The sequence below is a fragment of the Nonomuraea sp. B19D2 genome (genome assembly GCF_040137845.1).
Lineage (GTDB): Bacteria > Actinomycetota > Actinomycetes > Streptosporangiales > Streptosporangiaceae > Nonomuraea.
The window spans coordinates 276,868-332,851 of sequence record NZ_JBEFAK010000001.1; the positions used below are offsets into that span (position 1 = coordinate 276,868).

Annotated in this window: 53 protein-coding genes (2 of these 53 running past the window's edge); 27 read left to right on the plus strand and 26 right to left on the minus strand. The window is 70.0% G+C overall.

All coding sequences use genetic code 11. The features are described 5' to 3' along the window. Window positions 1-1,270, minus strand: partial view of an apolipoprotein A1/A4/E domain-containing protein gene (locus tag ABN273_RS01500; RefSeq protein WP_349446750.1) — the 5' portion only. It extends 620 nt beyond the left edge of the window; 1,270 of the gene's 1,890 nt are visible here — the first part of the coding sequence; its start codon is at window positions 1,268-1,270; the stop codon falls past the left edge of the window. Window positions 1,271-1,457: 187 nt separating this feature from the next. Continuing rightward, window positions 1,458-2,633: a class I SAM-dependent methyltransferase gene (locus tag ABN273_RS01505; protein WP_349446751.1), complete on the minus strand. Its 1,176-nt coding sequence runs from the start codon at window positions 2,631-2,633 to the stop codon at window positions 1,458-1,460. 249 nt (window positions 2,634-2,882) lie between these two features. Here ABN273_RS01505 and groES point away from each other — a divergent pair, with 249 nt between their 5' ends. Together groES and groL are read left to right on the plus strand one after the other, a co-directional pair. Further along, window positions 2,883-3,194 (plus strand): co-chaperone GroES, encoded by a 312-nt coding sequence (groES, locus tag ABN273_RS01510; RefSeq protein WP_113700125.1) that lies wholly within the window; start codon window positions 2,883-2,885, stop codon window positions 3,192-3,194. A gap of 72 nt (window positions 3,195-3,266) precedes the next feature. Then, window positions 3,267-4,886, plus strand: a complete 1,620-nt coding sequence (gene groL / locus ABN273_RS01515; protein WP_349446752.1) for a chaperonin GroEL — start codon at window positions 3,267-3,269, stop codon at window positions 4,884-4,886. A 61-nt stretch (window positions 4,887-4,947) separates the two neighbouring features. On the opposite strand, the gene ABN273_RS59350 is transcribed toward groL, so the two are convergent. Beyond that, window positions 4,948-6,141 (minus strand): nucleotidyl transferase AbiEii/AbiGii toxin family protein, encoded by a 1,194-nt coding sequence (locus ABN273_RS59350; RefSeq protein ID WP_502910900.1) that lies wholly within the window; start codon window positions 6,139-6,141, stop codon window positions 4,948-4,950. Between the two features lie 137 nt (window positions 6,142-6,278). On the opposite strand from ABN273_RS59350, the gene ABN273_RS01525 reads away from it, so the two are divergent. Further along, on the plus strand, window positions 6,279-6,914 hold the full coding sequence (locus tag ABN273_RS01525) for a sigma-70 family RNA polymerase sigma factor (protein WP_091102327.1): 636 nt from the start codon (window positions 6,279-6,281) through the stop codon (window positions 6,912-6,914). Window positions 6,915-7,026: 112 nt separating this feature from the next. On the opposite strand, the gene ABN273_RS01530 is transcribed toward ABN273_RS01525, so the two are convergent. Then, window positions 7,027-7,404, minus strand: a complete 378-nt coding sequence (locus ABN273_RS01530; protein WP_090930411.1) for a DUF5319 domain-containing protein — start codon at window positions 7,402-7,404, stop codon at window positions 7,027-7,029. Between the two features lie 39 nt (window positions 7,405-7,443). Further along, window positions 7,444-8,436: a helix-turn-helix transcriptional regulator gene (locus ABN273_RS01535; RefSeq protein ID WP_349446754.1), complete on the minus strand. Its 993-nt coding sequence runs from the start codon at window positions 8,434-8,436 to the stop codon at window positions 7,444-7,446. 513 nt (window positions 8,437-8,949) lie between these two features. On the opposite strand from ABN273_RS01535, the gene guaB reads away from it, so the two are divergent. The 5 genes from guaB (at window position 8,950) to ABN273_RS01560 (ending at window position 13,774) form a co-directional block, all read left to right on the plus strand. After that, the gene (gene guaB, locus ABN273_RS01540) at window positions 8,950-10,431 is read left to right on the plus strand and encodes an IMP dehydrogenase (protein WP_349446755.1); all 1,482 of its coding nucleotides are present in this window, start codon (window positions 8,950-8,952) and stop codon (window positions 10,429-10,431) included. 4 nt (window positions 10,432-10,435) lie between these two features. Continuing rightward, on the plus strand, window positions 10,436-11,557 hold the full coding sequence (locus tag ABN273_RS01545; protein WP_349446756.1) for a GuaB3 family IMP dehydrogenase-related protein: 1,122 nt from the start codon (window positions 10,436-10,438) through the stop codon (window positions 11,555-11,557). 236 nt (window positions 11,558-11,793) lie between these two features. Continuing rightward, window positions 11,794-12,474, plus strand: coding sequence for an SDR family oxidoreductase (locus ABN273_RS01550; protein WP_349446757.1), 681 nt, complete (start codon window positions 11,794-11,796; stop codon window positions 12,472-12,474). A 92-nt stretch (window positions 12,475-12,566) separates the two neighbouring features. Further along, a complete protein-coding gene (locus ABN273_RS01555) occupies window positions 12,567-13,343 on the plus strand; it encodes a phosphotransferase family protein (protein ID WP_349446758.1) in 777 nt (258 codons plus the stop codon). After that, a complete protein-coding gene (locus tag ABN273_RS01560; protein ID WP_349446759.1) occupies window positions 13,340-13,774 on the plus strand; it encodes a GNAT family N-acetyltransferase in 435 nt (144 codons plus the stop codon). Before ABN273_RS01555 ends, ABN273_RS01560 begins: the two co-directional genes overlap by 4 nt. Here the strand turns inward: ABN273_RS01560 and ABN273_RS01565 are convergent. Genes ABN273_RS01565 through ABN273_RS01580 form a run of 4 tightly spaced genes read right to left on the minus strand, consistent with a single transcriptional unit; the run spans window position 13,764 to window position 17,509 of the window. After that, window positions 13,764-14,588: a class II fructose-bisphosphate aldolase gene (locus ABN273_RS01565; protein WP_349446760.1), complete on the minus strand. Its 825-nt coding sequence runs from the start codon at window positions 14,586-14,588 to the stop codon at window positions 13,764-13,766. The genes ABN273_RS01560 and ABN273_RS01565 overlap by 11 nt on opposite strands. 10 nt (window positions 14,589-14,598) lie before the next feature. Continuing rightward, window positions 14,599-15,507, minus strand: coding sequence for a 1-phosphofructokinase family hexose kinase (locus ABN273_RS01570; RefSeq protein ID WP_349446761.1), 909 nt, complete (start codon window positions 15,505-15,507; stop codon window positions 14,599-14,601). Further along, a complete protein-coding gene (gene nagA, locus ABN273_RS01575; RefSeq protein ID WP_349446762.1) occupies window positions 15,504-16,640 on the minus strand; it encodes an N-acetylglucosamine-6-phosphate deacetylase in 1,137 nt (378 codons plus the stop codon). The genes ABN273_RS01570 and nagA overlap by 4 nt, the downstream gene beginning before the upstream one ends. After that, the gene (locus ABN273_RS01580) at window positions 16,637-17,509 is read right to left on the minus strand and encodes an SIS domain-containing protein (RefSeq protein WP_349446763.1); all 873 of its coding nucleotides are present in this window, start codon (window positions 17,507-17,509) and stop codon (window positions 16,637-16,639) included. Before ABN273_RS01580 ends, nagA begins: the two co-directional genes overlap by 4 nt. A gap of 129 nt (window positions 17,510-17,638) precedes the next feature. Between ABN273_RS01580 and ABN273_RS01585 the strand changes: the two genes are divergently transcribed. The 3 genes from ABN273_RS01585 to ABN273_RS01595 all read left to right on the plus strand — a co-directional run bounded on the left by ABN273_RS01585 (window position 17,639) and on the right by ABN273_RS01595 (window position 20,819). Beyond that, complete coding sequence (locus ABN273_RS01585) at window positions 17,639-18,409, plus strand: DeoR/GlpR family DNA-binding transcription regulator (RefSeq protein WP_349446764.1); 771 nt, start codon at window positions 17,639-17,641, stop codon at window positions 18,407-18,409. A gap of 197 nt (window positions 18,410-18,606) precedes the next feature. Continuing rightward, window positions 18,607-20,343: a glycerol-3-phosphate dehydrogenase/oxidase gene (locus ABN273_RS01590; protein WP_502910902.1), complete on the plus strand. Its 1,737-nt coding sequence runs from the start codon at window positions 18,607-18,609 to the stop codon at window positions 20,341-20,343. Continuing rightward, window positions 20,340-20,819, plus strand: a complete 480-nt coding sequence (locus ABN273_RS01595; protein ID WP_349446765.1) for a DinB family protein — start codon at window positions 20,340-20,342, stop codon at window positions 20,817-20,819. The genes ABN273_RS01590 and ABN273_RS01595 overlap by 4 nt, the downstream gene beginning before the upstream one ends. A 61-nt stretch (window positions 20,820-20,880) precedes the next feature. Here the strand turns inward: ABN273_RS01595 and ABN273_RS01600 are convergent, their stop codons facing one another. From ABN273_RS01600 to ABN273_RS01610, 3 genes are all read right to left on the minus strand, one after another. Continuing rightward, window positions 20,881-22,134 carry a S8 family serine peptidase gene (locus tag ABN273_RS01600; RefSeq protein WP_349446766.1) on the minus strand — a complete coding sequence of 418 codons (1,254 nt, stop codon included), beginning with the start codon at window positions 22,132-22,134 and terminating at the stop codon, window positions 20,881-20,883. Between the two features lie 159 nt (window positions 22,135-22,293). Next, the gene (locus ABN273_RS01605) at window positions 22,294-24,252 is read right to left on the minus strand and encodes a beta-propeller domain-containing protein (protein ID WP_349446767.1); all 1,959 of its coding nucleotides are present in this window, start codon (window positions 24,250-24,252) and stop codon (window positions 22,294-22,296) included. 32 nt (window positions 24,253-24,284) lie between these two features. Then, on the minus strand, window positions 24,285-26,546 hold the full coding sequence (locus ABN273_RS01610) for a protein kinase domain-containing protein (RefSeq protein ID WP_349446768.1): 2,262 nt from the start codon (window positions 26,544-26,546) through the stop codon (window positions 24,285-24,287). 74 nt (window positions 26,547-26,620) lie between these two features. On the opposite strand from ABN273_RS01610, the gene ABN273_RS01615 reads away from it, so the two are divergent. The 4 genes from ABN273_RS01615 (at window position 26,621) to ABN273_RS01630 (ending at window position 30,546) form a co-directional block, all read left to right on the plus strand. Continuing rightward, entirely contained in the window at window positions 26,621-28,126 is a 1,506-nt protein-coding gene (locus tag ABN273_RS01615) for a succinic semialdehyde dehydrogenase (RefSeq protein ID WP_349446769.1), read from the plus strand. 16 nt (window positions 28,127-28,142) lie between these two features. Beyond that, window positions 28,143-28,727 carry a TetR/AcrR family transcriptional regulator gene (locus ABN273_RS01620; protein WP_349446770.1) on the plus strand — a complete coding sequence of 195 codons (585 nt, stop codon included), beginning with the start codon at window positions 28,143-28,145 and terminating at the stop codon, window positions 28,725-28,727. A 29-nt stretch (window positions 28,728-28,756) separates the two neighbouring features. Further along, a complete protein-coding gene (locus ABN273_RS01625; protein WP_349446771.1) occupies window positions 28,757-29,500 on the plus strand; it encodes an MBL fold metallo-hydrolase in 744 nt (247 codons plus the stop codon). Window positions 29,501-29,568: 68 nt separating this feature from the next. Continuing rightward, entirely contained in the window at window positions 29,569-30,546 is a 978-nt protein-coding gene (locus ABN273_RS01630; protein WP_349446772.1) for a PLP-dependent cysteine synthase family protein, read from the plus strand. A 5-nt stretch (window positions 30,547-30,551) separates the two neighbouring features. On the opposite strand, the gene ABN273_RS01635 is transcribed toward ABN273_RS01630, so the two are convergent. Next, a complete protein-coding gene (locus ABN273_RS01635; RefSeq protein WP_349446773.1) occupies window positions 30,552-31,295 on the minus strand; it encodes a GNAT family N-acetyltransferase in 744 nt (247 codons plus the stop codon). Window positions 31,296-31,374: 79 nt separating this feature from the next. On the opposite strand from ABN273_RS01635, the gene ABN273_RS01640 reads away from it, so the two are divergent. After that, window positions 31,375-32,868, plus strand: a complete 1,494-nt coding sequence (locus ABN273_RS01640) for a DUF885 family protein (protein WP_349446774.1) — start codon at window positions 31,375-31,377, stop codon at window positions 32,866-32,868. Window positions 32,869-32,978: 110 nt separating this feature from the next. Beyond that, window positions 32,979-33,800 carry an SDR family NAD(P)-dependent oxidoreductase gene (locus ABN273_RS01645; protein WP_349446775.1) on the plus strand — a complete coding sequence of 274 codons (822 nt, stop codon included), beginning with the start codon at window positions 32,979-32,981 and terminating at the stop codon, window positions 33,798-33,800. Here the strand turns inward: ABN273_RS01645 and ABN273_RS01650 are convergent. Further along, a complete protein-coding gene (locus tag ABN273_RS01650; protein ID WP_349446776.1) occupies window positions 33,791-34,741 on the minus strand; it encodes a DUF2207 domain-containing protein in 951 nt (316 codons plus the stop codon). The two genes, ABN273_RS01645 and ABN273_RS01650, sit on opposite strands and share 10 nt — an antisense overlap. A gap of 96 nt (window positions 34,742-34,837) precedes the next feature. Here ABN273_RS01650 and guaA point away from each other — a divergent pair, with 96 nt between their 5' ends. After that, window positions 34,838-36,385: a glutamine-hydrolyzing GMP synthase gene (guaA, locus tag ABN273_RS01655; protein ID WP_349446777.1), complete on the plus strand. Its 1,548-nt coding sequence runs from the start codon at window positions 34,838-34,840 to the stop codon at window positions 36,383-36,385. Between the two features lie 146 nt (window positions 36,386-36,531). On the opposite strand, the gene ABN273_RS01660 is transcribed toward guaA, so the two are convergent. After that, window positions 36,532-37,089 (minus strand): dihydrofolate reductase family protein, encoded by a 558-nt coding sequence (locus tag ABN273_RS01660; protein WP_349446778.1) that lies wholly within the window; start codon window positions 37,087-37,089, stop codon window positions 36,532-36,534. Window positions 37,090-37,143: 54 nt separating this feature from the next. Beyond that, window positions 37,144-38,115, minus strand: a complete 972-nt coding sequence (locus ABN273_RS01665; RefSeq protein ID WP_349446779.1) for a sigma-70 family RNA polymerase sigma factor — start codon at window positions 38,113-38,115, stop codon at window positions 37,144-37,146. 142 nt (window positions 38,116-38,257) lie between these two features. Between ABN273_RS01665 and ABN273_RS01670 the strand changes: the two genes are divergently transcribed. Then, complete coding sequence (locus tag ABN273_RS01670; RefSeq protein ID WP_349447171.1) at window positions 38,258-38,587, plus strand: STAS domain-containing protein; 330 nt, start codon at window positions 38,258-38,260, stop codon at window positions 38,585-38,587. 71 nt (window positions 38,588-38,658) lie between these two features. Then, entirely contained in the window at window positions 38,659-38,964 is a 306-nt protein-coding gene (locus tag ABN273_RS01675) for a hypothetical protein (RefSeq protein ID WP_349446780.1), read from the plus strand. A 150-nt stretch (window positions 38,965-39,114) separates the two neighbouring features. Here the strand turns inward: ABN273_RS01675 and ABN273_RS01680 are convergent, their stop codons facing one another. The 3 genes from ABN273_RS01680 to ABN273_RS59355 form a co-directional block, all read right to left on the minus strand. Then, window positions 39,115-39,291 (minus strand): hypothetical protein, encoded by a 177-nt coding sequence (locus tag ABN273_RS01680; protein WP_349446781.1) that lies wholly within the window; start codon window positions 39,289-39,291, stop codon window positions 39,115-39,117. A 220-nt stretch (window positions 39,292-39,511) separates the two neighbouring features. Then, a complete protein-coding gene (locus ABN273_RS01685) occupies window positions 39,512-39,991 on the minus strand; it encodes an ATP-binding protein (RefSeq protein ID WP_349446782.1) in 480 nt (159 codons plus the stop codon). Between the two features lie 213 nt (window positions 39,992-40,204). Continuing rightward, on the minus strand, window positions 40,205-40,483 hold the full coding sequence (locus tag ABN273_RS59355; RefSeq protein WP_502910924.1) for a CHRD domain-containing protein: 279 nt from the start codon (window positions 40,481-40,483) through the stop codon (window positions 40,205-40,207). Between ABN273_RS59355 and ABN273_RS01690 the strand changes: the two genes are divergently transcribed. From ABN273_RS01690 to ABN273_RS01705, 4 genes are all read left to right on the plus strand, one after another. Next, a complete protein-coding gene (locus ABN273_RS01690) occupies window positions 40,379-41,713 on the plus strand; it encodes a DUF1996 domain-containing protein (RefSeq protein WP_349446783.1) in 1,335 nt (444 codons plus the stop codon). The two genes, ABN273_RS59355 and ABN273_RS01690, sit on opposite strands and share 105 nt — an antisense overlap. A gap of 137 nt (window positions 41,714-41,850) precedes the next feature. Next, window positions 41,851-42,501: a protein-L-isoaspartate(D-aspartate) O-methyltransferase gene (locus ABN273_RS01695; RefSeq protein ID WP_349446784.1), complete on the plus strand. Its 651-nt coding sequence runs from the start codon at window positions 41,851-41,853 to the stop codon at window positions 42,499-42,501. A gap of 296 nt (window positions 42,502-42,797) precedes the next feature. Then, window positions 42,798-44,672 (plus strand): hypothetical protein, encoded by a 1,875-nt coding sequence (locus ABN273_RS01700; RefSeq protein ID WP_349446785.1) that lies wholly within the window; start codon window positions 42,798-42,800, stop codon window positions 44,670-44,672. Between the two features lie 125 nt (window positions 44,673-44,797). Next, complete coding sequence (locus ABN273_RS01705) at window positions 44,798-46,306, plus strand: ABC transporter substrate-binding protein (RefSeq protein WP_349446786.1); 1,509 nt, start codon at window positions 44,798-44,800, stop codon at window positions 46,304-46,306. Between the two features lie 26 nt (window positions 46,307-46,332). Here ABN273_RS01705 and ABN273_RS01710 read toward each other — a convergent pair whose 3' ends face one another. From ABN273_RS01710 to ABN273_RS01740, 7 genes are all read right to left on the minus strand, one after another. Then, on the minus strand, window positions 46,333-47,814 hold the full coding sequence (locus ABN273_RS01710) for a hypothetical protein (RefSeq protein ID WP_349446787.1): 1,482 nt from the start codon (window positions 47,812-47,814) through the stop codon (window positions 46,333-46,335). Window positions 47,815-47,822: 8 nt separating this feature from the next. Then, the gene (locus ABN273_RS01715) at window positions 47,823-48,494 is read right to left on the minus strand and encodes a polysaccharide deacetylase family protein (protein ID WP_349446788.1); all 672 of its coding nucleotides are present in this window, start codon (window positions 48,492-48,494) and stop codon (window positions 47,823-47,825) included. A gap of 103 nt (window positions 48,495-48,597) precedes the next feature. Next, complete coding sequence (locus ABN273_RS01720) at window positions 48,598-49,818, minus strand: acyl-CoA reductase (protein ID WP_349446789.1); 1,221 nt, start codon at window positions 49,816-49,818, stop codon at window positions 48,598-48,600. Further along, a complete protein-coding gene (locus tag ABN273_RS01725) occupies window positions 49,818-50,843 on the minus strand; it encodes a LuxE/PaaK family acyltransferase (protein ID WP_349446790.1) in 1,026 nt (341 codons plus the stop codon). The genes ABN273_RS01720 and ABN273_RS01725 overlap by 1 nt, the downstream gene beginning before the upstream one ends. A 40-nt stretch (window positions 50,844-50,883) precedes the next feature. After that, window positions 50,884-52,191 (minus strand): AMP-binding protein, encoded by a 1,308-nt coding sequence (locus ABN273_RS01730; RefSeq protein WP_349446791.1) that lies wholly within the window; start codon window positions 52,189-52,191, stop codon window positions 50,884-50,886. After that, window positions 52,191-52,949, minus strand: a complete 759-nt coding sequence (locus ABN273_RS01735) for an SDR family NAD(P)-dependent oxidoreductase (protein ID WP_349446792.1) — start codon at window positions 52,947-52,949, stop codon at window positions 52,191-52,193. Before ABN273_RS01735 ends, ABN273_RS01730 begins: the two co-directional genes overlap by 1 nt. Then, a complete protein-coding gene (locus ABN273_RS01740) occupies window positions 52,924-53,172 on the minus strand; it encodes an acyl carrier protein (protein WP_349446793.1) in 249 nt (82 codons plus the stop codon). Before ABN273_RS01740 ends, ABN273_RS01735 begins: the two co-directional genes overlap by 26 nt. Before the next feature lie 345 nt (window positions 53,173-53,517). Between ABN273_RS01740 and ABN273_RS01745 the strand changes: the two genes are divergently transcribed. The 3 genes in view from ABN273_RS01745 to ABN273_RS01755 are tightly spaced (at most 40 nt apart) and all read left to right on the plus strand, a layout consistent with a single transcriptional unit that may run on beyond the window. Next, entirely contained in the window at window positions 53,518-54,171 is a 654-nt protein-coding gene (locus ABN273_RS01745; RefSeq protein WP_349446794.1) for a hypothetical protein, read from the plus strand. Further along, window positions 54,168-55,838: a hypothetical protein gene (locus ABN273_RS01750; protein ID WP_349446795.1), complete on the plus strand. Its 1,671-nt coding sequence runs from the start codon at window positions 54,168-54,170 to the stop codon at window positions 55,836-55,838. The genes ABN273_RS01745 and ABN273_RS01750 overlap by 4 nt, the downstream gene beginning before the upstream one ends. A 40-nt stretch (window positions 55,839-55,878) precedes the next feature. Further along, window positions 55,879-55,984: the start of a glycosyltransferase family 2 protein gene (locus ABN273_RS01755; RefSeq protein ID WP_349446796.1), read on the plus strand. It continues 1,781 nt past the right edge of the window; only the first 106 of its 1,887 coding nucleotides appear in the window; the start codon lies at window positions 55,879-55,881; its stop codon lies beyond the right edge, outside the window.

Consider the following 55,984-nt stretch of genomic DNA (forward strand, 5'->3'; position numbering starts at 1 on the left):
TGTCGACCCCGCTGAGCTGGCTGTCCACGGACGTGAGCCGCTTGTCGACGCCGCCCATCATGCCGTCGATCCCGTCGAGCCTGGTGTCGATGTCGGCCAGGCACTCGTCGGCGGACTCCAGCCGGCTGTCGAACCCGGTGAGCCTGGAGTCGAGGCCCATGAGCTTGCCCTCCACCCGGTCGAGCCGGGAGTCCACGCCGCTGAGCCTGGCGCTCAGGCGCTGCTCGCTCTCGCCGAGCTGCACGGCAAGGTGCTGGTCGGCCTCGTCGAGCCTGGTGGTGAGCCGCAGCTCGACGTCGGACAGGAGGTGGGAGAGCTGGTCGTCGGACTCCTTGAGGCGGCTGGCGAGCCGCTCGTCCGCCTCGACGAGGCTGGTGGCCAGGCGCTGGTCGGTCTCGTCCATCCGGGTGGTGAGGCGCTGGTCGGTCTGGTCGAGCCGCGCGGTCAGCCGCTGGTCCGTTTCGCCGAGTCTCTTGCTCAGGCGCTGGTCCGTTTCGTCGAGCCGCGTGCTGAGGCGCTGGTCGGTCTCGTCGAGCCGCATGTTGAGGCGCTGGTCTGTCTCGTCGAGCCGCGTGCTGAGGCGCTGGTCGCTCTCGTCCAGGCGGGTGGCGAGATGCTGGTCCTGCTCGTCCAGCCGGGCCGTCAGCTGCTCCGACAGGTCGCCGACCACGACCTCGACCCGGTCCGTACGGGTGGTCAGCTCGGCCATCGACTTGTCGAGCCGGGTGAAGCGGCTGGCGGCGGCCTCCATGCTGGAGTTGAGAGTGGCCAGCTTGGCGGCGAAGTCGGACATTCCCTTCGTGATGCCATCGGTGGTGTCGAGCACCGATTGCAGGCGGTTGAGGGCTTCCTCCACGCTGTCGCCCACCGTGCCCAGGTCGGCCCACAGGCTCGGCAGCTCGCTCACCGGGGCGACGCGGGCGTCCACGTGGCCCACCCTCTCCCCGACGGCGTCCACGTGGTCGCGCACCGCCTCCACGTGCTGGGCCAGCCCTTCGGCCCACATCGGCGGCTTGGAGGTGATGTCGTCGAGCCGCCCGCTGACCGCATGCAGCGTGCCGCTGAGGCCGCCGAGCTCGCGCTCGCGCACCTCACGCAGGAGCCACTCCATGCCTTCGAGTCGCTGGCGGATCTCGTCCAGCACTGCCCCCTGAGTGCGCTGCTCGTACACATGATCCTGCGCGGCACGCGCGAGCAGATCCCGCATCCTCTCGGAGATGCCGGATTGGCCTCCTGCCTGGAGAAGGGTGGTGTGGTTGGAATGGTCCACCGAAAGCTCCTTTGGCTCGCCGACGGTCTGCCGCGCAGCGGTGGGGATAGGTCCGATTTGCAGATGAAAGAGCGAGAACGCGGTTAGCCGCATCAGGGGGAGAACTCCCGCCCGCCCACCTTAGTCCTTCGATCAACGTCCGGAAGCCGCGAATTCAAAGATCGTTATTAACGAACGAATGCCCGGTTTATGCAGGTAGGCCGGTGTTGCAGATGATGACCGATGGCTTATCAAGGATCCTGGTAAGGATGATTACCGCGGATTCTTCGCCATTCAGCCGTAGGTCGGACCTGAGGCGCTCGATGTCGACGGCGGAGCCGCGCTTCTTGATGGTGACATTGCCGATTTTCCGCTCACGGAGCAACGCGCGAAGCTTTTTCAGCGAGAACGGGAGGGCGTCGGATATTTCGTATCTCCTCGCCCAGGGGGTGTCGATCGCATCGTCACCGGTGATGTAGGCGATCAACGGGTCGAGCAGGCGTCCGCCCACGATTTCGCACACCTCGCCCACGAGGTGCGCCCGGATGGCCGCGCCGTCCGGCTCGTAGACGTACCTGCCGATCGGGCCGACCGGGGCCTCGGCTCCCGTGGCGGTCAACGTGTGCCCGCCGGGCAGCAGGGTGGCGCGCCGCGTCGCCCCCTGGAGGCCGGTCCAGAGCGCGGCCTCCTTGACCTCGCCCTTGTACGAGACCCACTCGGCCTCGGCGCCGCCAGGGATGAACTCGTACGGGATGCCGGGGGCGACCTTGACGCACGCGCGGGCGGCCCTCGAGACCAGGTCGAGCACCACCGGCCAGGGCGGGGAGTAGGCCATGGGGTCGAACGTCCTGCCCCTGCTCGTCCGCCTGGCCGGGTCGGCGAACAGCACGTCGTAGTCCTCCGGCCTGACCTCGGCCGCGTCCGCCACGGACACCGTCACCCTGTCGCCCAGCCCGAGCGCCTCGGCGTTGGCCCTGGCCACGGCGGCGGTCAGCGGGTCGGTGTCCACGGCGGTCACGGTGCAGCCGGCGCGGGCCAGCGCGAGGAAGTCACCGCCGATGCCGCAGCAGGCGTCCACCACGCGGGGCGGACTCGGCTGTGATCCGGTCAGCCGGCGGGCGCGGTGCTCGGCGACCTCCACCCGGGTGGACTGCTCCAGCCCGTGCGGTGTGAAGTACATCCGCTCCGCGTCCGCGCCGAACTTGGCCCTGGCGCGCTCCCTCAGCCCGGCCTGGGTCAGCGCGGCGGAGGTGAGTGCGGCGTCGTACGTCCTGCGAAGCTTTGTGGCGGCCGCGACCGGATCGGCGCCCGCCAGCGCCCCGGCCTCCGACAGGGCTCGCTGGCCGCGCGGGGTCAGCAGCTCGTTGAAGGCGTCGAGGTCCACATCACCCGACGTTAGCGCCACGCCCGAGTAGGTCGGGCCGAGGACGTACTGTGGAGTGGGCAGCCGGGGGTCTGATCGCTCTCAGCAGACGCGTTCGTGTTGACTGTCAAGCCCCTCTTGCATATGTTTCCTGTTGGCACTCTCCCCTTGAGAGTGCCAACGTGCGACGAGGCAGGTCTGACACCCGCGACGGCAGGCCCAGCTGGTCGCCTCTTCTAGATCATTCAAATCTGAAGGGGAGGTCCGATCGTGACGACCGCCACTAAGGTTCCCGTTAAGCCGCTCGGCGACCGCATCGTGGTCCAGCCGCTTGAGGCTGAGCAGACGACCGCTTCCGGCCTGGTCATCCCAGACACCGCCAAGGAGAAGCCGCAGGAGGGCAGGGTCCTCGCGGTGGGCCCGGGCAACTGGGACGAGGACGGCGACAAGCGGATTCCGCTCGACGTCTCTGAGGGCGACATCGTCCTCTACAGCAAGTACGGCGGCACCGAGGTCAAGTACGGCGGCGAGGAGTACCTCGTGCTCTCCGCCCGCGACGTTCTCGCGATCATCGAGAAGTAAGCCGGATGTGTCGGGCCCCGGGCGCTCTTGAGGGCGGCCGGGGCTTTCGACGCTAGGAGAGGACTTTCAGCAATGGCGAAGATCCTGGAGTTCGACGAGGACGCCCGCCGCGCGCTCGAGCGCGGTGTGAACGCCCTCGCGGACGCCGTGAAGGTAACCCTCGGCCCGCGTGGCCGCAACGTCGTCATCGACAAGAAGTTCGGTGCGCCGACGATCACGAACGACGGTGTGACCATCGCTCGTGAGATCGAGCTGGAGGAGCGCTACGAAAACCTCGGCGCCCAGCTCGCCAAGGAAGTTGCCACCAAGACCAACGACATCGCGGGTGACGGCACCACCACCGCGACCGTCCTGGCCCAGGCCATGGTCCGCGAGGGCCTGCGCAACGTGGCCGCCGGCGCCTCGCCGCTGTCGCTCAAGCGCGGCATCGACAAGGCCGCCAGGGAGATCAGCGACAAGCTGCTCGCCAGCGCCCGCCCGGTCGAGGACAAGAAGGAGATCGCAAACGTCGCCACGATCTCCGCTCAGGACGCGCAGATCGGCGACCTGATCGCCGAGGCGTTCGACAAGGTGGGCAAGGACGGTGTGCTCACCGTCGAAGAGTCCAACGCCATGGGCATGGAGCTCGAGTTCACCGAGGGCATGCAGTTCGACAAGGGCTACGTCTCTCAGTACATGGTGACCGACCCCGAGCGGATGGAGTCCGTCCTCGAGGACGCCTACATCCTGCTCACCCAGGGCAAGATCTCCTCCATCGCGGACTTCCTGCCGCTGCTGGAGAAGATCGCCCAGACGAAGAAGCCGCTCCTCGTGGTCGCCGAGGACGTCGAGGGCGAGGCCCTGGCCGTCCTGGTCACCAACAAGATCCGCGGCACCTTCACCTCCGTGGCCGTCAAGGCCCCGGGCTTCGGCGACCGCCGCAAGGCGATGCTGCAGGACATGGCCATCCTCACCGGCGGCCAGGTCGTCAGCGAGGAGGTCGGCCTCAAGCTGGAGCACGTCGGTCTCGAGGTGCTCGGCCAGGCCCGCCGCGTCGTCGTCACGAAGGACAACACGACCATCGTCGACGGCGCCGGTGACCAGGCGGCCATCGAGGACCGCGTCAAGGAGATCAGGCTCGCCATCGAGCAGTCCGACTCCGACTGGGACCGCGAGAAGCTGCAGGAGCGCCTCGCCAAGCTCGCCGGCGGTGTGTGCGTGCTGCGCGTCGGCGCCGCCACCGAGGTGGAGCTGAAGGAGAAGAAGCACCGCCTCGAGGACGCGATCTCCGCGACGCGCGCCGCGATCGAGGAGGGCATCGTCTCCGGCGGTGGCTCCGCGCTGATCCACGTCTCCAAGGGTCTCGACGACCTCGGCCTGTCGGGCGACGAGGCCACCGGTGTCGGCGTCGTCCGCCGCGCCCTGGTGGAGCCGGCCCGCTGGATCGCCGAGAACGCCGGTCTCGAGGGCTACGTGGTCACCCACAAGGTCGCCGAGCTGGAGGCCGGTCACGGCCTCAACGCCGCGACCGGCGAGTACGGCGACCTGATCGCGCAGGGTGTCATCGACCCGGTGAAGGTCACGCGCTCGGCCGTGCAGAACGCGGCGTCGATCGCGGGCATGCTGCTCACGACCGAGGCGCTCGTGGTCGACAAGCCCGAGGAGGAGGCCCCGGCCGCCGGCCAGGGTCACGGTCACGGCCACGGCCACTGACCCGTCCCCCCTTTTCGCTCGTCACGGTCCGCACCCGTCAGGGGTGCGGGCCGTGCGGCTTTTATAAGTCTTGCGCTCGCCCCTTTGGCGAGGGCCGTGCGGCTTGCGTGCCTTGATCCGCGACACCGACCCGGACACCGTGACCGTGACCGCGATCCGCAGCGCCGTTCCCGTCCCGGCATGGGGACCCACCACGGTCGCTGTGCTCGGGGGTGCCATCCACAGCATGACCCCGGCCCGCGGCATCGACGCCGACACCGCCCTGCGCGACGCCGCCCTCCTCACCCGCCACCTCGCCGCCGCCGACCGCCCGCTGCTGGAGGCGATCGGCGCATACGAATCCGAGATGATCTCGTACGGCTTCGCCGCCGTCCGCGCTGGCTCGTACGGTGAAGACATGGGTCACTACCTCGATCAGTCCATGATCGGGTGGGAGACCGTCCTCGATCAACAAGACCAGGTCGACGAGATCCTTCATCCGGGTATTCGGCCGGGAGTCGTAGTCCCGGGTGAGGGCGTGCAGCTTCTCGGCGAAGTGCTGACGACGGTCGACTGAATCGATCGTGCGTGGCGGGATATCGGCGAAGGAGAGCACACCCGGCAACATGATCCGCTCGGTCGCCGCCAACTCCTCGCCACGCAGCACGACGTCCAGCCGGATCTGGGCAAACGTCTTGCCGCCCAGCGCGCAGTCCACGGAGAAACGCCAACCAGGACGACCAGCTGAATCTGCGTCCAAAGTGACGGGCTTCCCAACGGAGAACACGAACCCGATCTGTGTAGTTGAGGCGTCTCCGTGTTGCCCAGGGGAGCCTTGCGGCTCAGGGCTCGCCTGGCTGTAAAGCCAAGCGGGTGCACTCGCGGCGGTGGCTGCTGGCTGCCGAAATGAACGCCGCCCAGTAGGAGACCGTCCCGGCCAAATGCGGTATCGGGGTTGCGTCCGAGGGGTGCGGGGACCGGCAGGTCCCCGCCTGGGGGTGTGGGGGCTTGCTCCCCACAGGGCGCTGCCCGGAGCCCCGTCCGCGCGAAGCGCGTCCCCTGTGGAGGACCATGCGTTTCCTCTGGGGCCACTTGGGCCTCTGGGGCCGCCTTGGGCCTCTGGGGCCGCCTTGGGCCGCCTTGATGGCTCATGGGATCCCCCTTGGAGTCTCGGGCTTCGTCTTGGTGGCCTGGGGAGAATTGGGGGAAAAGGTGGATTATTGGAGTAAACCGGAAGTAGGGGATAAGCGTCTGGGGTCTGACAATTGACGTGCATTCCGGGTTATGTGGTGAAACATTATGTCTGTTGATAAGGCTTAGTGTGGTCAATTGATTACTGCTGGTTATCGTCGCTTCAATGTGACCAATCCGTAGCCGTTCCCCATGACGACAGGCCGGATCAGTGCGGGCATCATGCCTATCGTGAGCGAGGGAAGCGTCGCCGACGCCAAAATTGGGGTAAGGCTCGCGTCGAGACTTCCGGCACGGACGGATGACTCCGACCTTAGGGAACTGACGAGCCTCGCCGTGCAGGGGGATCGCACTGCGATCGAATCCCTGCTCGGTGAGTTGCGTCCGATGGTGGTGCGGTATTGCCGCGCCCGGTTGGGCAGGGTTTCTGGGCAATATCACATTGCCGATGACGTAGCCCAGGAGGTGTGCATCGCGGTCCTGTCCGCGCTGCCGCGATACCGGGACATGGGGCGGCCGTTCGCCTCCTTCGTGTTCGGGATCGCCTCGCACAAAGTGGCCGACGCGCTGCGGAGCTCGGTGCGCTCGGCCGTACCGACGCAGGATCTGCCTGACGGCCCGGACGACGGGCCGGGGCCCGAGGAGACGGTGGTCCGCTACATCGAGGTGGAGCACGCGCGCAGGCTGCTGGCCAGGCTGCCCGACAATCAGCGCGAGTTGCTGCTGTTGCGAGTGGTGTCTGGGTTGTCTGCGGAGGAGACCGGTAATGTACTCGGTATGTCACCGGGTGCGGTCCGCGTCGCCCAGCATCGGGCGCTGGCCAGGTTGCGGCAGATGGCTGAGCTGGAGTCGGCTTGACGCCAGCAGAGGAGGAGACCGACGCGCTGCTCGATGCGCTCGGTCGTGGGGAGATGCCTGACTCAGGCGATCCAGCCGCGCGGTTGCTGGCCGCGCTGCTCGATGATGTCGGTCAGCGGCGCTCCTCCGTGTCGATGACGCCGTCGACATAGCCTCTGGCGTACTCCCAGCTGACGTAGTCCGCCGGGTCGGGGTGAAAGGCCGGCTCGTGGACCTGCGGCTGGCCTTTCTCGATCATTTGTCGTAGGTTGCCGCGCAGCAGCTCCCAATCGAAGAAGTGCTGCTCGCCGCATTCGGGGCAGTCGAGTACGAGACCCAGCACTCCCTGTGGTTCGAGCAGGGAGCGAAAGACCTCGACGTCGGCGAGGTCCGTGATGGCCTCGTCACGCTCGGCCGCGGTGAGCGGCTCGGCGTCGTCGAGCGCGCCCATCGCCGAGGAAGGGTCATTCGGGTCGTCCGCGAACGGGTCGCGGGGGACGTCTTCCAGCACCTTCCCACCATATGACCGAAGCGGCCCGAGCGGTGGACATTACCTCAGCCATCCGCGCCTGGCGGCCTCCACGCCGGCGTGGAAGCGCGATTGAGCACCCAACTCGGTCATGGCGTCCGCGAACCTCGCCCTGACCGTTCGGACCGAAACCCCTAGCTGGCGGGCTATGGAGTCGTCGCACATCCCCTGAGCCGCCAGGCGGAGGACCTGGACCATCCCCTCGCTCCTGCGGCCGCCCCACGGCAGCGGCACGGCCCTGGCCCACAGCTCCTTGAACAGCGCCCGGAGCAGGCCCACGACGACGGGCGTGCGTACGAGATAGAAGTTGTACGCGTGATCGGGCAGGTTGCCGCCCCAGAACGGGGGCAGGCCCGCCACCTCCGACCCCGCGGTCATGAACCAGCTCGGCACCCGGTCCAGCGTGCGTACCTTGCCGCCGGCCTCGAGCAGGCGGGTGAGCTGGTCGCGTACGCCCGGCAGAACCAGGGTCGCCACCGGGACGATCGCATGAACCGCGAGAAGTTTTCGTTTCTGCGCGTCAATCCATGGATCCGCAAATTTCCGGGCAAAGTCTGTCATGGTGCGTTCGTCGGGAAGCGCGGTCATTAATGCCATTGGCGGGGACTGTACGGCTATGCCGACCACGCTCTCGTACAGCACGTCCGCCCCGTTCACCAACTCCACGGTGAAGGTGCCGCTCTGGTAGTCGCGCCCGGCGTCGTAGTCGCGGATCAGCGACCGGATCGAGCCGAGCGCGGTGTCGATGCTGCGGCTCTCCTCCGCCAGCCGGTCGAGCCGCTCGGCGATCACCCGGCCCAGGGCCGCTGCGGGGTGTCTGGCCAGGTATTCGCCGGACTGCTCGTCGACCACGCCCAGCTTGACGAGGTCGTCGAGCTGGCGGCCGACCTTGTCGATGGGACCGTCCATGGCCTGGGCGAGATCGGTGAGTGTCGCTCGATGCAGGCGCAGCACCGCGGAGTACAGAGCGGTCTGCGCCGGGTCGAGGCCCAGAGTCTCAAAGGGATCAGACACTGTACGGGACTGATTGCGCATTACGGGCGGCTCCGTCGGGGGGACACGGGCGTGCCGTGAGAATAACCCCGCAATACGCTCGTGTCCGCCCATTGCCGGGACTGGAGGGAAGCAGTGTGCAACTTCGTGCACTTGCACGTTTTCACATTGCGTTGTTCCGTTGAGTAACGCAGGCTTTACCTAGCGTCGGCATCCTGCAAGGGCTGCGGTGGCACCGGCCATCAGGACGCGGAGGGGGGTTCGGTGGCGCGGGGCGCTGCCTCACCCGGATGCCGGTGGCCGGGGGATGGGACGGATCACCGACCGGCCCATCCCCCGGCACTTTTCATGCCGGGGGTACGACGGGCCGTGGGGGTCATCGTGCTCCCGGCATCCCTTTCGCACTACGGCCCGGCCCGCCACCGCGAGGCACGGCCGGCGCGCGGCGTGTCCAGGGCATGGGCGCTGGGGCGCGGTTTGGAGGCAGGGCCTAGACTTGGCTCAATCAGAGCAACGGCAGGAGGGGGCCGCAGCATGTCCAAGTTCACCGATACGGGTTTGACCTTCGATGACGTGCTGCTTGTGCCCGCGTATTCAGATCTGCAGCCGGGCGAGGCCGACACTAGTTCGCGCCTGTCCCGCAACATCACGCTGTCCATCCCGCTGGTCTCCGCGGCCATGGACACCGTCACCGAGGCCCGCATGGCGGTCGCCATGGCCCGCCAGGGCGGCATCGGCATCCTGCACCGCAACCTGTCGGTAGAGGAGCAGGCCCAGCAGGTCGACCTGGTCAAGCGGTCCGAGGCCGGCATGGTGACCAACCCCGTGACCTGCAGCCCCGACGACACGCTGGCCGACGTCGAGCGGCTCTGCGGCACGTACCGGATCTCGGGTGTGCCCGTGACGGACGTGGACGGCACGCTGCTGGGGATCGTGACAAATCGCGACATGCGCTTCGAGACGGACCACTCTCGCCTCGTCCGCGAGGTCATGACCAAGATGCCGCTCGTCACTGCCCCGGTGGGCGTGTCGCGCGACGAGGCGTTCGCGCTGCTCCGGCATAACAAGATCGAGAAGCTGCCCCTGGTCGACTCCGACGGCAGGCTGCGCGGCCTGATCACGGTCAAGGACTTCACCAAGAGCGAGCAGTACCCGCTGTCCACCAAGGACGCCGACGGCCGGCTGATCGTGGGGGCGGCCGTCGGCGTCGGTGGCGACGCCGAGTTGCGGGCCAAGGCACTGATCGAGGCCGGGGTCGATGTGGTGGTCATCGACGTGGCCCACGGTCACTCCAAGGGCCTGGCCGACATGGTCGGCAAGATCAAGGCCAACAGCAAGATCGAGGTCGTCGCGGGCAACATCGCGACCAGGGCCGGGGCGCAGATGCTGGTCGACGCGGGGGCCGACGCGGTCAAGGTGGGCGTCGGGCCCGGCTCGATCTGCACCACGCGGGTGGTGGCCGGGGTCGGCGCGCCGCAGGTCACGGCCATCTATGAGGCTTCCAGGGCGTGCGGGCCCGCGGGCGTGCCGGTCATCGGCGACGGCGGCCTGCAATACTCCGGCGACATCGTCAAGGCCATCGCGGCCGGCGCGGACACGGTGATGCTGGGCTCGCTGCTCGCCGGGTGCGAGGAGTCGCCGGGTGAGCTGATCTTCATCAACGGCAAGCAGTTCAAGTCGTATCGCGGCATGGGCTCGCTCGGCGCGGTGCGCAACCGGGAGCGCGGCGGCACCTCCTTCAGCAAGGACCGCTACGCCCAGGCCGACGTCGGTGGCGACGACAAGTACATCCCCGAGGGCATCGAGGGCCAGGTGCCCTACCGCGGCCCGGTCGCGGCCGTCGCCCACCAGCTGATCGGGGGCCTGCGCCAGGGCATGTGGTACGCCGGCTGCCGCACGATCGAGCAGATGCACACGGACTGCGAGCTCATGCCGATCACGTCGGCGGGCCTCAAGGAGAGCCACCCCCACGACATCCAGATGACCGTGGAAGCTCCGAACTATCACAGAAGGTAAGTTCATGACTCAGCAGGTGGAGATCGGCCGGGGTAAGGCCGGGCGGCGGGCGTACTCGCTTGACGAGATCGGCCTGGTTCCCTCGCGGCGCACCCGGGACCCGGAGGAGGTCTCGATCGCCTGGCAGATCGACGCCTACCGGTTCGAGCTGCCGGTAGTGGTCGCCCCCATGGACAGCGTGGTGTCGCCGGCCACCGCGATCGAGATCGGCAGGCTCGGCGGTCTCGCGCCGCTCGACCTCGAAGGGCTCTGGACGCGGTACGAGGACCCGTCTTCGCTGCTGGAGGAGTGCGCCGCCCTCGACGCGGCGGCGGCCACCAAGCGGCTTCAGGAGATCTACGCCGCGCCCATCCAGGAGGAGCTGATCGGCCGGCGGATCGAGGAGGTCCGGGCCTCCGGCGTGACCACCGCTGTGCGGCTGTCCCCGCAGCGCACGGTCCAGTACCACAAGGCCGTGATCGACGCGGGCATCGACATCTTCGTCATCCGCGGCACCACCGTGTCGGCCGAGCACGTGTCGGGCCGGGCCGAGCCGCTCAACCTCAAGCAGTTCATCTACGAGCTCGACGTGCCGGTCATCGTGGGCGGCTGCGCCACCTACACCGCGGCCCTGCACCTGATGCGCACGGGCGCGGCGGGCGTGCTGGTGGGCTTCGGCGGCGGCGCCTCGCACACGACCCGCAACGTGCTGGGGGTGGCCGTGCCGATGGCCACCGCGATCTCGGACGTGGCGGCGGCGCGGCGCGACTACATGGACGAGTCGGGCGGCCGCTACGTGCACGTGATCGCCGACGGCGGCATGGGCACCTCCGGCGACATCGCCAAGGCCATCGCCTGCGGGGCCGACGCCGTGATGGTGGGCTCGCCGCTGGCCCGGGCGGCCGAGGCGCCCGGCCACGGGTTCCACTGGGGCTCGGAGGCACACCACCCGGACCTGCCCCGTGGGCGGCGGGTCGAGTTCGGCACGGTCGGCACGCTCGAGCAGATCCTGCACGGGCCGTCGAGCGTGGCGGACGGCTCGATGAACCTGATGGGCGCTCTCAAGCGGACCATGGCCTCCACCGGCTACTCGGACATCAAGGAGTTCCAGCGCGTCGAGGTCGTGGTGGCCCCGATCCAGCGCTGACGCCCATGCCCCGAGGCCGCGGCGGTCGCCGTCCGCCGCGGTGCCGCCCAGCCCGGCGGGGCGGATCAGCACGACCGCGCGTAACCGGGCCATCGACCGGTTGCGCAGGGAGTCGGCCGGGCGACCTGCTGCGGCGGCTGGGGCGCGAGCAGGAGGCCGGGGCGGCGTACGAGGCGGCGATCGCGCGGGCGGGTAGTGAGGTGGAACGGGAGTTTCTCCGCAGTCCGGGGGGAATCATGACGAGGGTCTGTGTGGTCACGGGGGCCAACCGGGGGATCGGGCTCGAAGTGGCCCGGCAGCTTGCCCTGGCCGGCGACACCGTGGTGCTGACGGCCAGGGATCCGCGCAAGGCCGAGAAGGCCGCCGCCGGGCTCAGCGGGGCGGTGGAGCCCAGGCAGCTCGACGTGTCCCAGCCCGGGTCCGTCGAGAGGTTCGCCCGCGAGCTGGCTCATGAGCGGGTGGACGTGCTGGTCAACAACGCGGCCATTCACTACGACACCTGGCAGCGGGCCTACAGTGCCGATCTGGGCGTCGTGCAGGAGGCGCTGGACACGAATCTCTTCGGGGCGTGGCGGCTGACGCAGGCGCTGCTGCCGCTGCTGCGGGTTAGCGGGCACGGCCGGGTGGTGAACGTCTCCAGCGAGGTCGGATCGCTGGCCTCCATGGGTGCGGGGACGCCGGCCTACGCGGTCTCGAAGGTCGCGCTGAACGCGCTCACCAAGATGCTCGCCGCCGAGCTGCGCGGCGAGGGGATCCTGGTCAACGCGGTCTGCCCCGGGTGGGTAGCGACCGACATGGGCGGCCCCGGCGGGCGGCCGGTCGCGGAGGGCGCGAAGAGCGTGTTGTGGGCGGCCGACCTGCCGGACGGCGGTCCGACCGGCGGGTTCTTCCGCGACGGTCGCGCGCTGCCCTGGTGATCGCTGTCACGCTGCCCGACGTGTTCGGCCAGGAAGAGATCCACAAGCTCGTGACCTGCGCTGTTGAGAGGTCGGTGCCCTAGCATGCGGGCATGGCCGACCTTCGCCACACGCACGAGCTGGCCTTCGCCGGCGACGTGGTCATCAAGCGCTATATGGACAGCAAGCCCGGCGCGGCCGAGCGCGAGTGGCGCGCGCTGAACCTGCTGGCCGAGTACGCCCCCGGCCTGGCCCCCGAGCCGATCGGCTACGAGGCGGGCGTGGTGACGATGTCCCGGATCGACGGGGTGCCGCTGCGCGGGCTGCTCGCCAAGGCCGTGCACGTCGCGGCGCTGGTCGAGGCGCTCACCGAGCTGCACACGGCGGTGCCGTCCCAGGTGCTCGAGACCGTCCCGCTGCGCCCGTGGCAGCTCGAGGCGATCGCCGAGTGGGTGCGGCGGCGCGGCGCGAGTTGGGAGTCCAGGGACCCGCTGGCGGATCGGGCGGTGAAGGAGGGCCTGCGGTGGCTGGGGAGCTGGTCACCGGGCGAGTCGGGGATCACGCCCGTGTTCGGTGCGGGTGACGGCAACCTGGCGAACTTCCTGTGGGACGGCGCACGCGTCCGCATCGTCGACTACGAGGACTCGGGGCGCAGCGACCTGGCCTTCGAGCTGGCGGAGATGGCCGAGCACGTGTCGATGTGGGTGGACGGCGAGGTGGAGATCGCCCACCGGTTCGAGCTGAGCCCGCAAGAGGAGCGGCGGCTGCGCGAGTGCCGCAAGGTGCACGCCCTGGCCTGGTTGTTCCTGCTCTCGCACGAGCACCCACGCAATCCGCCGGGCACCTTCCGGCGGCAGGTCGAACGCGTGCTGGCAACATTGGGCGCATGAGACTGGCAGGGGCCGCCGACAAGGCCGCCGTGGAACGCCTGGTGTACGACGCCTACTCGCCGTGGATCGAGGTCGTCGGCATGCGGCCGCTGCCGATGGAGGCCGACTACGCCGCGCTCATCGACGCTGGCCTGGTGCACGTCACAGACGAGCTCGACGGGCTCATCGTGCTCGTCCCCGAGGACGGCGTCCTGCTGGTGGAGAACGTCGCGGTGCGCCCAGGCCGCCAGGGCAAGGGCCTCGGCCGCGCGCTCATGGCCTACGCCGAGGAGGAGGCGCGCAGGCTGGGGCTGCCCGCGCTGCGCCTCTACACGAACGTCAAGATGGCCGCCAACATCGCCCTGTACGAGTCGCTCGGCTACATCGAGACCGGCCGCCAGGGGATCGAGGGCCGCTCCGCGGTGATGCTGCGCAAGCAGCTCAACCTGTGAGGACCCCCAGGAGGTGGCTGACCTCCCTGGCCACCGCGTCCCGCCCCGCCTTGAGGTATTTGCGGGAGTCGACCACGCGCTCGTCGTGGGCCAGGTAGTCGCGCACCGCGCCGGTGAACGCCTTGTTCAGGTGAGTCGCGATGTTGATCTTCTTCATGCCGTTCCGCACGGCCTCGCGCAGCACGTCGTCGGGCACCCCTGACGAGCCGTGCAGCACCAGCGGCACCGGCACCGCGGCCCGCAGCTCGGCGATGAGCTCCAGGTCCAGCACCGCGTCCTTGGTCGTCATGGCGTGGGAGGTGCCCACGGCCACGGCGAGCGCGTCCACGCCGGTCCTGGCCACGTAGTCGACCGCCTCGTGCGGCTTGGTACGCGCGCCGGGGGCGTGCACGCCGTCCTTGCCCCCGACCTCGCCCAGCTCGGCCTCCACCCACACGCCCCGCTCGTGGCACCAGGCGGCGACCTCGGCGGTCGTGCGTACGTTCTCCTCGTCGGGCAGCGCCGAGGCGTCGTACATGACCGAGCCCAGGCCCAGCACCACCGCCTCCTCGACGAGCGCCCGGTCGGTGGCGTGGTCGAGGTGGACCGCGACCGGCACCTCGGCGCGCCTGGCGACCGACAGGGCAGCCAGCGCGACGGGCTCCAGCGCGCCGTGGTAGCGGACGCAGTTCTCGCTGATCTGCAGGACGACCGGCAGGCCCAGGGCCTCGGCGCCGGCCACGATGGCGGTGGCGTGTTCGAGCTGGATCACGTTGAACGCGCCCACCCCTGCGGGCGATTGGCGGACGATGTCGCCGATGGCGGCGAGGGGCATGCCGGGCTCCTTACGTGATGATGATCTGGGGGTGTATGTCGGCGTACACGTCGGGGTCGAAGTCGCCTGCCACGGGCGCGGCCACGGCGGCCGCGCCCAGCGCCGCGGCCCGCCTGAGGCGCTCGGGCCACGGGGCCGACTCCACCAGGCCCAGCGCCAGCCCGGCCACGAGCGAGTCGCCCGCCCCCGTCGGGTTGCCTTGCACGGTGTACGGCATGCGTGCCGTGAACGTTCCCTCCCCGGTGACCGCCAGCAGCCCTTCGGCGCCCATGGACACCACCACGGCCTCGGCGCCCTGGCTGCGCAGCGCCTGAGCCCCCTCGGCCGGGGTGCCGCCGGGCACGGCCCTGGCCAGCTCCTCCTTGTTGGGCTTGACCACGGAGGGGCGGCCCTTGGGGGCGTGGCGCAGGGGGTCGCCGTCGGCGTCCACGATGGCGGGCACCGCCCTGTCGGCCGCGATGGCCGCCAGGGCGGCGTAGGTGTCGGCGGGGACGCCCCGGGGGAGGCTGCCCGAGATGACGACCGCGTCCGCGGTGGCGAGGAGTGATCCGTAGCGCCGCACGAAGCCCGCCAGCTCGGCGGGGGTGACCTCGGGACCGGGCTCGTTGAAGAGCGCGGTGCGCGTCCCCCGCTGCTCCGAGACGGCCAGCGTGGTGCGGGAGTCGGTGGCGATGGTGTGCAGCGCGCTGGGCAGGCCCGCCGCCCGCAGGTCGTCCTCGATCGCCTGACCGGTGGGCCCGCCCGCCAGCCCGGTGACCAGCACGTCGTGGCCGAGCGCGGCCAGCACGCGGGCCACGTTGACGCCCTTGCCGCCCGCCCGCCTGTGGACCGCGCCGACCCGGTTGACCCCGTCCCAGTCCACCTCCGGAACCTGGTAGGTCACGTCGAGCGCGGCGTTGAGCGTCACGGTGAGGATCATCGGGGCTCCGTGACCCAGACGCCGTCCTTCATCACCCCGGCCACCTCCAGCGAGTCGGACAGCACCACCAGGTCGGCCGCCTTGCCCACGGCGATCGAGCCGATCCTGTCGGCGAGCCCCAGCACCCGCGCGGGCGTGAGGGACGCCACCTGGACGGCGTCGGGCAGCGACATCCCGACCTCCTGGACGCTGCGCCGGAACGCGACGTCCATGGTCAGCGTGGACCCCGCGATCGAGCCGCCCTCGACCAGCCTGGCCACGCCGCCGTCCACCCGCACCCGCATGGAGCCGAGCAGGTAGTCGCCGTCGCCGAGCCCGGCGGCCGACATCGCGTCCGTGATCAGCGCCGTCCTGCCGGGCCCCGCCACCTCGTACGCCAGGCGCAGCATGGCCGGATGCACGTGCACGCCGTCGTTGATCAGCTCGACCGTCACCCGCTCGTCGTCGAGCAGCGCGGCCACCGGGCCTGGCGCGCGGTGCCCGAGCGGCGGCATCGCGTTGTAGAGGTGGGTGGCCACGCTCGCGCCCGCCTCGATGCCGTCGAGCGTCGTGTCGTAGTCGGCGTCGCTGTGGCCGAGCGCCGCGATCACGCCTTCGGCGCCGGCCATGCGGATCGTGTCGAGCGCGCCGGGCAGCTCGGCCGCGATGGTCACCATGCGTACGTGCCCGCGCCCCGCCTTGAGCAGCCCCGCGAACTCCCGCGGCGACGGCTCCCGCAGCAGCGTCGGGTCGTGCGCGCCGCAGCGGGCCTTGGAGATGTACGGGCCCTCGAAGTGGATGCCCGCCAGCAGCCCTTCCTCGCACAGCTCGGTCAGCGCCGAAGCGGCCCTGGTCAGACCGTCGAGCGAGTCGGTGACGAGGCTGGCCATCGTCGTGGTGGTGCCGTGGCGCCGGTGCAGCTCGACCGCCTCACGTGCCTTGTCCTGCTCGCCGGTCGGGAACGAGCCGCCCGCCCCGCCGTGATTGTGGATGTCCACGAACCCCGGTATGACGTGCCGCCCGCCCACGCTCAGACCCTGGCCTGGGGCGGATCCGCGGCCGACATGCGTGATGCGGCCGTCTTCGATGGTCAGCCACCCCTCGTGAACTCCCTCGGGAGTCACGATCCTGGCGTCGGCAAGAGTAAGGCTCATGAAGAAAGGATCACAGATCGCGTGAGGTGCATGGGCTCGTCGGGGTTCAGCCCTTGGGCGAACGCCCTGGCCACGGCCACCCGCTGCGCCCTGATCAGCTCGGCCATCGGGTCGAGCGTGGTCTCGAAGAACGTCCCGCCGGTCTCCTCGACCTGTGCGCGCAGGCCCTCGGGCGCGGCGCCGAGCATCCACGTCACGCGCCCGGGGGCGGCGATGCTGATCGGGCCGTGCCGGTATTCCATCGCCGGGTACGCCTCCGTCCACGAGCGCGACGCCTCGCGCATCTTCAGCGCGGCCTCCTGAGCCAGCCCGACCGACCAGCCGGTGCCGAGGAAGCTGAACTGCTCGGCCTTGACCAGCTCGTCCGGCAGCGGCGCGGCCAGGGCCGCCTCGGCGTCCGCGACGGCCTGCGTGAGGTCCTCGCCGAGGCTGGCGCGCAGCAGGGCGAGCTGCGTGGTCGCGAACCTGGTCTGCACGACCGACCGCTCGTCGGCGTAATCGAGCACGACGACCTCTCCGGCGGCCTCCATGATCGGCGTGTTGGGGTCGGCGGTGATGGCCGTGGTCTTCGTGGCGGTCCTGGCCAGCAGCTCCAGCACCTCGGTCGTGGTGCCGGAACGGGTCAGGGCGAGCACGCGGTCGTACGAGCGGTCGATCGGGGCCTCGGAGGCGGCGAAGGCGTCGGTCTCGCCGTGCCCGGCCCGCTCGCGCAGCGTGGCGTACGCCATCGCGATGAACCACGACGTGCCGCAGCCGACGACGGCGACCCGCTCGCCCTGGCGCGGCAGCGCGTCGGAGGGAACGCTCGCGACGGCGCGGCGCCAGCACGACGGCTGCGACGCGATCTCGGCCTCGGTGTTGGTGGTCACCACTTGCCTCCCCGCATATTGATTGTTTCTGCTGGTTTTATACCAGGAAAGTGCATTAATGAACACTGGTGGCTCTGTCCTGTGCCGTTGTGCCACGCTTGCCCTTGTCCCCATCGCCTAGGAGGCCTCGTGTCCCGCTACGACCGCTGGAACGCCATCCTTGAGCTGCTGGCCCAGGAAGGCAGGCTGTCGGTGGAGGAGGCCGCCCAGGCGCTCGACGTCTCCACCGCGACGATCAGGCGGGACTTCGATCAGCTCGCGCAGCAGCAGATGCTCATGCGCACGCGGGGCGGGGCGGTCGCGCAGAGCGTGAGCTACGACCTGCCGCTGCGGTACAAGACGGCCAGGCATGCCGACGAGAAGCACCGCATCGCCGACGCGGCGGCCGAGCTGGTGACGCCCGGGGCCGTGGTGGGGCTCAACGGCGGCACCACCACGTCGGAGCTGGCACGCACGCTCGCGACGATGTCGACGCTGGAGAGCGGGTTCACGGTCGTCACGAACGCGCTGAACATCGCGGCCGAGCTGACCGTCCGGCAGCACGTCAAGATCGTCGTGACGGGTGGGGTGGCCAGGCAGCAGTCGTACGAGCTCATCGGGCCACTGGCGACCGGGGTGCTGGAGCAGGTGACGCTGGATGTGGCGTTCCTTGGGGTGGATGCGCTGGACGTCGAGGTGGGGGCCTCGGCGCACCACGAGGGTGAGGCCAGCGTCAACCACCTGCTGATCAGCCGGGCGGCGCAGGTCGTCGTGGTGGCGGACTCCTCCAAGATCGGCAAGCGGGCCTTCTCCCGGATCTGCCCGATCGGCCAGATCGACACACTGGTCACGGACGCCCGGCTCTCGGATGCGCTGGCCGCGGAGCTCACCGACGCGGGCGTGAAGGTCATCCGCGCCTGACCCGGTGTCTGTCCCTTCCGTCCCATTGAAGGAGTGAGGGCCTTGGGGGTCCCGACGTAGCGGGAGGCGGTGGGTTGGACGCGTGCGGCGGTTCGCGCGGCGCTGGGGCGGGTCCGCACTTGGGCGGTGGCGTTACAGGGCGAGGGGCCCGAGGGTAGGTATGGAGCGCAGGCGACAAAGCCGTACCAGGGGGAAATATGACACCGGGAAGGTGCGTGGCTCGGCTCGGGCCCGCGGAGCGGACCGAGGCGCTGGAGCGCATGGCCGCGCAGGACTTCGACGTGGTCGTGGTGGGCGGCGGTGTCGTTGGGGCGGGGATCGCGCTGGACGCCGCGACCCGGGGGCTCGACGTGGCGCTGGTCGAGGCCAGGGACTTCGCCTCCGGCACGTCGTCTCGCTCGTCCAAGCTGATCCACGGCGGCCTGCGTTACCTGGAGCAGCTCAACTTCGAGCTGGTGCGCGAGGCCCTGCAGGAGCGCGCGCTGCTGCTGCAGCGGATCGCGCCGCACCTGGTCAGGCCGGTGCCGTTCCTCTTCCCGCTGACCCACTTCGTGTGGGAGCGGCCGTACGTCGGCGCGGGCGTGGCGCTCTACGACACGCTCGGCATCGCGACCGGGATCACCCGCGGCGTGCCGGGGCATCGGCACCTGTCCAGGTCGCGGGCGCTGCGGCTGGCCCCGGCGCTGAAGAAGACCGCCTTCACGGGCGCCGTGCAGTACTGGGACGCGCAGGTCGACGACGCGCGTTACGTGACGACCCTGCTGCGCACCGCCGCGACCTACGGCGCCCGCATCGCGCCGCGGGCGCAGGTGGTGGGGTTCCTGCGGGAAGGCGAGCGGGTCACCGGCGTACGCGTGCGCGACCTGGAGCTGGGCGACGAGCTGGAGGTACGCGCCCAGCAGGTGGTGAACGCCACCGGCATCTGGACCGACGACATCCAGCAGCTCGTCGGCGGCCGCGGTCAGATCCACGTACGCGCCTCCAAGGGCATCCACCTCGTGGTGCCCAGGGACCGGATCCACTCACTGACCGGGATCATCCTGCGTACGGAGAAGTCGGTGCTCTTCGTGATCCCCTGGGGCCGGCACTGGATCATCGGCACCACCGACACCGAGTGGACCCTCGACAAGGTCCACCCGGCCGCCTCCCGCCTCGACATCGACTACCTGCTCGACCACGTGAACGCCGTCCTGTCCGTCCCCCTGACCCGGGACGACGTCGAAGGCGTCTACGCGGGGCTGCGGCCGTTGTTGTCCGGCGAGTCCGACGACACGTCCAAGCTGTCCAGGGAGCACGTGGTGACGCACCCGGTGCCGGGCCTGGTGATGATCGCCGGCGGGAAGTACACGACGTACCGGGTCATGGCCAAGGACGCGGTGGACACGGTGGTGCACGGGCTCGACCAGCGGGTGCCGGGCTCGTGCACGGACCGCATCCCGCTCGCCGGCGCCGAGGGCTACCAGGCGCTGTGGAACGCCAGGCACCGCCTGGCCCAGACCTCGGGGCTGCACGTGGCCAGGATCGAGCACCTGCTGCAGCGCTATGGCTCGCTGATCGACGAGGTGCTGGAGCTGATCGAGCACGACCCGTCGCTGGGCAGGCCGCTGTCGGGGGCCGACGACTACCTGCGCGCCGAGATCGTCTACGCCGCCACCCACGAGGGGGCCAGGCACCTCAACGACGTGCTGACCCGGCGTACGCGCATCTCCATCGAGACCTTCCACCGCGGCCTGGCGGTGGCCCAGGAGGCGGCCGAGCTGCTGGCCGGGCCGCTCGACTGGGACGGCGAGCAGGTGAAGAGGGAGGTGGAATACTACGCCAAGCGGGTCGAGGCCGAGCGGCGCTCGCAGGAGCAGGACTCCGACCAGGAGGCCGACGCGATCAGGCTCGGCGCGCCGGAGATCGTCCCCGTCGTCCTTCCGGAGCATTCATGAGTGAACCGTCGAAGAAGTTGTCCGACCCCCGCCAGTTGCTGGAGGGCTATCTCGACTACTACCGCGAGGAGATTCTGCGCAAGCTGGACGGGTTCCCCGAGCCCGAGGTGAGCCGGGTGCCCACGGGGTGGACGCCTGCCGCGATGCTCAAGCACCTGGCGTACGTGGAGCGGCGCTGGTTCCAGTGGGACTTCGCGGGCGAGCAGGTGGCAGACCACATGGGAGACCGTGACGAGGAGGGCGCACTCGTCGCGACCGAGTCGCTGGAGGAGCTCAAGGACGTCTACCTGGCGGCGTGCGAGCGGTCCAGGCAGATCGTGGCGAGGGCGCAGCTGTCCGACGTGGCCTCGCAGATCGGCAGGTTCCAGCCGCCCAAGGAGCCTCCGACGCTGGGCTGGATCATGTTCCACGTCCTGGAGGAGTACATGCGGCACGCCGGGCACCTCGACATCGCCCGCGAGCTGGCCGAGAACTGAAAGGGGGGCGGGCGGCACGCGGTGCTGCGGGATCCGCGTACCGCCCTTCCGGGATGGTCCTCTAGTACTGCGTGGAGTCGTGCACGTCGAGCAGCGGCTCCTTGACGCCGTCGCCGGAGTCGTCGGTCCAGTTGGAGTTGCCGGTGGAGATCAGCTTGGTGCGTACGGCCAGCGCGCCCGCCCTGGTCGTCGGCTTGCGGGTGCCCGCCGTCAGGATGCCGGCCGCGCCCGCCACGTGGGGGCTGGCCATCGAGGTGCCGCTGATCGTGTTGTAGCCGCCGTTCATCCACGTCGAGTAGATGCAGGTGCCCGGTGCGGTGATCTCGACGGTGGCGCCGAAGTTGGAGTAGAACGCCGAGGTGTCGTCCTGGTCGGTCTCGCTGCGGCACGAGAGCGTGCTGCCGCCCGCGCCGCCGGGCAGGCCGTCGTTGTCGGTCAGCGCCGAGACGGTGACCACGTCCGGGTGGTTGGCGGGGAAGAACGCGGAGGTGTTCGCGTGGCTGTTGCCCGCGGCCACGACGACCACGATGCCGCGGTTGACGGCGTTCGTGATCGCGCTGCTGATGGCACTGCTCGAGCAGCCGTTGCAGCCCAGGCTCAGGTTGATGACCTCGATCGTGGACGAGCGCGCCACGACCCAGTCGATGCCGGCGGCGATGCCGGACAGGGTGCCGGAGCCGGCCGCGTTGAGCACCTTCACGCCGTGGATGCGGGCGCCGGGCGCGACGCCGACCGAGCCGGCGGTGTTGTCCTTGGCGCCGACGATGCCCGCGACGTGAGAGCCGTGGCCGTTGTCGTCGGTGCCGGTGTTGTTCAGGCAGATGCCGCTCACGCAGTTGGCGCGGGCGACCACGTTCAGGTCGGGGTGGGTGTAGTCCACGCCGGTGTCGACGACTGCGACGTCCACGTCGACGCGCACGTCATCGACGCCGTCGATGTCCAGGTTCGGGTTGCTGGGGGCGAAGATGCGCTTGACGCCCGTGGGCGTGGTCTGGGCGAACGTCGTCACCACGGCGTCGGGCTCGACGCTGAGCACGTTCGGGTTCTGCTTGAGCTGCTCGGCGGCGGTGGCGCTGAGGCGGGCGGTGTAGCCCTTGAACGCGTGCTCGTAGACGCCGACGAGCTCGCCGCCGTGCTGGGACACCTGGTCCTGGGCGGCGGAGCGGGGCGCCGCCCGCAGTGTCGGCTTGAGCTGGACGATGTAGGTCTCCTGCGCGGCCTGGGTCTCTTGTGCGGCGGCGGAGGCGGCCGGCGGCGTCAGGGCTAACGCCAGCGCGCTGACGAGCAATGCAAGCAGGGGGGTGCGTGATCGCATGGCAGCGTGGGCCCTTCCTGGTGATGGGACTGGCGAGGCCTGCGGGATGACAAACCCGGCCAATCCGACATTACATGGTTAGTAAAGTTTTCATCACGTGTCGAGGGCTGTCCATGGAGAAAGGTGCCAATTTCGTACGAAATCAGCACCCCTTCTTGCTTAACGCAGCGGGATCCAGGCCTGTCGCGCCAGCGTGGCGGCGTCGTTGACCTGGACGCCGTCGTACGAGAGCGTCCAGAGCGAGTCGCCGATGACGATCGCGCGCTCGATCCCCGACTGGCTCGCCGAATGCTTGATCATGCCCACCTTCGACACGGCGGAGTCGTCGATCTTCAGCACGAGCGCGCCCGACTCGGTCCGCTGGAACAGCGGGATCACCGCCAGGCCGGTCTTGGGCCAGTACAGGAACGCGTGCGGCTCCCACTCGGCCGTCGAGCCCGAGTCCTTCTGGAACAACTGCGACAGCCTGCGTGGGCTGGCCGGGTCGCTGACGTCGAACAACGAGACCTGCGTGCCCAGCGTCCTGCCCTTCTCGCTGGCCTCCTGGCCGATCCCGATCAGCCGGCCCTCGGCGCCGGGGTGCAGGTACGCGGAGTAGCCGGTGATCTTCAGTTCGCCCGTCACCTTGGGCGCCGCAGGGTCGCGCAGGTCCAGCGTGTAGAGCGGGTCTACCTGCTTGAACGTGACGCAGTAGCCGACCGGCCCCATGAACCTGACCGAGTAGATGCGCTCGCCCCGGCCGAGGCCGCCGACCTCGCCCGTCTTGGCCAAGGTGTCGGCCTTGAGCACGTACACGGCGCTGGAGCTGTTCTGGCCGTCCTGGGTGGCGAGCGTGGTCGCGACGCGGAGGTGGCCGTCGTGCTCCGACAACGAGTACTGGTTCAGCAGCCGCCCGGGAACCTTGCCCGAGGCCACGTAGGAGGGCGCGCCGGGCGAGGCGATGTCGAACCGGTGGACCTCCGTCTCCTCCGGCGGGACGGTGGGCGTCGGGCTGGGCTCAGTGGAGGCGGATGCGGACACGGAGGGATCCGCGGGCGTGGGCTCCTCGGCCGGGGCCAGGCTCGACGAGGTCGGCGTGGTCGCCGGGGTGTCCGCCACCGGCTGGGGCGCCGGCATCCACCAGCGCGGGTTGCTGGCCACGTAGAGGCTGCTGCCGGTGCCGTACACGGTGTCGCCGTCGGCCGCCAGGCTGATCGGGTCGGTGCCGGCCGCGGTGACGCCCTGCGCGAGGTCGATGGTGTGCACGGTGAGCAGCGACGTGCCGGTGTAGTCGGCGGGGTGGCTGATCCGCTCGCACTTCACGGAGTCCTTCTTGACGGTCCCCGACGCGTCCGTGATCTCGATCTTGGGAAGCCAGGCGTCGGCCGGGGCCTTGCGCACCGCCTCCTGGTTGCGCTTGACGCGCTCGGCCTCCGGGACGTCTTCCTTGATCTCAGGGAACGCGATGTCCGGCTGGCTGCGGGTGACCAGCCTGACCGTGGAGCCGACCATCCGGGCGTCCACGTACGAGCCCTGCGGCTTGATCGTGCTCAGCACCTTGGGCTGCCCCGAGAGATCGACCAGCACGTACCTCGTCTCGCCTGGCTGGACGAAGCTCCTCGCCCTGTACATGATGTCGCCGCCGCGCATGAACACCAGCGCGCGGTCACCCGAGACCAGCAGGTCGGCGGCCAGGCCGGGCTGGTCCTTCTCCGTCAGCTTGAGCGATCCGGTGACCTTCCTGGTGGCGGTGTCGATGATCCGCAGGATGCCGTTCGAGACGGTGATGACCCGGTTGCCGTCGGTCTTGACCATGTCGGGTTCGTCCACGCCGGCCTCGTGCACGTTCGTCGTGGAGTGCTCTGGCGTGTCCGCCTTCGCGACGGCCGAGCGGGAGGCGTCCTCCGCCACCGCGTAGGGCATGATGCCGCCGCCGAAGCCGTACGCGGAGACGTTCCTGGCGGCGTGCTCGCGCAGTCCGGACAGCAGGTCGTCGCAGCTGGTGTAGGCCACCAGGCGGATCGCGCCGAGCGGGCTCGTCTTCGGCTCCGGAGGCGGTCCTGCGGCCGTGGAGGTGCAGGCGGCCGTTACCGTCGCGAGCGCCGCGGCGGTCGCGGCCGTACGGATCAGCGTCTTCATGCCCTCATTGACGGCTGTCCCGGCCGGATGGTTCAGGAGCCCCCGTCGGGGTTGACGGTGAAGACCGGGCTGAAGTCGATCTCGTCGGGCACCTCAAGCAGCTTGCGCACCAGCTTTCCGTTGAAGTCGACGACCTGGATCTCGTCGTTGGCGCCGTTGTCCTGCTCCCAGCAGTAGAGGTGGGTCTCGTCGTAGAAGCCGAGGGCCTTGTCACAGTCGGAGGAGAACTTGCGCAGGCGGTCGCCCGACTGGGAGTCCCAGATGCAGTGGTCGCCGTCGCCGCCGTTGGGGCAGTTGGTGACGAACGTCTTGCCCGAGGGCGAGAAGATGTCCTGCGTGCCGGCGGACAGTGTGCCGATGCCCGGCAGGGAGCGCGTGGCCTTGCCCTCGGTGTTGAAGAAGCGCAGGCCGCGGTTCTTCTCGTCGCCGTAGACGTTCACCGTGCCCTCGTCGTCGCCGTCGAAGCCGAAGGCCGTCTGGCGGATGGAGGTGTCGGAGACGGTCACCGTTTTGGCTTGTTTCTCAGCCACGTCGACCAGCACGAACCCGATGTAGATCCAGTCCTTGCCGTTCTTCTTCTCGACGTTGAGCAGGATCTTGGAGCCGTCCCTCGACCACGCCCTGATGCTGCTGATCAGCGGTTCCTTGACGGTCTTGATCGTCGTACGCTCGTCGGTCTGCCGGTCGGTGACGACGAGGAAGTCGAAGTCGTCCGAGCTGTAGCTCCGGCCCCTGGTGGCGAGGTAGCGGCCGTCGGGGGAGACCATGGACTCCCAGTTGGCGGCGTACTTCGTGAACGAGCCGTGCAGCGCGCCCCTGGCGTAGTCGATCCAGTCGTCCTTCTTCTTGTCGAAGACCTCGTAGGACGTCAGGACGACCGCGTCGCGCCGGTTCTCGTAGAGGTACATGCCGCTCGCGCCGGGGATCGACACCCTGGTGCCCGTCGTCGGCACGGGCGACGGGCCCGGGGTCTGGCTGGTGCTCGTCCTGGACCTGGTCGGGCCGGGCGTCGAAGTGCGCGGAGGGTCGGCCAGCGTGCCCTTGTCGACCTGGATGACCACGACCACGCCGGCCAGGATCAGCAGCGCGATCGCCACCGTGATGCCGGCGATGAGCGGGGCCCTGCTCTTCTTCTGCGGTGGGCGCTGCTGGTTCAGCCAGCTCGGGTGGGTGGGCTGCTGCCCGTGGGGGCCCGGAGGATGCCACGAGGGCTGAGGGGACGGCGCGACCGAGCCCGTGTGCGGGACCGGGCCCGGGTACGGGGCGGGTCCGGACGGCGGGCCCGCGTACGGTCCTAATGTGGGCCCCGACAAAGGTCCCGAAGGAGGCCCCGAAAGAGGCCCCGACAGAGGTCCCGACGGAGGCCCTGACGGAGGTCCCGAGGGCGATGCGAAGGGGGAGGCGGGCGCGGGTGTGGGGGCGGCCTCGGCGGCGGCCTGCGCGAGGATGCCGGGGTTCGGCGCCGAGCTCGGCGCGGAGCCGGGCGCGGGGTGCCGCAGCAGGCGCATGATGACCTGCTCGGCCGTCGGCCGCTGCGCCGGGTCCTTGGCCAGGCACGCGGCCACCACGTCACGCAGCTGAGCGTCCAGCACGCCCAGGTCGGGATGGTGGTTGAGGACGCGGTTGATCACCGCGGGCATCGTGTCGCTGCCGAACGGCGCCTGGCCGGAGGCGGCGAAGATCATCGTGCTGGCCCAGGCGAACATGTCGGAGGCCGGGCCGACCGTGTGACCCATGATCTGCTCGGGCGACATGTACGCGGGCGTGCCCACGACCATGCTGCTGATCGTCGCGGTGGCGTTCAGTGCCCGTGCGATGCCGAAGTCGATCACTCGGGGCCCGTCGGCGCCGATGATCACGTTGGCCGGCTTGAAGTCGCGGTGCACGATCCCGGCCTGATGGATCGCGGCCAGCGCGGTGGCGGTGCCGATGGCCAGCCGGTGCAGGACGGAGCCGCTGCGCGGCCCCTCCTCCTGCACCACCCGGTGTAACGAGGGCCCCTCGATGAACTCGCTGATGATGTACGGCCGATCCTGCTCCACCCCGGTGCCGAGGACGGCCGCGGTGCAGAACGGCGCCACCTGCTGGGCCACCTGGACCTCGCGCAGGAACCTGTCGGCACTCACCTGGTCGCCCGACAGGTCGGGCCGCAGCCACTTGACGGCCACGCGCGCGTCATTGTGGCCTTGGGCGAGGTAGACGACGCCCTGACCGCCCTCGCCCAGCCGGCCGAGGAGATCCAGGCCCGCCAGCCGCTGTGGATCCCCGGGGCGCAGCGGAGCGAAGGTTGCCATGAAAGGGATTCTGGCCCTATGCCGCGCATCCGCAAAAACTACCCGCCGGTAGCCCGGCGGAATATCCTGCTGCCATGCACGTGACGTCCAGCGGTAGGACACGGCACATCATCGCCCCGTTCACCGGCGAAACCCTTGCTGATCTGCCCATATCTGACGTTGACGACGTCCGCCGGGCGTACGAGAAGGCCAGGGCGGCCCAGGCCGAGTGGGCGGGCAGGCCCGCGGCGGAGCGGGCGAAACCGTTCCTGCTGCTGCACGACGCGATTCTCGACCGCAGGGACGAGATCCTCGACATCGTCCAGAACGAGACGGGCAAGGCCCGCAAGCACGCCTTCGAGGAGGTGCTCGACGTCGCGGGCTGCAGCCTCTACTACGCCCGCCGCGCGCCCGGCCTGCTCGCCCCGCGCGCCCGCAAGGGCATCTTCCCCGTGGCCACCCGGGTGGCGGAGCTGCGCCAGCCCAAGGGCGTGGTCGCGCTGATCTCCCCGTGGAACTACCCGCTCGCGCTCGGCGTCACCGACGCGGTGCCCGCGCTGCTGGCCGGCAACGCGATCGTGCACAAGCCGGACACGCAGACCGCCCTGTCCACGCTGTGGACCATCGACCTGCTGGCCGAGCTGGGCATGCCGCGCGAGATCTGGCAGGTGGTGCTCGGCGAGCCGGCCGAGATCGGCGACGCGCTGCTCGACCACGCCGACTACGTGGGGTTCACGGGCTCCACGCGCGGCGGCAGGAAGATCGCCGAGGAGGCGGCCAAACGGCTCATCGGCTGCTCGCTGGAGCTCGGCGGCAAGAACCCGATGGTGGTGCTCGACGACGCGGACCTGGACGCGGCCGTGCTGGGGGCCATCCGGGCCTGCTTCGCGAACGCCGGGCAGCTCTGCCTGTCGATCGAGCGCCTGTACGTGCACGCGTCCGTGTTCGACGCGTTCGCCGAGCGTTTCGTCGCCCAGGTCAGGGGCCTCAAGCTGGGCGCGGGGCACGACTGGTCGGTGCAGATGGGCTCGCTCACCTCGCAGCGCCAGCTCGACACGGTCAGCGCCCACGTGGACGACGCCCTGGCCAAGGGCGCGACCCTGCTGACCGGCGGCAAGGCGAGGCCCGATCTCGGCCCGCTGTTCTACGAGCCGACCGTGCTCACCGGCGTCGGCGAGGACATGGAGCTGTGCCGCAACGAGACGTTCGGACCGGTGGTCGCGCTCTACCCGTTCTCCTCCGACGACGAGGTGGTCGAGCTGGCCAACGACACCATCTACGGCCTGAACGCCGCCATCTGGACCGCCAGCCTCCCGCGCGGCCGCGCGCTCGCCGCCCGTGTCCGGGCAGGCACGGTCAACATCAACGAGGGGTACGCCTCGGCCTACGCCTCCTACGACGCGCCCATGGGCGGCATGAAGGCGTCCGGCCTGGGCCGCCGGCACGGCGCGGAGGGCCTGCTGCGTTACACCGAGTCCAAGACCGTGGCCGCGCAGGCGGGCTGGCTGGGCTTCGAGCCGCCGTTCGGGCTGCCGTACGAGAAGTGGGCCGCCACCTTGGCCACCACGCTGAAGACCATGCGGCGGCTGCGCCTCAAGTGACGTCTACGCTGTAAACATGAACGACCAGGGCACGGCCGGGCGCATCGTGGCCGTCGCGCAGCGGATCCTCATGGAGGAGGGCGCCGACGCGGTCAGCATGCGGCGCGTGGGCGACGCCGTGGGCATCACAGCCATGGCCATCTACCGGCACTACCCCAACAGGGACGCCCTGCTTCGCGCCGTCGCCGACCGCAGCGCCGGCGAGCTGGCCACGATGTGGACGCGGCGCGCTCCCTCGGGGTCCTGGGACGAGCGGGTCTCGGCCGCCCTCGACGACTTCCTCGACTTCGCGCTCGGGAGCTCGCATCTGTACCGGTTCCTGACCCTGGACGCCTGGGCGGGGGCGCGGCGCTTCCCCGAGGACTTCCGCGACGGGCAGGGCCCGCCCTTCAGCGTCGTCACGGGGCTCGTCGAGGAGGGCATGCGTACGGGACGGCTGCGCGCGGACGACCCGCTGGAGACGGCGATCACGGTCACGTCGAGCGCGCAGGGGCTGGTCCACCAGTACCTGAGCCGGCGCATCGGGATGGACGAGGCCGACTTCCGCGCGCTCTGCCACCGCTCGACGTGGCGGATCATCAACGGGCTCCGCGCGGAATAACCGCTCATGGCGCGGTGTCGTTGACGACCATGGAGATTCGTTACGTCGGAGGACCCACGGCGGTCCTGGAGCTCGGCGGGGTGCGCCTGCTGACCGACCCCACGTTCGACGCGCCGGGCGACTACCCGATCGGGAACAGGGCGCTCACCAAGACCACGGGGCCTGCCGCCGAGGTCTCCTCGCTCGGGCCGGTGGACGCCGTGCTGCTCTCGCACGACCAGCACCCGGACAACCTCGACAAGGCCGGACGGGACTACCTGGCGTCCGTGCCGCTGATCCTGTCCACGGGGTCGGCGGCCGCGCGGCTGGGCGGCTCGGTACGTGCGCTGCCCAACTGGACGTCTGTCACGGTGGGCGACGGGTTGCGGGTGACCGGGGTCCCCGCGCAGCACGGGCCGGACGGGACCGGGCACCTGGTGGGCGAGGTCACCGGGTTCGTGCTCAGCGGTGAGGGGCTGCCGACGGTTTACGTGAGCGGGGACAACGCCTCGCTGGACGTCGTGCGGGAGGTCGCCGGGCGGGTCGGCCCGGTGGACGTGGCGCTGCTGTTCGCGGGCGGGGCCCGTACGCCGCTGGTCGACGGCTACCTGACGCTGACCAGCGACGACGCGGTGGCGGCCGCCGAGATCCTGGACGCCAGGTACGTGGTGCCACTGCACTTCGAGCACTGGGCGCACTTCACGCAGGGGCGGGAGACGGTGGAGAAGGCGTTCGCCGGGTTCGGGGACCGGCTGCGGCTGCTGGCTCCAGGCGAGAGCACCCGACTTCTCTGACTGTCCCTGGGCTTGGCTCTTGGCGAACGGGCGCGACCTGCCCCGCCTACGCCTGGCAGGGTGAAGCGGTGAGCTGGAACGCGCGTGCGCTCGACGTCCTGGCGGCGGGGCAGCCCACCCCGCTGATCGACTTCCCGGTGCAGGCGCCCGGGATCAGGCTGCTGCTGAAGGACGAGTCCGCGCAGCCCAGCGGGAGCCTGCGGCACCGCCATGCCAGGGCGCTGTTCCGCCGGGCCGTCCTCGACGGGCTGGTCACCGAGGGCACGACCGTGGTGGAGGCGACGGGTGGCAACGCGGCCGTGGCGCAGGCCTGGTTCGCCCGGCGGCTCGGGCTGCCGTACATCGTGGTCATGCCGGGCGAGCGGAGCGAGCTGCGCGCCCGGGCGGTGGAGGCGCTCGGCGGGGAGTGCAGGTTCGTGACGCCGCCGCTGGCGATCTACGACGCGGCGCGCGAGATCCCGGGCCATTTCCTCGACCAGTTCGGGCGCGCGGCCGAGCACGACCTGGGGGAGGAGCTGTTCGCCCAGGTGCGGCCCGACTGGGTGGTGACGGGGGCGGGCACGGGCGCCACGTCGGCGACGCTCGGCCGCTGGATCCGCGACCACGATGTGCCGTGCCGGGTCGCGGTGGCAGATCCCGATAATTCGGCATATTTCCCGGGATGGACCCTCGACGTGCCCGACTACGCGACCGGGATGCCGTCGCGCATCGAGGGCATCGGCCGCCCCCGCATCGAGCCCGGGTTCCGGCCTGACCTCGTCGACCTGGTCGTTCCCGTGCCCGACGCGGCGAGCGTGGCGGCGGCCAGGCACATCAGGGAGGTCACGGGGCTGCCGGTGGGCGGTTCGTCGGGCACGGCGCTCTGGGCGGCGCTGGAGCTGGTCGAGCGCATGCGGGCCAGGGGCGAGACCGGCACGGTGGTGTCGCTGCTCGGGGATGCCGCCGATCGGCATCTGGCGACCTATCACGATGACGCGTGGGCCGCAGGAAAGGGGCTGGACACCGGGCAGCACAGGGACGAGCTGCGGAGCCGTACCGGCGTCTGAGTCGCTCAGCTCAGGGGATGGACGACCCAGACGTTCGGCTCCACGTACACCGCGTGGTCGTGCTCCACGTCGCAGTGCACCGGGGTGAGCGCGCCCAGCACCTCCAGCGGACCGGAGCGGTCGAACGGCAGGCCCGTCCACTTGCGCCACTCCGCCAGCGTGCCCGCCACCACCATCGAGCGGGGCGCCACCTTGACGATCTTCCCGCCCGCCCGCACGTGCACCCGCAACCAGGCGTCATGGGGCAGGCCGTCGGCGCGGGCCCTGAAGGCGTACTCGGACATGGGGGTGTGCGGTTCGAGGTGCTTCCTGTTGGGCCTGACGGGCGCCACCAGCTCGCGGTAGCCGAGGCGGGCGGCGTGGTCGCGCATGGCCGCCAGCATCACCGAAGACAGGCCCGTGCCCTGCAGGTCACGGCGGACGCTGATCTCCAGAGCGGAGATGGCGTCGGGCCGCGTGCCGCGCTCGCGGGCCAGCCAGCCGGACCTGATCACACCGTCCCACCCGTCGTCGGGCAGCTCGGAGCCATCCCCGCAGAACGGGGTCAGGCAGCCCCGCGCCACCAGCCGCCCGGGGTCCGCCTCGTCGTCGGCCACCAGCACGTACTCGGCGTGGGTCGTGGTGGCGAAGGGGTAGAACAGGTCCGCGATCTGGTCCTGCAGCATGAACTCCTGCCACGTATGGTCCATCTCGAACAACGACGGCGCGAACTCGGGACGCTCCGCGAGCGTTGTGATCTTGATAGCCATGCAGATCATTCTCACATTGCGGCCGGCTGGCACGTGCGCGAATAAACCGGGCAAGAAAGCGTGCGCTAGCGTCGGCCGCATGACAGAACTTGACGCCAGGCTGCGCGCCATCACCGACCTGATCGTGGCCGAGGCGCGCGAGGGCGGCGGCAGGCACGAGTACGACGGCCGGATCCAGGACCTCTCACCCGAGGGCGTGCGATCCGGGCTGGCGCGGCTCGGCCAGGGCGCCGCGCCCGAGGACGGGCATGACGCCGAGCACCTACAGGTGTTCGAGGAGAGCCTGCGCACCCAGTTCGGCGAGCTGGAGCTGCATCGCAAGAACCCGCTGATCCACCTGTCCAACCTCGACCTCGCCTGCTACGACCGCGACTACGCCCCCGAGGAGGAGCGCGCCGCGGCCAAGTCGGCCCACCTCGCGCTCTGGCCCGACGCCGTGGACCAGGCGATCGCCTCGCTCGACCAGGTCCCGGCCCCCGTCGCGAAGTCCCTGCTCGCGGCGGTCAAGGGCCTGGCCGTCGGGGTCACGGACGGGGCCGCGCTCAAGGCCCACGGACGGCTCGTCCAGCATGTCGAGCGGGCCGCGGCCGAGGGCGACCCCGACGCCTCGCTCGGCGGCGAGGCCCTGGCCAGGCTCATGGGCACGGCCGAGGGCCTGCCGGTCGACCTGGACAGGCTGGCCGAGCGGGCGGACGCCGAGCGGGACCGGCTGATGGCGCTGCTCGCCGAGTCCTGCGCCAAGCTGGGGGAGACGGGCAGGGCGCCGCTGGACGTCGTACGTGAGCTGGTCAAGGACCACCCCGACGCGGACGGCGTGATCGAGGCGGCGCGGATCGGCACGGAGAAGGCCATCGCGTTCACCCGCGAGAAGGACCTCGTGCCCTACCACGACGGCGAATGCCTGGTCGGCCTGGCGCCCGAGTCGCGGCGCTGGGCGATGGCCATGATGGCGTGGAACTCGCCAGGCGAGCCCGAGGGCCCGTCCTGGTACTACATCACGCCGCCGGAGCCGTCCTGGCCTGAGCAGGACCAGGAGGAGTGGCTGGAGATCTTCAGCCGTACGACGCTGCCGGCGATCAACGTGCACGAGGTCGCGCCAGGACACTTCTCGCACGCCCGCGCGCTGCGGCGGGCGAAGTCCGACGTGCGCAGGCTGCTGCAGTCGATGGCGTTCATCGAGGGATGGGCGCATTACGCCGAAGAGCTGTGCGTGGAGGAGGGCTTCGAGGCGGACGACCCGCGCTTCGAGATCGGGGTGTGGGTGGAGGCGCTGATCCGCGTCACCCGGCTCGCGTGCGCGATCGGCGTGCACACCGGGCAGATGACGGTCGAGGATGGGGCCAGGCGCTTCGAGTCCGACACGCATCTGGCGGGGCCCGCTGCGCTGTCGGAGGCCCGGCGGGCGTCGTTCGACCCGACGTACGGGCGTTACACGTGGGGTAAGCTGCTCATCCTCGACCTGCGGGAGCGGGCGCGCAAGGAGTGGGGCGCGAGCTTCAGCCTGCAGCGCTTCCACAAGGCCCTGCTCGACCTCGGCTCGCCGCCGCTGGGCCTGATCGACCGCATCCTCTAGGACCGCCGGGAGCGCCGGCGGGCGGAGGGGGCGGTACCACGCGGTGGGATTCCCTGGAGCGGCGGCGGCGCGTCAGGTAGCGTCGGTCGCGAGCGAGGGAGGTTGGGCCTGTGCGGGAGCTCTCTGGCAAGATCGCCGTCGTGACGGGCGCGGCCAGCGGCATCGGGCGGGCGCTGGCGCTCAGGTTCGCGGCCGAGGGCATGACGCTGATGCTCGCCGACGTCGATCCCGGCGGTCTCGCGGAGACGGCCGCCCAGGCGGGCGACGGCAAGGTGCTCACGCAGGTCATCGACGTGTCCGACGCGGCGGCCGTACAACACCTGGCCAACCGCTGCTTCGGCGAGCTCGGCGCCGTGCACGTGCTGTGCAACAACGCCGGCGTCTTCCAGGGCGGCCACATGTGGACCCGCGGCGAGGAGGACTTCGCCTGGCTGCTCGGCGTGAACCTGTGGGGGGTGCTGCACGCCGTCCGCGAGTTCGTGCCGCGCATGATCGAGCAGGACACCGAGGGGCACATCGTCAACACGGTGTCGGTGGCCGGGCTGTTCGCCACGCCCGGGGCCGGCGCGTACGCGGTCAGCAAGTACGCCGCGCTGGCCGCGTCCCAGGCCCTCGCCCAGGATCTGGCCGCCGCGGGTGCCAAGCTCCGCGTGACCGCGCTCTGCCCCGGCGCGGTCAGGACGCGCATCGCCGACTCGGCGCGCGTACGCCCGCCCACCCTGGTCAACACCCCCACCCAGGACGAGGTGGCGGTTCAGGAGTCCGTCAGCAGGGCGTCGGAGCGCGGCATCGAGCCGTCACTGGTCGCCGACCGGGTCGTGGAGGCCATCCGGGAGGAGCGGTTCCTGGTGCTGACCGATCCCAGGTACGCCGCCCGGCTGCGCCTGCAGACCGAGACCCTGCTCACCGGCAACCTGCCGTCCTACCAGTGACGTTCGTGGCCGAGCACCCGGGCGACCCTGCCGGTGCGCGGCTTGACCAGCAGCCGGACGAAGTCGCCCGGCAGCACATCGTGGTAGACCCCCTCATTGATCAGGTATGACGTGGCCTTCTCCGAGCTGCCGTCATGGAGGGCGACGTAGTAGGAGCGCCTGCTGCTCATCGAGTCGGAGTCCATGTCGATGACCGCCCAGCGCTTGACGATGTAGCCGGAGACCTCCTGCCGTCCGGGGACGGGAGCGGAGGAGCCGGGCGGCTCGATCTCCACGCCGCGCCAGCCGCTGCCGGTGTAGATCCACTCCGGCTGGGGGTTCACCGGCGCGCGGTCGGGCCCGGCGATCTCCCGCCCGGCCTCGGTCAGCAGGAAACCCCTTCCGGCCAGGAGCAGGCTTCCTCCGGCCACGAACGACACCATTGTCGCGATCATCCCCGGCCACGACAGCCCGGCCGCCGAAATGGTGGCGTACCAGGGGACCACGAGCCCCACGGCCAGGAGCAGCGGCACGATCATGGTCTGCCAGCGCCTGCGCGCCAGGCCGAGTTCGATGGCCGTCTGCCGGACGAGCGGGACGAGGTCGCCGTCCAGGTCGGACCCTTCGGGCATGAGCGCCATCACGGGCGCGTACGGCTTGCCTCCCAGGCGGGCGGCCACCCGTTCCAGGACCCACCGCTCATAGTGCCGGAGCGGCTCCTGCCTCTGGGGGGCCAATGCGAGGCGGTCGCCCTCGATCGTCACCCACTCTCGGCCCGCCAGGTCGAACAGCGCCGCATGGAACACATCCTGGGACCGCATCCCGCGTAAAAGCTCGACCACGGGCGCGGGCACCTCGTACCAGGGCGCTTCCTGGGGTCGCTCGCGGCTGGACACCTTGAAGGCGGCGGCCAGCGCGGTCACCCAGAGGGCCCACGCGGTCACCGGCCAGGCAAGATCCATTGTTCTGTGTTAGCACGAGTGCCGTTGGCAGGCCAGGTGTAATGCGCAGGGCCGATAGACTGTGGTTACCGCATTTCGCCTTTGGGGGGTTCTCAGGTGTCTGAATTCGACACAGTGCTGGTGGTCGACTTCGGCGCACAGTACGCGCAGCTGATCGCCAGGCGCGTGCGCGAGTGCCACGTCTACTCCGAGATCGTCCCCTCGACGATGCCGGTCGAGGAGATGATGGCCAAGAATCCCAAGGCGATCATCCTGTCCGGCGGCCCCTCCTCGGTCTATGCCGAAGGCGCGCCGCCGGTGCCTCGCGGGCTGTTCGACACAGGTGTGCCCACGTTCGGCATCTGCTACGGCTTCCAGGCCATGGCGCAGGCGCTGGGCGGCGATGTGGCCCGCACGGGCGTCGCCGAGTACGGCGGCACCGCGCTGGAGGTGCTCAGCGAGGGCGTCATCTTCGCCGGCCTGCCGGCCGCCCAGACGGTCTGGATGTCACACGGCGACAGCGTCGCGGCCGCCCCCGAGGGATTCGCGGTGACCGCCTCGACGCACGAGACGCCGGTCGCCGCCTTCGAACACCCGGAGCGCGGCCTCTACGGCGTGCAGTTCCACCCCGAGGTGCTCCACTCCGAGCACGGCCAGACCGTGCTCAAGCACTTCCTCGACGCGGCCGGCTGCCGCCCGTCGTGGACCATGCTCAACATCGTCGAAGACTCCATCGAGGCCGTGCGCCGCCAGGTGGGCGACGGCCGGGCGATCTGCGCGCTGTCGGGCGGCGTCGACTCCGCGGTGGCCGCCGCGATCGTCCAGCGGGCCATCGGCGACCGGCTGACCTGCGTCTTCGTCGACCACGGCCTGCTGCGCAAGGGCGAGGCCGAGCAGGTGGAGCGCGACTTCGTGGCCGTCACGGGTGTGAAGCTCCGCGTGGTCGACGCCGCCGACCGCTTCCTCAAGGCCCTGGACGGCGTCTCCGACCCGGAGGAGAAGCGGAAGATCATCGGGCGCGAGTTCATCCGCGTCTTCGAGGACGAGCAGCGCGCCATCATGGCCGACGGCCCCGTCGAGTTCCTGGTCCAGGGCACGCTCTACCCCGACGTGGTGGAGTCGGGCGGCGGCACCGGCACCGCCAACATCAAGTCCCACCACAACGTCGGCGGCCTGCCGGAGGACCTCCAGTTCAAGCTGGTTGAGCCGCTGAGGGCGCTGTTCAAGGACGAGGTCCGCCGGGCGGGCGAGGAGCTCGGGCTGCCGAGTGCCATGGTCTGGCGCCAGCCGTTCCCCGGCCCCGGCCTCGGCATCCGCATCGTCGGCGAGGTCACCCGCGAGCGCCTGGACCTGCTGCGCGAGGCCGACGCGATCGCCCGCGAGGAGCTGTCCCGGGCCGGCCTGGACCGGCAGATCTGGCAGTGCCCGGTGGTGCTGCTGGCGGATGTGCGTTCGGTGGGGGTTCAGGGAGACGGGCGCACGTACGGGCACCCGGTGGTGCTGCGGCCGGTGACGTCGGAGGACGCGATGACGGCGGACTGGGCACGGGTGCCCTACGACGTGCTGTCGCGCATCTCGACCCGGATCACCAACGAGGTCCGCGAGATCAACCGCGTGGTGGTCGACGTGACCAGCAAGCCCCCCGGCACCATCGAGTGGGAGTGATTCCCCTTCGGGCGTAGCTCTGCCTGAGGGAGCCGCTGAGCTGGTGGTTTGCCATTCGGGGGGTCGGGAGTGGTTGATCGCGCAGGGACCGCCCGGCGGTGATCCAGTTTTGCGGACTGCATCGCGTCACCGCCGGGCGGGAACGGTCACCTTACGGTTCGCCCGTATCGGGTGAGGACGGCGGCGCCGGTCTGCTCGGCCGCCAGGCACTCCAGGTAGGCGGGTGGCCTGCCGTCGGGAAAGAGCCGCTCGCCGGTGCCCAGGATCGTGGGGAAGGTCAGCAGCCGGTATTCGTCGATCAGGTCTTCGGCCATCAGCGCGTGGACGACGCTCAGGCTGCCGGGGACGATCACATCGCGGTCCTCACGATTGACGGCGTCGACGAGGTCGCCGTCGATGACCTTCGAGTTCGCCCATGCCGAGGTGTCGGTAAGCGTGCGGGAGGCGACCAGCTTCGGCGCGGCGTTCATCCGCGTGGCGAACGGGTCGTCGCGGCCGGGCCAGATCTGCGAGAACAGCTGCCAGGTTGCCCGCCCCAGCAGCATGACCCCGTTGTCGAGGGTGCGGCCGAGCTGGAACTTGTCCCCGGCGACCGCTTCGGGGCCGTGCCGGAACGCCCAGCCGCCGGTCGCCGTGCCGGCGGACCCGTCGGGGTCGGAAACGATCCCGTCCAGGGTGATGAACTGTATGACGATGACGCTCACGATGATGTCCTTCCGTTGATGCTCGCCGGTATGTACCAGCGGCACCGGCCAGACTCATCGCGCCCGGCGGAACTCGTCGAAAAAAATCTGCTGGGGCAGGTCGAACGCCTTAAGCACGTGCGGATCGGCGAACACCACGTTGTGCGCGACGCGGCCGCCGGTGACTGTGAAGACCTGCAGCGTGTGCAGCCGGTGCCCGCCACCGGGCTCTGGTCTGTACGCGGCGAGTGCGGGCTGCCCGTTGGCGGTCAGAAGCCTCGTTCTCCAGCCGGTCCCGTGCATGTCGAACACCCGGCGCATGAACAGTCCATAGTCGCGGCTGCCCTGGTACCACAACGGCACCGGCGGCATCTCCATGATCGCGTCGTCGGTGAGGAGCCGCACGAGGGCGGGGACGTCCGCCGCCTCGAATGCTCGCGCGTACCGCTGGATCGCCGCGCGGGCCTCGGGATCGTCCGGCTCGGCCACCCCGCTCACATCGCCCACGTCCGCGAGGACGGCGCGGGCCCGCTGCAAGGCGCTGTTGACGGCCGTGACCGTGGTCTCCAGTTGCGTGGCGACCTCGGCGGCGCTGAACTGCAGCACCTCGCGGAGCACGAGGACAGCCCGCTGCCGCGGCGGCAGCAGCTGCATCGCCGCCACCAGGGCGAGCCGCAGGTCCGCCCGCATCTGCAGGTCGTACCGCGCGTCGGGGAACGGCTGCAACCAGGGGATGTCCAACGCCGGGGTGAGCGGCGCACCGGGATCATCGCTCGGCGCGCTCAGCCCGGTCGGCAACGGCCGCCGCGCACGCCCCTCCAGCGCGGTCAGGCAGGCGTTGGTGGCGATCCGGTACAGCCACGTCCGTACTGACGCGCGAGTGCTGTCGTACCGATCACGGGCCTTCCACGCCCGTAGCATCGTCTCCTGCACCAGGTCCTCAGCCTCGTGGAAAGAGCCCAGCATCCGGTAGCAGTACGCGACCAGCTCACCCCGGTAAGGCTCGAACTCCACCTGCTCATCATGGTGCACAGGGCATTCCTGCATCACATCGGGCCCTGGCCGGTCGGCATGATCGTCTGCTCTTCCCGTGTGGCTGTGTTCAGCTGTGCGTCTGGAGTCCTCGCAGGTCACGGCGTAGCGTGGGAGTGGAAGGTATCAATTGTGTAATACCTGCGGGGTGATCGTGATGCCCCTTACGGCGCGGGTGACGCAGTCCTCTGATCGCTGCATCGTCGCTCTGGACGGTGAGCTGGACATCTGCTCGGCTCCCTGCCTGCTGGCCGCTGTTGACGAAGCGCTGGCGGGTGAGCGGCGCAACCTGCTGGTGGAGGCGACCGGACTGACCTTCTGCGACTCTCACGGGCTGGAGGCATTGCTCGAGGCCCAGCGCGAGGTCACCGACGCGGGCGGCACCATGGAGCTGGCTCACCTGCATGACAGGGTTCGCCGCCTCTTGGATCTCACGGGACTGACCCGGGCCTTCACTATTATCCCGAAACGATCTAAAGACCCTTAAGACGCGAGATGAGTGACGAGACGACTACGAAGGGTAGGTTCACGGCGTTCCCAACTAGGAAAGGACGCTTCATGGAACAGCAGCAGGCCCAGCAGATCGAGCAGCAGCTTCGGCAGAACTGGCAGCAGATCAGGTACCAGATCCTGGACCAGTTCGCCGAGGTCAGCCCGTCCGATCTCGACTTCGCCCGTAACGTCAACGATCTCGTCGAGCGGATCGCCGACAAGTCTCACCACAGCGACAGGTACGTAGAGACGCGACTGCTGGAACTGGTCGGCGTTGGCGGCACCTCGATGGGGCCCCAGGGACAGCCGTTCGGCACGTCAATGAGGCAGCAGGGCGGGCAGGTCGGGCCGCAGCGTCTCGGCGGGCAGTGACGTAGCACGCGCGTCCACAACCAGACGATGAGCTGGTCAGGCGATGGAGATCCGCAGTGGAACTACACGCCTGGCCAGACCATCGGACAGATATGCCGCCAAGGGAGAAGGCGGCAGCCGTCTCCGGTCATCGCGGCACCGGCCAAGAGATCAGGAAGCCTGCTTGGATCGGTAGTCCAGCAGAGAACGGTAGTCCAGTAGATCGTCGATCAGTTCGGTGACGAACTGGTTGCGAGGCATCTGGCGCAGTTCGGCCAGCATTGCATCGATCTGTTCGAGCGTCGGCCGACCGTCTACTGACGCGGCCAGTGTCACAAGATTGCTCATGGCACCTCCAGTTGCCCCAGTTTATCCCCTTCTCGTAATAAATGTCCCATTTTCGTTTGCTGTACGGGCGAGAGATCAACTCCATCGGCCGTACCCATGCGCTGATCTTCGCCGAGAGCCTCGTCCTGGCCGGGCGCCTCGCGCTGTGGAGGGTGCTCGCGCAGTGGCCGGACAGGCGGAGAGGGGCGGGCTGCTGCTGTGGGCGTTGGCGCGACGGGGTTCAGGCGGCGACCGGTGCAAGAGCGCCCATGGGGGCGGCTTCGGCGTCGGCGAACACCGGAAGTTCGAACCAGAGGGCCTTGCCGCGCGGGGTGCGGACACCGCCCCAGGAGCCGGAGAGCGCGTCGACCAGGAACAGCCCGCGGCCGCCCTCCGCGTCCACGTCAGCGGTACGCATGCTCGGCAGCTCGGGATTCTCGTCCTCGACCGCGCAACGCAGCAGCCCGTCCTCGGCGCAGAAGCTGAGGCGGACCTGTCCGTACGCGTGCTCCAGCGCGTTGGCGACCAACTCGCTGACGAGCAGTTCCGCGACCTCGATCTGGTCTTCCAAGCCCCAGTCGGCAAGCTTCTCACGCGTCAGCCGACGTGCACTGCGCACCGAGCCCAGGTCGGGCGACAGCCACCACGAGGCCGTCCGGCGCGCCACCGAGCCCTGGCCGATCGCCGCTGTCCAGATCCTGCTCCACGAAACCCTGTTCATAGCTCTACATCCCGAGCGGCAGCTGAAGCCTTGACGCTGCCGTCCGGTTCACCCCCGGTCCTGTCTTCAGGTGAGCCCGGATCGCTCACACCATGAGAATGCCGCACCGCGCCACCAGGAGAAGAGGTGAGAAATCCCCATATGGGTACCTATTTCGGACTACGTAGGTGCCCCGGGAGACGCCCAGGCCAACGCCAGTCCGCGGGTGTCCGCTTACCAACCGCCCCGGTGGAGCTGGCCGCGCACCGCGCCGCCGGGGAACTCGCTCGTGTGCAGGTTCACGTACCAGTCCTTGGGGTTGTGCTTGATGCCACGGGCGACCTTGGGCGTGGTGCTGCCGGTGCCCGCGATGCCGTTGACGCCGGCGGGACCGGAGGGAGTGGTCGCATGCGAAGTCCATCGGGGGGAAGACGATTCAGACCGTGGCTGGGGGCTGTTTCCCTGGGCGGGAGCGTCGCAGTCGTCCTGTGGGGCTCTCCGCTGTCCGCGCAGGCCGGCACGGTGAACGTCCACCTCGGCACGGCCGCGGCGCAGTCCATCGTCTGTCCCAGCGTGGCCGACAAGCTGACCGAGGTCCCCACGGCCGCCAAGGCCGAGGTCGACCGTAACCTCGCACTGCTCGACAAACAGATCCAGGAGGCCAATGACCGGCTGTCCCGTTCGGCAGGGCAGGGCGGCCCGAACTTCGTGCAGAACGCCATCCTCGGTCCTCTGGCCGGTAAACGAGCCGCCACCATCGACCGCATCTCCATCGCCATCGGACGCGTCGCACAGCGCCCCACCGGCCTCAACGGACTCGACACCTGCACGCTCGGCGACTCGGCCGGCGACGCCGCCACGAACGCGGCGGACGTCGGCCCCTCGGCCGACGACTTCGTCGACATCCGCCAGGTTCCCGAGGCGGAGCAGCCTCAAGCGGGCGAGAACGGATCAACGGGCACGTTCGTCTCCCAATGCGGTACGAACAGCGCGGGCCATTCCAACGCCGACAACGTCATCCTCGCCCCGGGCATGTCCGACGGGGCCCAACTCCAGCTGGATTACGTGGGCAACACGTCCACCGACGCCTTCTCGACCAACGAGACCCTCGCCGCCGCGGACACCACCTGCCGCACGAGCGCCGACCGGTCCGCCTACTTCTGGCCGACCCTGCGCGTACGCGGGTCCGACGACGAGAGCGGCCAGGCCGGCACGAACAACGTCGGCACCGCCGTACAGCCATCGACAGTCAGACTCGAATACCGCGGCAACCCCACATCAGACGTCACGGCCGCACCACGATTCCTCAGGATGGTCTCCGGCGAGGCCAGGGCGGCCACCAACGGTGCCGCCGACGCCCGGCCGACGTGGACCTGCACGGGTTTCACCGACCGCCTGACCGACAAGTATCCGATCTGTCCCTCCGGCAGCGAGCTGGTCCGTGTCTTCGACATGCCCAGCTGCTGGGACGGCCAGAACCTCGACAGCGCCGGCCACCGTACGCACCTCGTCTTCCCTGACGAGACCGGCGCCTGCCCGAGCGGCACCGAGGCGGTGCCGCAACTCCGGATGACGCTGACCTACGAGAACGTGCCCAACACAGCGGACGTCCCCTTCGCGGTGGACGGATTCGCCAGCGAGCAGCACGACCCGAGCACCGACCACGCCGGCTCCATCGGGGTGATGTCGGAGAAGCTCATGAACACCGTCGTCCGCTGCATCAACAGCGGCAAGGACTGCTGACGCGCACGACCGGGCACCACACCTCCGCGGTGTGGTGGCCGCGTCATCCACGGCGGTATCGAACCTGACCTGCGGGGAAGCAGGTGGGCATGGCACGGACAAGCGCGCCGGCAGGGGCCTGCGGCCGGTGACCGCCGATGAGGTACGACACGCTGGTGGAGGCCGCCCAGTGGTCAGGGGTGGAAGATCCGCGGCTGCTCGCCGCCATCGCCACCACGCCGCGTGACCGTTTCGTGCCGCCGCGCTACGCCGCGCGTGCCTCGCAGGACGAGCCCATCCCGATCGGCCACGGCCAGCCCACTTCCCAGCCGTCCCTGATCGCGCAGATGATCGACGCCCTGCGGCTGTCGGCCACGCAGACGGTCCTGGAGATCGGCACCGGGTACGGCTACCAGACCGCCCTGCTGGCCCGCCTGGTCCGCCAGGTGTATTCGATGGAGCGCCACGCCGATCTGGCCGAGCACGCGCGGGCCAACCTCGCCTCAGCAGGGGTGAGCAACGCCGAGGTGGTGGTCGGTGACGGCACCGCCGGCCTCCCGGAGCACGCGCCCTTCGACGCCGTCGTCGTGTCCGCCACGGCCCCGGCGGTGCCTGCCCCGCTCGCCGAGCAGCTGGCCGAGGGCGGGCGCCTGGTCATGCCGATCCAGAAGAACCTGCACGAGATCGTCACGCTCTTCGGCAAGCGCCAGGGCCGCCTGATCCAGGAGCGCCTGCTGACACCCGCCCGGTTCGTCCCGCTGATCGGCGAGCACGTGGACGCCCCGGGCACCGAGCCACCCGAACGCTAGCCGCCCATACCTCCCTCAGACGATCAAGTCATGAAAATCGGAATTTGTGTGCTTGACGACTGAGATAAACGCCGGTGATGACGGCGCCCGCCGATCAAGGAATAGATCATCACTTTACTGATCCCTTTTCGGGACCCGTCCCGTAGTCTGTCCGGTAATTGAGGTCATTACGCATTCATCGGCTGCTACGGTTCCCGGCCAGTCCGGCAGGTTCTGCCCGAAGGCCAGGCGGGAGTGTGCGCATGACGGTTTCCCCACGGTCGAGCCTCGTTTCGCTGATCGATGAACTCATCCGCGTGAAACGCGATCCCGAGGGCAGAGCAGACTTTCCCCGGCCGATCCTGATTTTGGAAGGAGTCGGCGGCTCCGGTCGCTCGCGCGTACTCGACGACACGTGGCGCCGGTGGGCGAGGACGACCCCGATCGCGAGGGTGGACCCGCTGGCCGGTGGCGACGACTCCGACTCCATGCGGTCCGTGCTGAAGGCCGTCATGCTGGGCCTGACAGCCGAGGCCCCCGGCTACCGGGTCTCCTTTCCGCGGGTGGTGCTGGCCCACATAGCGATGTCCGCCCCGATCAACGAGTCCGACCCGGAAAAGAGCGTCCGGACCCTGCGCGAGCGGATCAACACCTACCAGGACCCGAGCCTGGTCGTGACTCTGCTGCAGCGACTGCTGCCCGTGGCCGCGGGCACTCTCGGTCTCGACGCTCCGAGTCTGGACAAGACCCTCGAGGAGATGATCGGGCGGCTCGGCAAGTCGGGCCTGCGGTCGAAGCTGCTCTGGCGGGACGCGCTGGCCTGGTTCGAGCACCAGGACCAGGACTTCTGCCACGATCCCGAACGCGCGCTGGTCCGGCTCAGCCGGCAGGCCGACGACCCGGGCGCGGGCGTGCGGGAGAACGTCGACCGCCTGCTGATGACGGCACTGCTGGCCGACCTGCGTGACAGCTTCGACCGCGCCGTCAACCACCCCTCCCGCGCGGTCCTGCTGCTCGACAACGGCGACGCCCCCTCGGCGGGGCAGTTCCTGAAAACCCTGGTCAAGGCACGTTCCAAGCTGGAGCGCCACGGAGTGCCCCGGGACCCGCTGACCGTGATCACCACCAGCGGCGGTTACATCCTGGCCGAGTCGGCCGGCCTGAGCGAACGGGCCGCGCAGTGGCCGGAGTCCGCGCTGGCCGATCTGTCCAGATCCGACCTCCACAATGCTGGGACGTGGCTGCGAGTCCTCCTCGACGGGTTCACCACGGATGCCGTCGAGTACCTGGTGGAAGCGGATCTCACCTGGTGGCCGCCCTCCCTCGGGGTCGGCACGATCACCAATGCCGTCCTGCGGCTCACCGGCGGGCACGCCGAGGCCACGGACCTCGTGCTGGCCCAGCTCCGGAATGATCCGAAAGTCATCGACGATCTAGGACGGGTCCTGTCCGAGCACGCGCCGGAGCAGGGCCAGACGATGGAGAGCTACCTGATCGACAGGATCACGGCGGATCTCAGCCCGCGCAAGCGCCTTCATGAGCACCTCAGAGAGGCCCTGATCACGCTGGCCGGAGCACGTGACAACGAGGAGGCGCAGTGCCTGACACCGCTCCTCGACAATACGGTCCACGCCGAGCCGATCCTGTTCACCTCACCGTCGTTGTGGCCCATGCCGCAACCCAGGGGCCGGTGGGCGATGGCGCCGTTCGTACGCTTCCTGCTGCTGCGCCGGCTGGCCGAGCGCCCTGGCAACCACTCGGCGAGCTGGACCAGGGTCTTCGAACGGCTCCGTGACCACACGGCAGACGAGGACGTCTGCGGGAGACTCCATCACGAGCTCGCGCTCGGCAACCACGAGACCGTGGTGACGGAGCTGTTCAAGCTCCTGGGCGAGGCATCCGGGGCCGAGTGGTTGGAATGTCTCGATCGCATCGTCGCCACGCCCGGCCTCCGGCCGCCACACGACACAACCGCCCCGGCCGATACGGCGGCGGAGTCTCGTCGCGCGGCTGTCGCCCAGCTCGTCACCGCCCTGCACCAGCTCGCCGACCCCGTGCTCAGCGACCGGGAGGTGCTCCGCGGCCACTACACCGTCGCCGCGGAGGCGTGCAGGCGGCTCTCCGACGCCGATGCCCGGCCCTTCGCCGAACGTGCCCAGCATTTCCGGAAGCTCGCCGAGGCCCTGACGTGACCGCGCACCCCCCGCACGAGAGGCGCCGCCTGGAGCCGGCACCCGTGAACGGCACCCCCCGGTACATTTGGGGGATCCGGCCCAACCCGGAGCGGTGGCCAAAGAGACTCTGGCATTGGTGGCGCGTGGGCGCAGTCGTCACGGCACTCGCCGTTCTGATGCCCGGCGTGCTGATCGTCCGCCCATGGTTGTGGGACAGGTTCTCCTGCGGATGGCAGCCCATGACGGGCGTGTGGGAGCAGGGAGACCAATGCGTCGGCGCCAGCAGCGGGCCGTACGCCTTCAACCGCCCCGAGCTGACCGACGTGATGAGCAAGATCGCGCAGCAGAACGAGACCGCGGAGGACGGCTCGTGCGCCAAGGGCGCGAACGCCGTGACGGTGGCCGCGCTCATGACCCTCACCTCGGCGGAGAGCGGCGGCCGGGCGCTGCACCAGCTCGAAGGCATCGCCGCCGGGCAGGCGAACGCCAACGCGAACAAGGCCGAGTGCGTGCATCCGATCAAGCTGGTGGTGGCCGAGATGGGCGCCACGGAGCAGGCGGCGACCGAGGTGGCCGAGCTGCTTGCAGAAAGGGAAGTCGCCGCCGTCGTCGGCATGGGGCTGAGCCTGCAGCAGACGGCCGACGCCGCCCGGGTGCTGGCGCAGCAGAAGATCCCCATGGTGGGCAACGTGATCACGGCCGAGGGCTTCGACGGGAACGGCTCCCAGCAGGACAGGCCCGATTACCGGCGCTGCGACCCGTCACACACCTACAAGAACGGCATCGGCCTTGGGTACTTCTATCGCGTCGCCTATCGGAACGCGGTTCAGATCGATCAGCTCGCCAAATATCTGGAGCCGAGCAGGAAAACGCTCAAGTTCATCATGACGCCGATCACGATGAACGACCCTTACACGTGCACGACGCTGCCACTCGTGCACGCCAGGTTCGACCAGAAGTCGCGTCCGCTGCAGGAGGTGAAGTTCGACCCGGGGGACTCGGCGACGGTGAAGTTGTCAGCTCAGCGGATCTGCGCCAGCGCGGGGCCGGTGAGCGTCTTCTACGCCGCCCGGGCCAGCCACCTGCCGCAGTTCCTCAAGAGCATCGCCGACCAGTCCGAACTCGGGCAGTGCCGGTTCACCAGCATCACCGTGGTCAGCACCTCGGACGCCGGCCGGATGCGGGCCAAGGAGGTCGATCCGAATCTCGAGCAACAGCGCTTGGCGGCCCTCAGCAGCCCCATGTTCATGAACGGGACCGTACAGCTGATCTACACACCGCTCGCCGACCCCGACGTGCTCCCGGCTGAGGGCGGGATGAAGAGGCTGCGGGAGTCGTTCACCAAGCTCGGTTTCGATCCCGCGCACCTGAACAGCGGTTGGGCGATCTCCGGCTTCGACGGCATGACCACCGTCGCCGGCGCCGTCAACACGCTCACCGCCCTGCAACCGGTCACCTCTTCCCGGGTCAACGCCGCCCTCGGCGGGTTCGTCCGGGGCGGCTCGGCGGTCGGCGGCGCCAGCGGGAACATCACCTTCGACAACTCCGGCAACCGCGACGACTCGGTCCCGAGCGTTGTGCGCCTCTGCCCGGCCGAAGGCCACGAACCGAGGACGGCACGGCTCTACCCGACGGAGACGGCCTGTCCCTGACCGGGAACGGCCCGCGAGTGCGTCGACTAGCCGGTCCCGTGTTCAGGCACGTCCGGCTCGTCTTGCGCGGGGAGCTCACTGGACGAACGTGCGCTCTGCGCGGGCCGGCCCCGCCGTACCGAGGCGACCGCCAGCCGCCCCACACTCCCCAGCAGCAGCGGCACCAGCAGCACCCCGACGAAGATGGGCGAGGCCAGGTACCGGAAGTCCTGCGCCGAGATGTTGGCCAGGACGGCCAGCTGCTGCCCGGCCACCACGGCCGCCACCCCCAGCACGTACCGGTTCCGCAGCGCCCAGGCAGCCAGCCCCACGGCCAGATAAGACACGTACGCCCACAAAGCCCCCCGCCACAGCAGCCAGTCGTACTGTGGCGCCAGCGCGCCGGCCAGCCAGGGGTCGGCCACCCGGTTCAGCTCCCACGACAGCGGCCGCAGTGAGTAGACCCAGCGCCCGGGGAAGTCGGGCACCTTGTTCGGCCCCACGTAGGTGTCGGCGTTGGGCCGCCGCGAGAACCGGTACGTCATCCCCCCGATCGCGAGATCGTCCTGCACGGGCTTCCACGCGATCGCCCCCCGGCACAGGCGGGTGTCGATGATCATGCGAGGCTCGCTGGTCAGCAGCCGTTTCCACAGGTCGAGCAGCTGGGCGGCGTGCGCGTCGGCCTGCTGCCAGCTGAAGTCCCGCCGCCAGATCAGCGGATTGACCGTGTAGCAGGTCCCGCCCGCCCACCACCGCGTCAAGGGCGCCACGGAAGCCATCAGCGTCTTGTCCTGTTCGCTGAACAGCTCCGGATGGTCCCGGTACGCAACCGCGATGTCGCCGAAGGCGGTGTGGTACACGTACGTCTTGACCGGGGCCGCGATGCCGAAGTGCGGAAACACCAGGTTCGTGAGCGCGAGCGGGAGGGCGGCGGCGAAGGTGCCGACCAGGAGCAGCCGCACGCGCATGGTCGTGACGATCACCAGCAGCGCGACTACGGCGACGCCCACGACCAGGAAGCCGTTCGCCCGGAACAGCCCGAGCAGCGTGAAGAGCACCCCGAGCCCGACCAGCGCCGGCACGGTGACAGCGCGCCTGGCCGCGATCCGCGCGCACACTCCCGCGATGGCGATCGCGCAGATCGTGAACGGCACGTCCTTCCACAACGTCACCGAGAACGCCCCCACGGGCGGCGCCAGCGGCATCAGCATCGCCACGAGCGTGGTGAGCAGGCGGGGCGCGCCGAGTGACCGCAAGGACTGCGCCAGATACGTCAGCGCCGCCGCCATGGCGGTGGTCTGCGCGAACGTGACGGCGCCCAGGTCACCGGTCCTGGTGAAGCTCAGCCACAGCAGTGCGTCGTAGAGCACCGAGTGGTCGCTCACCCAGGGTCCGACGACCGTGTGACTGAGGTACAGGACCGAGTCGCGGCTGAACAGGCCAGGGTAGAAGGCCGCCCACCAGCATCCGAGCACGGCCTGTACGACCAGGAAGGTCGCGAGTGCGACCCACGGTCTCCGCTTGCCCATGGTCCAGCTCAGGGGTAACTGACCCCAGCCTGCAGTCTCTTGCCGCGTAGCAGCGTCGGGACCGTGACGAGGTGGTAGCCGCGCTTCTTGAGCTCCTTGAGGATCTCGGGCATGGCTTTCACGGTCGCGGGGACCGTGTCGTGCATGAGGATCACACCGTTCCGCTTGGCCAGCCTGAGCACGGCGGCCTTGATCTTCTTCGTGTCACGCAGCTGCCAGTCGAGCGTCGTGCCCGTCCACATCACCTGCGCCAGTCCCGCCTCGCCGGCCAGCCCGAGGACCCGGTCGTCGGTGTCCCCGTAGGGCGGGCGGAACATCTTCGGCCGCAGCCCCGTGGCCTGCTGGATCGCGCTCTGGGTGGTCTTCAGCTCGTCGAGGATCTGCCCGTCGGGCAGGGGCGTCAGCGAGGCGTGCGAGTAAGTGTGGTTGCCGATCGCGTGCCCCTGCGCGAGCGCCTGCCTGGCCACCTTCTGTCGCAGCTCCACCTGCTTGCCCACCAGGAAGAACGTCGCCTTGGCGCCCGCCTTGTCGAGCGTCTTCAACAGGGTGGGCGTGGTCACGCCGGGGCCGTCGTCGAACGTCAGGGCCAGGCACTTGACGCGGGCGCAGTCGACCGTTTTCGCCTGGGCGGGCAGCGAGGTCATGGCCAGCGTGACCGCGAGCAGGGCATGAATCACCACGGCTCACAGCCTAGGGCCAATATCCGCAGACCGTGGCAAGCCTGCACGTCTCGTTCTGAATACGCTCATCTCGCGAACCGGGCACGGGCCCGCGGGAACAGCGTCACCTGATGACGGTCACCAGTCGCGTGAACTCGGCCGGGAGGTCGAACCCGTCCCACACCCGATGGAAGGTCAACGCGCTCCCGACCGGCACCATGCGATCGACCCCGCGCCCGGCCAACGCTCTGGCCAGCTCCTCCAGCTCGTCCTTGCCGAACCCGAAGTGCGTCATCGTCTGGTCCCGCCGCTCGACCAGCGAGACCAGCTGCGCCAGCGAGCCGAGCCTGGCGTGCGCGAACGTTCCCGCCCCCAGCCACTGCCTCGGTGCCGCGGCGGCCGCCGCCAGCGTCACGTTGGCCAGCGCGTTACCCCGGAACTCGACGCTCTCCGCCAGCCCGTCGGCGGCCAGGCCGTAGGTGGACACCCGCTTCTCCACGGCCATCGCCGCATCGACGCCCCACCCGCGTACGGCGACCACCCGCGCCACGTGCTCGCAGAAGTCGGCCCGCGCCGCGTCGCAGTCGCCCTCCGCACCCACCCAGAACACGGTCCTGGGCGAGGAGCAGGCGGCCTGGTCGAACCAGTAGGTGTCGTTCACGAACCCCTCGGCCACGGTGACCCGCGCGGCCCTGGGCGCGCACAGCCAGGCCGCCGCGCGCACGACGGCGAACGAGGAGCGGTCGGGGAAGACCAGGTCGCGGGCGTGCGGGGCGAGCGGGTGCCGCCGGATCTCGCGTACGGTGCCGTCGCCGCCCCACACCACCCGCAGGTCGCAGGCGGCGGAGAGCGCGGCGGTGATGCCGTCGCTGCGGCCGTAGGAGACGATGCGCTGGGTGGCCGCTATGACGGGATCGGCGTCGGCCAGCGCCTCGTGCAGGGTTTCCAGGATGACCTCGGCGACCGCGCCGGAGCGGGGCGAGAGGCGCACGATGTTGCGGTTTCCCATCAGGGCCGACAGAGCCCAGGAGTAGACGAAGACGGTGTCCACGTTGGCCGGTGGGATGTGGAAGACCAGGCCGCGCGGCACGCGTACATGCTCGGTGCTGAGCCCTTCCACGGTGCGGGCGAGCTCGCTGGGGCGCAGGAAGAAGCCGAGCGAGCCCAGCTCGGGATGGCGCCGGGCCAGCGCCGGCCGCAGCAGCCGCCTGCCGAAGGCGGCGAGGAACTCGCGGATCCGCTCGTCGCCCACGTCGAGCCCGCCGCCCAGCTCCCCGAGCAGCTCCTCGACCGGCACGTGGCCCCCGGCGGGGAAGCGGACATCCAGCTTCGGGTCGTCCAGCATCAGCCCTGCCCCATGGTGTCGCTGCAGCCGCGCGCCTCCGCCCTGGGCAGCCTGCCCAGGACCTCGAACCGCTTCCCCGGCCGGCAGCCGTCGTCGACGCCGCGGACCACGCCCAGGTCCTCGGTCAACAGCACGTGGCCGGGGTATGACGTGGGCAGCGTGCTGACGACCTCGATCAGGCCAGGCTCGCCGACGGGCGCCTCCTGCCAGGTCTCCGGATCACGGATCACGACATTGGCGAAATCGGGGCAGTAAAGCCCATCGCCGTCCTGGCCTTCCAGGAAGACGGTGCCGATCTGCTCGACCATCCCGTAGAAGTTGTGGATCTGGCGCAGCCCGCACTCGGCCGCCAGCCGCCGCCGGAACTCGGCGTTGTCCACCGCCTGCTCGGCCAGCCGCTTCCACCCGCCGGAGTGGATCAGCACCCCCCGCGACAGGTCCGCGCCGAGTCCGCGCAGGTGGAGCCAGACCATGAACGTGAACCCGAAGACCAGGAACCGCTCGCTCCCGTGGCGCGCCAGGAACGCCTTGACCGCCTCCGCGTCCACCCGCCCCTGGTCGTCGAGCACGAACGTGTGGTCCCTGCCGAAGTTCATCATCCCGAGCACACCGGCGCCGCGGGCGCTCAGCGTCGGGTCGCGCACGACGGAGCGGCTGTCCACGACCAGCATCGGCAGCCGCCGCTCGCCGAGCACCTCCCTGAGCGTGGCCGCCAGCATCCGCGTCTGCGCCGCGGCCGCCTCGCGGTCGAGATAGACCCTGCTGGGCTGCTGCCCGGTGGTCCCGCTGGAGGTCAGCACCCTGAACACCTGGTCCTCGCGCACGCTGCGCAGCTCGTGCGTCTTGAACAGTCGCACGGGCAGCCAGGGGAGGTCGGCGAGCCGCTCGTACGGGGGGCACGCGCCGATGGCGTCGAGGATCCTCCGGTACGGCAGGCACGCCTGCCTGTGCCGCTCGGTAAGCGCCGCCAGCTCGCTCACCAGCACCGCCTCCCGCTCGGGCTCGGCCAAGCTGAAAACGCTCACCTGCCACCCTCCGGCTCGCCCGCGTGGCGCTCCTCGGCGGTCATGTGCGCGACTCCAGGTCCCGGTAGTCCACTTTGCCGGTGGACAGCAAGGGCAGGCTGTCGATGCCGCGCACGTCGAACCCGCTCCAATGCACCCGCAGCTCGGCCCCCAGCTGCCGCGCCAGGCCCGCGCAGCCGGCCGGGCCGAGGCCCTCGGCCCACACAGTCACCCGGTCGTCGCCGCTGGTGGCCGCCACCGGGACCGAGCCGCGCAGCAGGCGCTCGACGTCGTCGAGGTTGACCCGCACGCCGAAGACCTTGGCGATCCGCTTCAGCCGCCCGGTGAGGTAGAGGAACCCGTCGGAGTCGAGCCGCCCCAGGTCGCCCGTACGCAGGACGCCGCCCAGGTCGTCACCCCTGGCCAGGTCGGCGGCCGTCTCCGCGTAGCCCATCATGACGTTGGGCCCGTGGTAGACGATCTCGCCCTCGTCGACGGTCAGCCGCCCTCCGGGGATGGCCGGTCCGGCGGAGCCCGGCTTGTCGGCCAGCCGGTCGGGGGGCAGGACGGCGATGCGGGCGGTGGCCTCCGTCTGCCCGTACATCACGAAGAACCGATCGGCCTTGGCCGCGAACTCCGTGACCAGCTCCGGGCTGAGCCGCCCCCCGGCCTGGGTGAGCGTGGCCAGCGTCGGGTGCTCCGAGCGCTCGTAACGAAGCCGGCGCAGCATCTCGTACTGGTAGGGAACGGCGGCCAGCGACGTGCACCGGTGCGCGTCGAGATGCGTCCAGAACGACCGCTCGAGCAGCCCCGCCTCCGTCAGCATCACGGTCGCCCCCGCCGCCAGATGGCTGTTGAGCACCGACAGCCCGTAGCTGTAGTGCAGCGGCAGGCTGGTGGGCGCGATCTCGTCGGGGGTGATGGACAGCGCCGTGGCGATGGCGGCGGCGTTGGCCAGCACGGCCTGGCGCGACAGGCGTACGAGCTTGGGGTTGCCCGTCGAGCCCGAGGTGGCGAGGAGCACGGCCAGATCGGGATGCGGGTCCGGCGCGTCCCCGCGCGGCGGCGGTGAGCCGTCGGCCGCGTGCGTGAACCCGAGCAGCGCCGTGGGCCTGAACCGCCCCACCAGCTCGGCCAGCGCCCCCGGCGGCAGGTCGGGATCGAGCAGCGCGACCGGCCGGCCCGACCGCCACGCGGCGAGATAGCGCAGGACCGACGTGAGGTTGTTGCGCATGCCGCAGAACAGCGGCCCGGGCCGCAGTCGGGCCAGGGCCTCCGCAGCGCGGTCGACGTGGTGGAGCAGCTCGTCGCCGCCGAGACTCGTCGGCTCTCCCGCGACGACGAGGCGGGCCTGTGGATGCGGGAACATCACAGCACCAGCCCGCCGTCCACGCCGATGACCTGGCCGGTTACGAACGCGGCGGCGGGCGAGAGCAGGAACGCGACGGCGCCGGCGACGTCGGCGGGCGTGCCGAGCCGCCTGAGCGGGGTCGCCGCGACGGTGGCCGTGCGGGCGTCGTCGTCGAGCGTGGCGAGCATGTCGGTCCTGATGTAGCCGGGAGCCACGGCGTTGACCCTGACCCCGGTGGGCCCCAGCTCCTTGGCCGCGGCCAGGGTGAGGCCGATCAGGGACGCCTTGGTGGCGGAGTAGACCGCCTGGCCCGCGCCGCCCATGCGGCCCATCATCGAGGAGACCAGCACCACGGCGGGAGAGGTGCCGCGGCGCAGGAGCCTGAGCGAGGACTGCAGCGTGTACGTCGCGCCCACGGCGTTGACCTGGAAGAGCCGGTCGACCGTGTCGTGGCGGGTCATGCCGAGCGGCCCGCCGGCGTGGACACCGGCGTTGATCACGAGGGCGTCGAGACGGCCGTGCCGCTGGTAGATCTGCCGCATGACGGCCGACACGGCCCCGGAGTCGGCCACGTCGCAGGCGACAGAGTCGGTGAGCGCGCCGGTCTCCTCCGCGATCTCGGCGGCGGCCTTCGCGGCCCGCTCCTCGTCGCGCCCGTGGAGCACGACGTCATGGCCGGTCGCGGCCAGCGTGGCCGCGACGGCCCGGCCGATGCCCGCCGTGGAGCCCGTGACGAGGACGACTCTGGCCTCAGACGGCGGCGACGCCGATGCCATGCTTCTCCAGCAGCTCGGCCGCCTTGGCGAACGAGCTCATGTCGATCATCTCGTCAGTGTCGATCATGATGGAGAACTCGTCCTCCATCGCGGCGATCAACGCCATGTGGGCCAGTGAGTCCCACTGGGGGATGGCGCGGTATTCGAGCCCGTCGACGCCGGCGTCGGCAGGAAGGTTGAGCGCGCTGCGGAAGACGGCCCGCAGCCGGTCGAGATGACTCATGATCACTCACTCTCTGTCCTCAAGCCGCGACACAGTGTAGCGGCATCCGGGCAGTGAGGAAAAACCAAGACCCCGTCTCCAGTAATGGAACCGTATAACAGCGGGTGGCGCCCGTTGCGGACTGGGAATGTCGGACGGGACACGGTCCACCGTACGGGGGGAATGATGGACGAATCCAATCACTGGTACGGGCACTCGCGCATACTCAGCAGATACTGCGGCCTGCCGGAGGAGTCGCCGAAACGCATCCAAGGATTCCTCCAGCACGGCTGGAACTATCTCCACGGATTTCCGCCGAACGACCACTGGTGCAGCCCCGGATATCCCCGTTTCGTCTGGTCTGACGTGCTGCGCCGCCGCGGCTGGTCCATGGGCCGCAGGGGACACTACCTCATCGGCGCGCCCTGGATTTACCTTCTTCACCTGGAGCCTGAACTGGGCGTGGGACCCGAGCGCAAGGGTACGATCTGGTATCCCTTTCATGGCTGGGAAAAGCATTCCGTCAGCGGCGACCACTCCCGCTTGGCCGACGAGATCCGAAATGTCGAGACCGGACGGGTCACGGTCTGCCTTTATTGGCTGGAATTCGCGAATCCGGACATTCGGCGGGCGTACGAATCGAGGGGGTTCCGGGTCATCTGCCATGGCGAGCGCGGCTCCCGCTGGGAGGGAAAGGGCCGCGACTTCCTGCGCAAGCAGCTGGTCCAGTTGCGGCGCCACCGCAGGGTGGCCTCCAACCGGCTCGGCAGCGCGCTGTTCTACGGCGCCTCGGTGGGGTGCGAGGTGGCTGTGTACGGGGATCCGATGCAGTTCGAGGACGAACGTCCCGAGTACGGCGGGACGGCGCGCCGCATGCGGCTCTGGCCCGAGCTGCACGGCACGCACGTCGACCGTGAGCTGGCGGCGGAGATGGCGCGGCGCGAGCTGGGATTTGACTATCAGGCGACACCGGAGGAGCTACTGCGAATGTTCGGATGGAAGCGAGTGCGGTCTGTATGAACACGCATGAGGCGCCCGAGAACGTCAGGCTGATCGGTGGGGAGATGCTGCTGTGGTCCGACATGTCCAACATGGGCGGCATCGCGGACTGGCGGGGCGCGGCGTTCGAGCTGATCAGCCGGCTCATCCCGGCGAGCGGCCGGGTGCTGCTGGTCGGGCCGCATCCACAAGGACTGGTGAACGAGGTGGTCTCGCGGGCCCCGTCGGCCGCCGTGCTGCTGCGCTCCTACCCGGACGCCTGCGCTCTCGGTGAACGGCATCCGGGGCTGGCGGTCTACTGCGGGCGGCTGGAGGTGTTCGACGCGGAGGAGCCGTACGACCTGGTGCTGGCGCTGGACGGGCTGCTGCGCACGCACTCCGCTGAGGCGCCCGCGGCGGCCTGGCGCGAGTCGCTCGGGGCGCTGGCCGGGCTGATCGCGCCCGGAGGGCGGCTGGTGCTCGGCGTACGCAACGACCTGGGCGTCGACCGGTTCCTGGAGGCCAGGCCCGCGGACCGGGAGGGCGGCGACGACCAGTGGGCGCCGCACGGCTTCGACCCGACCTACCCCGGCGGTCCCGCGGCCCTCGACAGGGGTCTGGAGTCGGCGGGGCTGAGTGTGCGGCGGTGCTACGCGGTCTATCCGGTCAGGCAGGCGCCCCGGGCGCTGCTGTCCCGCGAGGCGCTGGCCGCCGACCTCCCTGACGCGCTCACGTTCCCGTTGAGCGCGCGGGGCGGCGACCGGATGCTGGTGGCCGACCCGCTCCGGCTGACCCGCCTGGTGTTCCGCCACCGCCTGGGGGAGGAGCTGGCGCCACTGTGGCTGGCGGTGGCGACACGCCCGCCAGATGACCGCGAAGCCGCCGCACGCCCGCAGCGTGACACCGAGCCCGCCGGCGCGGAGCTGCAGCGTGACACCGAGGCCGCCGGCGCGGAGCTGCCGCTCGGGCTCGTCGAGGAGGCGGCCGCGCTGTACGAGCTCACTCCTGCCGGCGTCAGGCGCCTCCCGGACGGCGACGAGCGCCCGATCCCGGCGGGCCGGGTCGTGGAGGAGATCCTCGTCGAGGCGTGCGCTCGCGAGGACGTCAAGACCCTGCGCGAGCTGCTGCAAGAGCTGGCCGAATGGCTGGAGGCGGGCGGCGACGTGTCGGCCGCGACCGACAGCCTGGTCTACGACGGCGAGCGCTTCGCGGCCATCAACCCCACGGCGGGCCCGTCCACGCCGCCCGAGCCGAGAGTCGTCCTGTGCAGGATCCTGTGGCGGTTCGCGGTGCGGCTGCTGGCCGCCGGCCATCACCACCCGTGGCCGTGGCCCCTGGAGGCCGACCAGCTCACGCTGACCCTGTGCGGCATGGCCGGCCGTCCGTGCGACCAGGGGGATCTCGATCGCGCCCGCAAGCTGGACGCCGAGCTGGGCTGCCCCGCCGACGAGCACGTGCCCACGTACCGGGACCTGCTCGGGGCCCGCGACCGCCTGGCCGACCAGCTGACCGCGGCCCTGGCCCGGATCTCGCGCCTGGAGACCAAGCTCTCCTACCGGGAGCGCGAGCTGGTGCGGGCGAAGGCCAAGCTGCGCAGGAGCCAGCGCAAGGCGTCCGCCTACCGCAAGACGCTCGGATACCGCCTCTCCCGCCGCCTGGCCCGCCCCCGCAAGGTCGCGCGCCGGGTCATCCGCCTGCTGTCCGGATAGCCACAGAGAAACGGATAACCACCCAGAAAGAGGAAAGCGTGTGCCGGTTCTTTCGGTGATCGTCCCGTTCTACAACGTCGAGAGGTACATCGGACCCTGCCTGGACTCCATCGCCGCCCAGACGCTGGACGACCTGGAGGTCATCT

Excerpts from the sequence above, each read along its gene's own strand:
- groL (WP_349446752.1), top strand. The coding sequence starts at position 3,267 with ATGGCGAAGATCCTGGAGTTCGACGAGGACGCCCGCCGCGCGCTCGAG.
- ABN273_RS59350 (WP_502910900.1), bottom strand. The coding sequence starts at position 6,141 with ATGCACGTCAATTGTCAGACCCCAGACGCTTATCCCCTACTTCCGGTT.
- ABN273_RS01525 (WP_091102327.1), top strand. The coding sequence starts at position 6,279 with ATGCCTATCGTGAGCGAGGGAAGCGTCGCCGACGCCAAAATTGGGGTA.
- guaB (WP_349446755.1), top strand. The coding sequence starts at position 8,950 with ATGTCCAAGTTCACCGATACGGGTTTGACCTTCGATGACGTGCTGCTT.
- ABN273_RS01545 (WP_349446756.1), top strand. The coding sequence starts at position 10,436 with ATGACTCAGCAGGTGGAGATCGGCCGGGGTAAGGCCGGGCGGCGGGCG.
- ABN273_RS01550 (WP_349446757.1), top strand. The coding sequence starts at position 11,794 with ATGACGAGGGTCTGTGTGGTCACGGGGGCCAACCGGGGGATCGGGCTC.
- ABN273_RS01555 (WP_349446758.1), top strand. The coding sequence starts at position 12,567 with ATGGCCGACCTTCGCCACACGCACGAGCTGGCCTTCGCCGGCGACGTG.
- ABN273_RS01560 (WP_349446759.1), top strand. The coding sequence starts at position 13,340 with ATGAGACTGGCAGGGGCCGCCGACAAGGCCGCCGTGGAACGCCTGGTG.
- ABN273_RS01565 (WP_349446760.1), bottom strand. The coding sequence starts at position 14,588 with ATGCCCCTCGCCGCCATCGGCGACATCGTCCGCCAATCGCCCGCAGGG.
- ABN273_RS01570 (WP_349446761.1), bottom strand. The coding sequence starts at position 15,507 with ATGATCCTCACCGTGACGCTCAACGCCGCGCTCGACGTGACCTACCAG.
- nagA (WP_349446762.1), bottom strand. The coding sequence starts at position 16,640 with ATGAGCCTTACTCTTGCCGACGCCAGGATCGTGACTCCCGAGGGAGTT.
- ABN273_RS01590 (WP_502910902.1), top strand. The coding sequence starts at position 18,607 with ATGACACCGGGAAGGTGCGTGGCTCGGCTCGGGCCCGCGGAGCGGACC.
- ABN273_RS01595 (WP_349446765.1), top strand. The coding sequence starts at position 20,340 with ATGAGTGAACCGTCGAAGAAGTTGTCCGACCCCCGCCAGTTGCTGGAG.
- ABN273_RS01600 (WP_349446766.1), bottom strand. The coding sequence starts at position 22,134 with ATGCGATCACGCACCCCCCTGCTTGCATTGCTCGTCAGCGCGCTGGCG.
- ABN273_RS01605 (WP_349446767.1), bottom strand. The coding sequence starts at position 24,252 with ATGAAGACGCTGATCCGTACGGCCGCGACCGCCGCGGCGCTCGCGACG.
- ABN273_RS01610 (WP_349446768.1), bottom strand. The coding sequence starts at position 26,546 with ATGGCAACCTTCGCTCCGCTGCGCCCCGGGGATCCACAGCGGCTGGCG.
- ABN273_RS01615 (WP_349446769.1), top strand. The coding sequence starts at position 26,621 with ATGCACGTGACGTCCAGCGGTAGGACACGGCACATCATCGCCCCGTTC.
- ABN273_RS01620 (WP_349446770.1), top strand. The coding sequence starts at position 28,143 with ATGAACGACCAGGGCACGGCCGGGCGCATCGTGGCCGTCGCGCAGCGG.
- ABN273_RS01625 (WP_349446771.1), top strand. The coding sequence starts at position 28,757 with ATGGAGATTCGTTACGTCGGAGGACCCACGGCGGTCCTGGAGCTCGGC.
- ABN273_RS01635 (WP_349446773.1), bottom strand. The coding sequence starts at position 31,295 with ATGGCTATCAAGATCACAACGCTCGCGGAGCGTCCCGAGTTCGCGCCG.
- ABN273_RS01640 (WP_349446774.1), top strand. The coding sequence starts at position 31,375 with ATGACAGAACTTGACGCCAGGCTGCGCGCCATCACCGACCTGATCGTG.
- ABN273_RS01650 (WP_349446776.1), bottom strand. The coding sequence starts at position 34,741 with ATGGATCTTGCCTGGCCGGTGACCGCGTGGGCCCTCTGGGTGACCGCG.
- ABN273_RS01665 (WP_349446779.1), bottom strand. The coding sequence starts at position 38,115 with ATGCAGGAATGCCCTGTGCACCATGATGAGCAGGTGGAGTTCGAGCCT.
- ABN273_RS01670 (WP_349447171.1), top strand. The coding sequence starts at position 38,258 with ATGCCCCTTACGGCGCGGGTGACGCAGTCCTCTGATCGCTGCATCGTC.
- ABN273_RS01675 (WP_349446780.1), top strand. The coding sequence starts at position 38,659 with ATGGAACAGCAGCAGGCCCAGCAGATCGAGCAGCAGCTTCGGCAGAAC.
- ABN273_RS01680 (WP_349446781.1), bottom strand. The coding sequence starts at position 39,291 with ATGAGCAATCTTGTGACACTGGCCGCGTCAGTAGACGGTCGGCCGACG.
- ABN273_RS01685 (WP_349446782.1), bottom strand. The coding sequence starts at position 39,991 with ATGAACAGGGTTTCGTGGAGCAGGATCTGGACAGCGGCGATCGGCCAG.
- ABN273_RS01690 (WP_349446783.1), top strand. The coding sequence starts at position 40,379 with ATGCGAAGTCCATCGGGGGGAAGACGATTCAGACCGTGGCTGGGGGCT.
- ABN273_RS01695 (WP_349446784.1), top strand. The coding sequence starts at position 41,851 with ATGAGGTACGACACGCTGGTGGAGGCCGCCCAGTGGTCAGGGGTGGAA.
- ABN273_RS01710 (WP_349446787.1), bottom strand. The coding sequence starts at position 47,814 with ATGGGCAAGCGGAGACCGTGGGTCGCACTCGCGACCTTCCTGGTCGTA.
- ABN273_RS01720 (WP_349446789.1), bottom strand. The coding sequence starts at position 49,818 with ATGCTGGACGACCCGAAGCTGGATGTCCGCTTCCCCGCCGGGGGCCAC.
- ABN273_RS01730 (WP_349446791.1), bottom strand. The coding sequence starts at position 52,191 with ATGTTCCCGCATCCACAGGCCCGCCTCGTCGTCGCGGGAGAGCCGACG.
- ABN273_RS01735 (WP_349446792.1), bottom strand. The coding sequence starts at position 52,949 with ATGGCATCGGCGTCGCCGCCGTCTGAGGCCAGAGTCGTCCTCGTCACG.
- ABN273_RS01740 (WP_349446793.1), bottom strand. The coding sequence starts at position 53,172 with ATGAGTCATCTCGACCGGCTGCGGGCCGTCTTCCGCAGCGCGCTCAAC.
- ABN273_RS01750 (WP_349446795.1), top strand. The coding sequence starts at position 54,168 with ATGAACACGCATGAGGCGCCCGAGAACGTCAGGCTGATCGGTGGGGAG.